We start from the raw sequence: 57671 nt of genomic DNA, 5'->3' as shown, positions 1-57671 counted from the left end.
GCACGCCCTATGGCGCCAGCCACCTTGCCGGCAGCCGCGGCGACAACGGCATCAGCGAGCACGAACGGGAACTGGCGCGCGCCCTGGGCAAGCGGCTGGCCGATGTCGCGCGGCGTCTGGGCACGCCCGCGTGAGCGGGGCGTTGACCACCACACAGAAGACAGGACTGGCGGCATGGGCCGCGCTGGTGGGCTTGCAGGTGCTCTGGTACAGCCTGTATCCGCCGGTATCGATCCCCACATGGGTGGCATTCGCGCTCACCGTGCCGCCCTTGCTGCTGCCCCTGCTCTCGCTGCCGAACGTGACGCGCGCGCTGCTCTGGGTCGGCATCCTCGCCCTGTTCTATTTCTGCCACGGCGTGTCGGAGGCATGGAGTTCGACGGCGGACCGCTGGCTGGCCTTCGTCGAGATCGTCCTGACGCTGCTCCTTATCGGCACGCTGGGGGTGGGCGTGCGACGGCGCGCCTGATCTCGCTATTTCCGCGCGGCGTCGCCCGGCGCGCATGTTGCGCAGCGTATCGACGACCGGCCGGCGCCGGTGCAGGCTAGGGCATCGATTCCGACGACGAGGGCGCCGCGATGGGCTTTGTGCAGGACGCGCCGCGACTGGCGCATCCCTTCCGGGAAGACCGCGTGCTCGATGCATGGCTGCGTCGCACCTTGCCCGCCGACCGGCTGGCGGCGGCGAGCGCCGACCTGGACGCGTTGGCCGACTACGCCGTGATGGCCTGGGATCGCCGCGGCCGCACGCCGCGCAGCGAACCCATCCTCACCCAGTGGGATGCCTGGGGCTCGCGTGTCGACCGCATCGCCCTGACCACCGCCTGGGAAGAAGGCCCCACGCTGACGACGAAGCATGCGGTGCTGGCGGCGGGGCATGAGCCTTCGCGCTGGGCGCGCGTGGAGGAGTTCGCACGCGTCTATCTCTACCACGTGGCCAGCGAGTTCTATTGCTGCCCATTGGCGATGACGGACGGCGCGGCGACGGCATTGCGCGCCTCGGGCAACACCCGCCTGATCGAACGTGCGCTGCCCCATTTCCTGAGCCGCGATCCGTCCTCGTTCTGGCTGTCGGGCCAGTGGATGACCGAAACGCCCGGCGGTTCCGATGTCGGCCGGACCGAAACCACGGCCCGTCAGGATGCGGACGGCCAGTGGCGGCTTTATGGGCGCAAGTGGTTCAGTTCGGCCGTGGTGGGCGAAGCGGCGCTCGCGCTGGCGCGCCCGGAAGGCGCGGGCACGGGCACCGCCGCCCTCGCGCTCTTTTACGTCGAGACGAAGGACGAACAGGGCGCGTGGCGTGGCATCACCATCGACCGGCTCAAGAAGAAGCTGGGTACGCACGAATTGCCCACCGCCGAGATCCACCTCGATGGCCTGCCCGCGACGCCGGTCGGACCGCTGGACCACGGCGTTCGCCAGATCGCGCCAATGCTCAACGTCACGCGCACGTGGAACGCGGTGTGCGCCGTGGCGAGCATGGCGCGCGCGATCGCCCTTGCGCGCGACTACGCCACGCGACGCATCGCCTTCGGCCACCGCCTCATCGACCATCCCCTGCATGCACGCACGCTGGCGGACATGCAGGCGGAATACGAAGGCGCCTTCTCGCTCACCTTCCACGTGGCGGAATTGCTGGGCCGCACGGAACAGGGCGAAGGCGATGCGCAGGATGCCGCCCTGCTGCGCCTGCTGACGCCGCTGGCGAAACTGTGGACGGCGAAGGTGTCGATCCGCGTGGTGTCCGAGGCGCTGGAGTGCTTCGGTGGGGCGGGCTACATCGAGGACACCGGGCTTCCCCAGCTGCTTCGGGATGCCCAGGTGTACGCGATCTGGGAAGGCACCACCAATGTGCTCTCGCTGGACATGCTGCGCACGCTGGCGAACGGCATCGGCCCGTTCCGGCAAGCGATCGACGGCCTGGTGCCCGACGGCACGCCGGACCGCCCCGCCCTGGTGGCCGCGCTCGACGCCACCGAAGCGCTGCTGGGCGAAATCGCGGCGGACCGCGCCTCGCTGGAAGCCTCGGCGCGTGGCATCGCCTTCACCCTGGCCCGGACGATGGCCGCGGCGCTCCTCGTCCGGTCGGCGTCCTGGGCGGCCGGCTCGGGCGATTCCCGGCCGGCTGCCGCGGCCCGGCGTTTCATCGCGCGCGGCCTCGACCGCCTGGCGCTGCCGGAGAACGACGAGGACATCGTGCTCGCCTCGGATTCGCCGGCGTCGGGTTTTCCCCGCTGACACGGCTCATCCGGGACATGCGATGTAGAATGATCGCCCCGCCCCACCCGGCTTCCAGGTCAATCATGCAGCAGCTCACCATCGTCACCACCGGCGGCACCATCGACAAGGTGTATTTCGACGACAAGTCGGATTACCAGATCGGTTCACCGCAGATCGGCGAGATCCTCCACCAGCTGGGCGTCGCGTTTCGCTTCGACGTGATCCCCATCCTGCGCAAGGACAGCCTGCACGTGACCGAGGAAGACCGCACGTTGATCCGTAGCACGATCGAGGCCCAGCCGCATCGCCATGTGCTGGTGACGCATGGCACCGACACCATGGTCGAGACGGCCCGCGTGCTCGCCGGAATTCCCGGCAAGGTGATCGTGCTCACCGGCGCGCTCAACCCGGCGCGCTTCCAGGGCTCGGATGCCGTGTTCAACATCGGTTGCGCCGTGGGCGCCGTGCAGACGCTGGCCGATGGCGTCTATATCGCCATGAACGGCCGCGTGTGGGATCCGGCCACGGTTCGCAAGAACCGCGACGCGAATCGTTTCGAAGCCGTCTGACCGGCGAAGGCGCGCTTAGCGGCGCGCGCGATCCTCGACCACCGCGTCGACCGTCGCGCCGGCATCCATGAGGCCCGCGCCGCAGCCCTTCGGACAAGCCCCTGGCAACGGCCGCGCGTTGTCGATCAGCTGCCGTGTCACGTCGTCGACGCCGATGGCGGGATCGGCCGAACGCATGAGCGCGACGAGCGCCGCCACCTGTGGTGCCGCCATCGAGGTACCGGCGTAATACGCGAAGATGGGGCGCTCGCGTCCACGCTTGCCCGCGTCGACCGTGGAAACGATGTCGTCCGCGCCGCGCTCGCGCAACGTGCCGCCAAGAGCGGACAAGGTGACGCGCTCCCCGTGGTTGGAATACCACGCCATCGAGCCGTCGCGCGCGAGCCCCGCGACCGTGACCACGCCGGGGCAATTCGCCGGCACGTTGGTCGAAGCCTTCGCCCCGTCGTTACCGGCGGCGGCGACCACCACCGTGCCGCGTCCACGCGCCTGCTCGATGGCGCGGGTGAAGGTGATGCCGCAGGCACCGGGACCACCGAGGCTGAGGTTGATCACGTCGGCACGCCGCTCCAGCCGGGGAACGCCGCGTACGGTGCCACCACTGGCCCAGACGATGGCGTCGGCCACGTCGGACAGCCTCCCTCCGCAATGACCGAGAACGCGTACGGGCAACAGCTTCGCCTCGGGCGCGAGGCCCACGATGCCCGGCCGGTTGCCGGAACGGGCCGCGACGATGCCGGCCACGTGCGAGCCGTGCCACGACGAAGTCGCGACGCGCGTGGAACGGCAGTCGCCGGCGTCCCTCCAGTCGCCTTCGTCGGTGGGATCGGCATCGCGACCGTCGCCGTCGCGCGCGGCGGCGGCATCGCTGACGAAGTCGTAGCCGGGCAGCAACTGTCCATCGAACTCGGGATGTGCCGTGATACCGGTGTCGAGCACCGCCACCACGGCTCCCGCGCCACGGGTATGGCGCCAGGCCACTTCCGCGTCCACGCCCACCTTGGGATCGTGCATGTACCACTGGCGCTTCCACAAGGGATCCACGACGGCGGTGGCGGTGAGCAGCAGGTCTTCTTCGACGGCGGCGACACCGGGCAAGCCAGCGAGGCGGGAGGGATCACCGCCGGGCACGTGGAACAACTCGCCGCCTGCCGCCAGGGAGCGCAGATGCCGTGGTGTGTCGGCCCGCGCGTCGTTCGCCGCGGGCATCATGCGCGCGGCGCGCGCGGCATCCGTATCAACGAAATGGACGATGTAGCGCACCGCGTCCTCGGCACTCGCACAGGGAGAGAAGACGAGCGGGATGAAAGCGATGAGGGGAGCCAATCGCACGGGGACGTTCCTTCGATGACGCGGCGCGGCCGCGGGGGTCGAACGAACGTAGGACTCCGTCGATGCGGCGCATACCCGATACCGCCCACCGGAGGACGTAGGAAAAAGCGCCCGACAAAAAAAGAGGTCCGGACGCTAGCGCCCGGACCTCGTCGAACACACGCCGTCGCCGTGGCTTATGGCGTCCAGGTCGCCTTTAGGGAGACGCCGGAGAACGTGCTGTAGCCACGAACCTTGACGTAGTAGGTGCCGGCCTGCGGTGCCGCGAAGGTGCAGGTCTCGTTGTTGCCGTTGAGGTACGGGCGGCAGTTGTAGCTGGAGGTCGTGGGCGCGGAACCGAACTTCACGTAGAGATCCGCGTCGCCCGTGCCACCGCTGGTGACGATGCTGAGGTTCGACGCACCGGCCGCGACGACCACCGTGTAGCTGAGTTCGGTACCCGAGCTTCCAGCCAGGCCGGTCTTGGCCACCCCGTTCTGCAACTGCGTGCCGCCACCGCCGCCGGTGGAGCAGGTCACGCCCACCGCCGTGAACGCCGCGGCGACATCGGTCGCCGAGTAGCCCAGGTCGGTCGCCGCGCTGGCCACGCCACATGCGCCGGTGTTGAAGTTGGAGCTCGCCGTCCAGTAAAGGGCGTTGGCACGGGCGAAGGCCTTGAACGCCTTGACGGTATCCCAGCCGGTTTTCTTGGCCAGTACGCAGAAGGCCTTGTTGTACACACCCGAGGAGTAATGCACGTCGAGGCCGTTGTAGTAGTCGGCCGCGTTGTCGATCGAGCCGCCGTCCTGGGTCGGGTTGCACATGTAGCGCAACGCGTCGCCGATGCCGGCGCTGGTCTTGACGATGTCCGAGCCGACCAGGAAGTCGTTGCTGCCGCGGTCGTAGTACTCGGCCGCTTCACCCGCGATGTCCGAATAGGCCTCGTTCATGCCGCCGGACTGGCCGCTGTAGGCGAGGTTCGAGTGCTGTTCCGTGTAGCCGTGGCTGATCTCGTGCGAGGTGACGTCGAGCGCGACCAGCGGATAGAACGTGCTGGCGCCATCGCCGAACGTCATCGAGCTGCCGTCCCAGAACGCGTTCTCGTAGTTGCTGCCGTAGTGCACCTTCATGATGAGCACCTGGTTCAATGGCGCCGCGCCGGTATAGGCGGTATACATGTCATGAACCACGCCGCCGAAGTGATGGGCGTCGTTGATTGGGCCATAGGCGCCATTCACCGCATCCCCACTGGAGTTGAAGCAGGTGAAGCTCCACAACGTGCCGCTGCCGGAGGTGGCCTTCTTCATGTTGTACGACTTCACGTACGCGTTCTGCGCCGTACAGGTGGTTCCGGATTGCGTCACGCGCAGCGCGGGCAGGCCGTTCGCTCCCCATGTGTACTGGCCGACCTTCTGGTTGCCGCCCGGGCCGGTCGCGTCCACCTCGGCATTGGTGAGGCCTTCCCACTGCTCGATCACCTGCCCGGTGTTGGCATCGATGATCGCGGTCGGACGGGTGGGACGATCGCCGCCGGAGAAGAACGAGGTCAGGTACACGAGGCGCGCGGGCGCGCCGTCCACCGGATACACGTAAAGGTCGGCTTTCGCATTCTCAGGCTTGACCGTCGCCGCGGTCAGCGTGCGCGCCTGCTTCATCAGCGAGGCGATCGCGCTGGCCTGGTCGATCTTCGGCGTCACGGAACTGAGGTCGACCTGAAGGTCCGAGGTGACGATACCGTTGGCGACCAGTGCGTTGCCCTGGGCGTCCTGTTCCACCGCGATGCTGCGGCCGTAGACCGGCACGCCCTTGAACGTCTGTTGCATGCGTACGGTCTGCGTGCCCTTCACGGTCGGCAGCGCCGTCCTGGCCACGAACGCGTTGTCCGCGGAAAGACCGAGCTTCGCCGCCAGCTGATTGGCGGGAACGGCCCCGAGGTTCTGCGCACGGAGCGCCTGCTCGGTGCCAGCCGTGGCGACCGACGTAGCCGCGATAGCCAGCGAAGCGACTAGGAGTTTCAAGCGAAAATGACTTGCCATTACGTTCCTCCTCCGGGAACGGGCCACACGAAGCCATTGCGGCCGTGGGGACCACATTCCGAACGATATGAATTCGCGCCGCAGCGCGATGCCCGTTTTGTTCCGACTTGACGGCCTCCCCGCCGCAAGTCACGGTCAACCTATCGCAAGAACTCGCGGTCGACTACCTAGGGATTTCCCTAGGCCGGAGGAAAATGCGAACCAGGCGGCGTCAGAGCATGCCGGTTTCGAGCTTCGCCGCGTCCGACATCATCGAGTGGTTCCAGGGCGGATCGAACACGAGGTCGACGTCCGCCTCGACGACGGTCGGGATGAGTTCGAGCTTGGTGCGCACGTCGTCCACGAGGATGTCGCCCATGCCGCAACCCGGCGCGGTCAGGGTCATCTTCACGTAGGCACGGCGTGCGCCCTCGTCCGTGGTTTCGAGGGTCACGTCGTACACGAGCCCGAGTTCGACCACGTTGATGGGAATCTCGGGATCGAAGCAGGTGCGGAGTTGTTGCCAGACCAGTTTCTCGACGTCCTCGTCGGAGGCGTCGTCGTCCAGCTCGATCGCCTTCGGCGGTTCCTTGCCCAGCGCATCGGCGTCGTTTCCCGCGATGCGGAACAGGTTGCCTTCCACGTACACGGTGAAACTGCCACCCAGTGCCTGGGTGATGTAGCCGATCTGCCCGGCGGGAAGCGTCACCGTCTCGCCCTGCGGCACCATGACCGCCTGGCAGTCACGTTCGAGGGTGAAAGGCTCGCTGCTGAGACTGAAACCGCTCATTGCTGTCCTGTAAAGGCCGCGCCGCGGCCGCAAAGTCGTCGATTATGCGCCCGCCGCGCGCCGGCGGTAAGCATCCACCGGCTCTAAGTCGGGGCTGTGGCCGGCACCCTCAAGAGCGCGCCGCCTCCCCGCCCGCTATCATGGCGGCTTTGCCCCGATCCAGGATCCCATGCGCGACCTGACCGATACCCATGCCGGCTGAGCGTACCCGCCTTCCCGGCTTCGTCTTCGGCGCCTTCTGCGCCGTGATGTTCGGCTTCGCCGTCGGCGCCGTCTGGATGGTGCCGTCGATGATGTTCGGTCGCGCCCTGCCCGCGCTGGTGCTGCCCGCCGGCTGGATCCTGGGCGTGGTGGTGCGCCGCTGGTTGCGCTTCCGCGGTGCCGCGGGCGCGCTGCTGGCCGCTTCGGCCACCCTGATCGCCGCCGCCTACACCGCTTGCCTGGTCGCCGCCGCGAACATCTCGGGAATGATGGGCGTGGGCCTTGCCCAGGCGATGGCCGATGCGGGCCCGGCCATGTTGATCGATCTCGCCGGCCTGGCCCAGGGCCCCGGGGACATCGTGCTGGCGCTGGCGGGCGCGGCGCTGGCGGCTCTGGTCGCCTGGCCCCTGCGTGCTCGCGGCCGTCATGCCCATTGACTTCATAAGCCGTAAATCCCTTGCCCCGGAAGATATTGCGCGAAACGGGCAGTCAACCGGCGGTCGCCGACCGCGTTAACCGGAGTGGATCAGGCCGTATGGAGCATGAGGATGCGAAGAACGACGACGCGGAGAAGGCCGTGAACGCCTCGATCGCGATCGACAGCGCATCGCTCGACGACCTGCGGGAAGCGCCCGCCAGCATGGACGCCTTCCTCGCGTCCATCGAGCGCCGCGCCTGGCGCATGGCGGAGATCCACCTGGGCAACCGCGAGGACGCGCTGGACGCGGTGCAGGATGCCATGTTGCGGCTGGTCCGCCATTACGGCGCGAAACCGGCCGGGGAATGGACCCCATTGTTCTGGGGCATCCTGCGCAGGCGCATCGTCGACCTGCAACGGCGGCGCAAGGTGCGCTCGATCGTGGTGGGCTGGCTCGGTGGCGGCAAGGACGACGACGGCGACGACCTGCCGAGTTGGGAACCGGCCGACGACAGTCCGGACCCCTCGGCCCGGCTGCAGGACTCGCAGGCCTATGCCGATATCGTGGCGGCCGTGCGCAACCTGCCCCGGCGCCAGCGCGAAGCCTTCACGCTTCGCATCCTGGAAGGCCTGGACGTGGCCGAAACGGCGGCAGCCATGGGCTGCTCCGACGGCAGTGTGAAGACTCACCTTTCGCGCGCGATGCATGCGCTGCGCGATCAACTGGAGGCATGGCGATGAGCCAGCATGATCACGAACTCGAACGCCGCGCCAGGGATCTGTACCTGCGCGCCAGCCGTGACGTGGATCCGGCGGTGGCCGGCCGCCTGCGCGCCGCGCGCCGCACCGCGCTGGCCCAGCCCACCGAATCGCCGGTGCGGCGCCTGATGTTGCCGGCGGGTGCGTTCGCGGTGCTCGCGCTGGCCACGCTGATGGTCTGGCAGCCCGGCGTGACGCCCTCGGCGCCGCCCGCCGCCCGGCAGGCGGCCGATGCCGACCCGAGCGACCTGCCGCCGGATGCCGATGTCGCCGATCCGGCCCTGTACAAGGACCTCCAGTTCTATAGCTGGCTGGCCTACAACGACACCCCGTCCTCGTCCCGCAAGTGATCCCCATGCGCCGCGCTCCGCTCGTCTTCGCCCTGCTTCTCGCACTGACGGCACCCCTGGCCGCTTCGGCCCAGGATCGTCCTCCGCCCCCGCCAACGCGGGACGAGGCGTCGCTGCCGCCACCACGGCCGTGGAGCGCGCTGTCCGCCGACGAGAAAGACGTTCTCGCGCCGCTTGCCAACGATTGGGACAGCTTCCCACCCCAGCGCCAGTCGAAAATGCTCGACAAGGCACAGCGCTGGCGCGGCCTGCCACCGGAGCGCCGCGCGGAAATCCGCGAGCGCATCGAACGCTGGCAGCACATGACACCCGCCGAGCGCGAGGAAGCGCGCAGGAACCGGCAGAAATTCCAGGACCTCACGCCGGAGCAGCGCGCGAAGCTGCACGATGCCTTCGAGCGATTCCGCAACCTTCCGCCGGAACAACGACGCCAGCTGATGGACAAATGGCGGCAACAGTCGCCCGAACAGCAACGCGAAGCGATCGATCACCTGGGCCCGAACGATGCGTTGCCGCCACCCCCGCCGCCGCCCGATGGGCGCAGGCCGCCTCCGGGCGACTGAAATACCGGCTCCCAGCGGGGCGGCTGGCGGGTAAACTAGGGGGATGACCCTGACCGCCCTGGCTTTTCTCGACGCCCGCCGCTCGGTGCCCTCGCGCCAGCTCGGCGAACCCGCCCCCGATGACACCACCCTGCGCCGCCTGCTCGAGGCCTCGATCCGCGTGCCCGACCACGGCAAGCTCGAGCCCTTCCGGATCCGCGTCCTGCGTGGCGAGGCGAAACTGGCCTTCGGGCGCAAGCTGGCGAAGCGGGCCGTCGAGGCGAATCCGGACATGTCCGAGGCGAAGCGCGAGAAGGAACAACGCCGCTACGAACACGCGCCGCTGGTCCTCGTGGTCTCGGCGCGTATCGATGAAGACAGCAAGGTTCCCGAGCTCGAACAGAACCTCGCCGCCGGCTGCGTCGCCTACAACATCCTCCTCGGCGCGCAGTCGCTGGGCTACGGCGCGCAGTGGCTCACCGGCTGGGCCGCTTACGACCGCGATGTCGCGAAGCTGCTCGGCATGAAGAAGAACGAACACGTCATCGGCTTCATCCACGTCGGCACGCCCGCCATGGAAGCGCCGGAGCGCGATCGGCCCGCCTTCGACGACATCGTGAGCACGTGGGAACCGTGAGCGGCGATTCACTCGTCCACCTGGTCGACGGCAGCCTCTACGTCTTCCGCGCCTGGCACTCGATGCCGGACGAATTTCATGATCAGGACGGCGAGCCGGTCAACGCGGTGCATGGCTTCACGCGGTTCCTTTGCGAACTGCTCGAGCGCAGCCGCGCCGAACACATCGCCGTGGCCTTCGACGCGTCGCTCACCACCTCCTTCCGCAACGCGATCTATCCCGCCTACAAGGCGAACCGCGACCTGCCACCGCCCCAGCTCGTGCGCCAGTTCGCGTTGTGCCGCGAGATCGCCGCGGCGCTCGGGCTCACGGTGCTCAACGACCACCAGTACGAAGCCGACGACCTCATCGGCAGCGCGCTATGGGGGTTGCGTTCGCACGGCTTCCGCGGCGTGATCGTCTCGGCGGACAAGGATTTCGGCCAGTTGCTCGGAGAATTCGACGAGCAATGGGATTTCGCGAAGAACGTCCGCTGGGGCGCCGCCGGTGTCTTCGAACGCATGGGCGTGCATCCGCACCAGGTCGCCGACTACCTCGCCCTGTGCGGCGACGCCGTGGACAACATTCCCGGCGTCCCGGGGATCGGCGCCAAGACCGCCGCCGCCCTGCTCGGCCATTTCGGCAGCCTGGATGCCATTCTCGAACGTATCGACGAAGTGCCGTACCTGCGCATCCGTGGGGCGGCGTCCTGCGCCGTCCGTCTCCGCGAACACGCCGACCAGGCACTGCTATGCCGCCGGCTGACGCGCATCGCGCTGGATATCGCCGTGGCCGAGACGGCCGATGCGCTCAGCCGCCGCTCGGGCGACGCTTCAGCCATCGACGAACTGTGCGAACGCATCCGCTTCGGGCCACTGACGCGCACGAGGCTACGGGCACTGATCTGATCACCCGGCGTCACGAGGGCACGATACTCTTGTGCGGATACTTCGCCGTCCCCTCCAAGGAGCCCACCCATGCCGACCGGTCCCCTGCCTCACGCCTCGCCCGTGCCCGAAGACGCCTCCGCGCCCGAGGAAACGCTGTACCAGGGCAAGTGGCTGACCATGAAGAAGCGCGGGCGCTGGGAATACGCGGTACGCAACAACGCCGGCGGCGCCGTGATCATTCTCGCCGTGACGCCCGACGACAAGGTCGTCTTCGTCGAGCAATACCGCGTCTCCATTCTCGCCAACACCATCGAGATGCCCGCCGGACTGGTGGGCGACATCGCGGGCGCGGAAGACGAGGACGTCCTGATCGCGGCGCGGCGTGAGCTGGAGGAAGAGACCGGCTACCGCTGCGGCCGCCTCGAGTTCGTGCATGAAGGTCCGTCCTCGGCCGGCATGAGCACCGAGATGATCGCCTTCGCGCGCGCGTGGGACCTGGAGCGCGTGGGCCCGGGCGGCGGCGACGAGACCGAAAACATCATCGTCCATGAGGTTCCGCGCGCCGAGGCCGGCAAATGGCTGTTCGACAGGGCCAAGGAGGGTTTCTCCATCGATGCCAAGCTGTTCGCGGGACTCTGGTTCATCGAACATCCAGAGGCCCACATGCGTTGATGTCAATTCTTGTCCTGCCGGGCTCCCACGGGTAGCCTTCCCTCTGCCTTGTCCGGCGTCGCCCATGTCTGTCCGTTTCGCCCATCTCCACCTGCACAGCGAGTATTCGCTGGTCGATTCGACCATCCGCATCAAGCAGTTGGTCGCGGCCTGCGTGCGTGCGGGGATGCCGGCGGTCGCACTGACCGACGAGAACAACCTGTTCGGCCTGGTGAAGTTCTACAAGCAGTGCACCGCGGCCGGCATCAAGCCGGTCGCGGGCTGCGACATCTGGGTGTCCAGCCCCGACGACCCGCGTCCCTGGCGCCTCACCCTGCTCTGCCAGGACCGCGACGGTTACCTCAACCTGTCCCGGCTGGTTTCCCGCGCCTGGCGCGAAGGCCAGGGTTCCGGCCGCGCGCTGGTCGAGGCTGCCTGGATGCACCCGGAGAGCGTGCGCGGCCTGATCGCCATCGCGGGGCGCGAAAGCGAAGTGGCCCGCGTCGCGCTCGGCGCGGGCCTGACCACTGCCGGGCCGCGGCTGGAATCGCTGCGCCGGCTCTTCCCCGACCGCCTCTACCTGGAACTCACCCGTACCGGCCGCGAGAACGAGGAACACTGGGTGCGCGCGGCCATGGCGCTCGCCGGTGAGTACGAACTGCCGGTCATCGCCAGCAACGACGTGCGCTTCCTCGAGCGCGAAGGCTTCGAGGCGCACGAAGCGCGAACCTGCATCAACCAGGGGCGCGTCCTCGCCGACCCAAAGCGTCCGCGCGATTACAGCGAAGAGCAGTACTTCAAGTCGTCCGAGGACATGGAGGCGCTTTTCGCCGACATTCCCGAAGCGCTCGAAAACACCATCGAGCTGGTGAAGCGCTGCAACCTGGAACTGAGCTTCGGCACGTACTACCTGCCGAACTTCCCGGTGCCCGACGGCCATACGCTCGACACGTACATCCGCGAGCAGGCCCAGCTCGGCCTCGAGGAGCGCCTGCGCCACCACCCGTTGGCGCCCGGCAAGACCCTGGAGGACTACCAGGCACGCCTGGACCGCGAGGTCGACGTCATCATCCGGATGGGCTTTCCCGGCTACTTCCTGATCGTGGCGGACTTCATCAACTGGGGTAAACAGAACGGTATCCCGGTGGGCCCCGGCCGCGGTTCCGGCGCCGGCTCGCTGGTCGCCTGGGTGCTGAAGATCACCGACCTGGATCCGCTCCAGTTCGAGTTGCTCTTCGAGCGCTTCCTCAACCCCGAACGCGTGTCGATGCCCGACTTCGACATCGACTTCTGCATGGATCGCCGCGACGAGGTGATCGACTACGTGTCGCGCAAGTACGGGCGCGACCACGTCAGCCAGATCATCACTTACGGCTCGATGGCCGCGAAGGCGGTGCTGCGCGACTCCGGCCGCGTGCTCGGCATGGGCTATGGCCAGGTCGACAGGCTCGCCAAGCTGATCCCCAACCGTCCGCTCGACCTCACCCTGGGCGATGCGCTCGGCCGCACGGAAAAATCGAAGAAAGAACCCGACCGCATCGTCAAGGAATTCTGCGACGTCTACGAGCAGGAAGAGGAACCGCGCCAGCTCATCGACCTCGCGCTGAGTCTCGAAGGCCTCACCCGCAACGCCGGCAAGCATGCGGGCGGAGTGGTCATCGCACCGACCCCGCTGACCGACTTCGCCCCGCTGTACTGCGAACCGGGTGGCGAAGGCGTCGTCACGCAATACGACAAGGACGACGTCGAAGCGGTCGGCCTGGTCAAGTTCGACTTCCTCGGACTGCGCACGCTCACGATCATCGACTGGGCGGTGAAGGCGATCAACAAGCGTCGGGAACGTGAAGGCGTCGAGCCGCTGGTGATCGAAGCGCTCCCGCTGGACGATCCGAAGGTCTACGACCTGCTGAAGAAGGCGCAGACCGTCGCCGTCTTCCAACTCGAATCGCGCGGCATGCAAGGCATGCTCAAGGACGCGCAAGCCGACCGCTTCGAAGACATCATCGCGCTGGTGGCGCTGTATCGTCCCGGCCCGATGGACCTCATCCCCAGCTTCTGCGCCCGTAAGCACGGACGCGAACCGGTGGAATACCCGGATCCGCGCGTCGAGCCCATCCTGAAAGAGACCTACGGCATCATGGTCTATCAGGAGCAGGTGATGCAGATGGCGCAGATCGTCGGCGGTTACACGCTCGGCGGCGCCGACCTGCTGCGCCGCGCGATGGGCAAGAAGAAGCCCGAGGAAATGGTCAAGCACCGCGCGACCTTCCGCGAAGGTGCCGCCAAGGACGGGATCGACGGCGAGAAGGCCGACGCGATCTTCGACCTCATGGAGAAGTTCGCGGGCTACGGCTTCAACAAATCGCACGCGGCCGCGTATGCGCTGGTCTCCTACCAGACCGCCTGGCTGAAGGCGCACTACCCCGCCGAGTTCATGGCCGCGACGATCTCGTCGGACATGGACAACACCGAAAAGGTCGTCACCTTCCTCGACGAAACCCGCGCGATCGGCATCACCGTACTGCCGCCCGACGTGAATGCATCCGACTGGATGTTCGAGGCGGTCGAGCCGCGCGTGGTCCGTTACGGGCTCGGTGCGATCAAGGGCGTCGGCCAGGGCATCTGCGAGGAGATCGTCGCCGAGCGCAAGTCGAAGGGCCCGTTCCGCGGGCTGGTCGATTTCTGCCAGCGCGTCGGTTCGAACAAGCTCAACAAGCGCACCATGGAAGCGCTCGTGCAGTCCGGCGCGCTCGACGCCCTTGGCGAAAACCGCGCCACGCTGCTGATGCACATTCCCGAAGCGATGCGCGCCGCCGACCAGGAGGCGAAAAACCGTGCCTCCGGACAGGTCGACATCTTCGGCAACGCGTTCGGCGCCGCCGAGGCGCCCAGCCTCATCGAACTGTCGGGCGCGGTGCCCGAATGGCCGCTGGAGCAATTGCTGCAAGGCGAGCACGACACGCTCGGCCATTACCTCTCCGGCCACCCCACCGATCCCTGGAAGGCGGAACTGGCTCAGCTTTCCAGTTGCCCGATCGGCGAGATTCCGCAGCGTTACCAGCCTCCCAAGCCACGACGCAACGACGATGACGACAACGCCAGCCGTTTCCGTCGCGGGCCGGAAACGCCCTGGACGGTCGCCGGCATGGTCGTGGGCATGCGCAAGCGCGGCGACAGCGACGCCTTCGTGCAGATCGAAGACGCGACCGGCATGCTCGAAACCAGCTTCTTCCGTGAAGTGTTCACCGAGGCGGCGCCCCTGCTCACGCGAGGCAACCTCATCGTGGTGGAAGGCGGTCTGCGCATCGACGATTTCGCCGGCGGTTACCAGTTACGCGCCCGCAAGGCCTATTCGCTCGCCGATGCGATGGAGCACTTCGGCCGCTTGCTCACGCTGAAACTCAACGGCGTCGGTCCGGACTTCCCCCAGCACCTGCGCCAGGCGCTCATGGGCTATCGCGGCGGACGCACCCCTTTGCTCCTTGCCGGTTATCGCAACCATGTCGGCCAGGCCAGCTTCGAACTGGGCGACGCGTGGCGCGTGCGCGCCCTGCCCGACCTCATGCGCACCCTGCGCACGTTGCCGGGCGTACTCGGCACGGAACTGCGCCTGGTACGCCCGGCGGACTGATATCCGAAACGGATGACGGGGCAGGGCCCGGCATCTCTCATAGCACCGGCCCTTCGGCAGGCTCTCCAGCGCCTCGGAGACTTTCCCGTTCAATCACTTAGATGGCAGCCCCAGGACCGTACCCCCGCGCACAGCGGTGCCTTGCGGCACCCGGTATACTGTCGGGTCTTTCCGAACCACCGTTGCCCATGAACCCCAATTTCCTCGATTTCGAACAACCCATCGCCGAATTGGAGGCGAAGATCGAAGAACTTCGCCACGCCAGTAGCGGGCAGGCGTTCAACATCGATGAGGAAGTCGGCCGGCTGCGTGAGAAGCTCAAGGTCAAGACGGCCGAGATCTTCCGCAACCTGACGCCCTGGCAGGTCAGCCAGGTGTCGCGTCACCCCGCGCGGCCGTACACGCTGGATTACATCCAGGCGATGTGCGAGGAATTCCACGAACTCAAGGGCGACCGCATGTTCGCCGACGACCAGGCCATCGTCGGCGGCCTGGCGCGGATCAACGGCCGCTCGATCATGATCGTCGGTCACCAGAAGGGCCGTGACACCAAGTCGAAGGTCAAGCGCAACTTCGGCATGCCGCGCCCCGAGGGTTACCGCAAGGCCCTGCGCCTGTTCAAGCTCGCCGAGCGTTTCCACATCCCCGTGTTCACCTTCATCGACACCGCCGGCGCCTGGCCGGGCATCAACGCCGAGGAACGCGGCCAGTCGGAAGCCATCGCGCGCAACCTGCTCGAAATGGCCGACCTCCGCGTGCCGGTCATCTGCACGGTCACGGGTGAAGGCGGTTCCGGCGGCGCGCTGGCCATCGGCGTGGGCGATCGCACGCTGATGCTGCAGTACTCCACCTACTCCGTCATCACGCCGGAAGGCTGCGCTTCCATCTTGTGGAAAAGCGCCGACAAGGCCAAGGACGCCGCCGAGGTCATGGGCCTCACGGCGCCGCGCCTGCTCGAGAATGGCCTCATCGACAAGATCGTCCGTGAGCCGCTCGGTGGCGCGCACCGCAATCCCCAGTCGATGGCGATCCGCCTGAAGGCCGTCCTGCTCAACGAACTCGATGCGCTGGAAACCCTGTCCACCGACGAACTGCTGGAAAGGCGCTACAAGCGCCTGCGTGCCTACGGGGCTTTCAGCGAGGGCTGAAGCGAGGACGGACGACACGGCTAGCGCGTACCATCGGCTGACCGCCGACACCGGAGCCCGCCATGGCCAATGACGTCACCCAGAAGCTCGCCGTGTTGATCGATGCCGACAACGCGAGGCCGGCCATCGTCGATGGGCTGCTTGCCGAGGTCGCGAAGTACGGCACGGCGCACGTCAAGCGCATCTACGGCGATTGGACCGGCCCCAATCTCAACGGCTGGAAAACCGCCCTGCTCGACCATTCCATCCAGCCGATCCAGCAGTTCGCGTATACCTCGGGCAAGAACGCCACCGATTCGGCGATGATCATCGACGCGATGGACCTGCTTTACGCGGAACGCTTCGACGGCTTCTGCATCGTGTCCAGCGACAGCGATTTCACGCGTCTCGCGTCGCGCATCCGCGAGGCAGGCCTCATCGTCTATGGCTTCGGCGAACAGAAGACGCCGAAGGCCTTCGTTTCCGCTTGCGACAAGTTCATCTACACCGAAGTGCTGGTGGGCACCGAGCAGAACGAGAACGAAGTCGTGTCCGCGCCGAGGAGCGCGCACGAGCTACGCGGCGATTCCAAGTTGATGAACCTGCTGCGCAACGCCGTGGAAGCCGCCTCGGACGAAAACGGCTGGGCCGCGCTCGGTGGCATCGGCAGCATCCTCAGCAAGCGCTCGCCCGATTTCGATTCACGCAACTACGGCTATTCGAAACTGAGCGGGCTCATCAACGGCATCGGCCTGTTCGACGTCGAGGAACGCCAGTTCGGCAACGCGAAGCACCTCTACGTGCGCATGCGCGGCAAGGCGAAATGAGCCCATCGCTGGCCGATCATCTCGATCGCTCGCTGCACGACGCGGGAAATGAACCACTCGTCGTCGCCTACAGCGGCGGCCCCGATTCCACGGCACTGCTGCATGCGCTCGCCGGCCGGATGCCCCGCCCGGTGCTGCGCGTCCTCCACATCGATCATGGGCTGCACGCGGAAAGCGGTGCGTGGGCGCTGCATTGCCGGCGGTTCTGCGAATCGCTGGAAGTGCCCTGCGACGTGGTTCGCGTGGCGGTCGACCTGACGCGAGGCGAAGGTATCGAAGCGGCCGCCCGGCGCGCACGTTACGCCGCGTTCGCTGCATCGCTCCGCCAGGGCGAGCGGTTGGTCCTGGCCCATCATCGCGACGACCAGGTGGAAACGGTCCTGCTGAAGCTGCTGCGCGGCGCCGGTCCGGAAGGCCTCGCCGGCATGCGCGAACGACGCCCGCTCGGCGCGGGCCTGTTGTGGCGCCCCTTGCTCGACCTTCCACGTACGGCCCTGCTCGACCATATCGCGGAATACCGGCTCGACGTCATCCACGATCCGTCCAATGACGATCCGCGTATCGCGCGCGCCTATCTGCGCGCCACGATCCTTCCCGCCTTGACCGCCCGGTGGCCTCAGGCGGCGACCAGCATCGCGCACGGCGCCCGCCTGTGCCGGGAGGCCTCGGACAACCTCCGCGAGGCCTGGATGGACGCGCTGCTCCGCCTGGGCGACGAGCACGGCACGCTGGACGCCCGCGGATGGCTCGACCTGCCGCCGGCCTGGCGCGCGCCCCTGCTGGAACACTGGCTCCACGCGGCGGGTCTTTCCGCACCGACCACCGCGCAACGCGAGGCACTCGAACGGCAGGTCCGCGAGGCCGCCGCCGAACGCCTGCCGCTGGTCGCCTGGGGCGAAACCGAAGTGCGCGTATGGAAGGGACGCCTCTGGGCCATGCCCCGCCGTGGCGCCTTCGACGCCGCGTGGTCGGCACCGTGGCACGGCGAGCCGCTCGCGCTTCCCGGCGGCGGCATCCTGTCCCTGTCGCACGGCAGGCTTTCGGTGGCGATGACAGTGCGTTACCGGCACGGAGGCGAGGCCCTGCGCCCCCACGGCGACAAGCACACCCGCGAACTGCGTGACCTGTTCCAGCAGGCGGCCGTGCCCCCCTGGGAACGCCCCCGCATGCCGCTGATCGAGTTCGATGGCCACCTCGTCGCCGTCGCCGACAAGTGGTTAAGCGACGAAGGAAAAAGCGTGTTCGACACCGCCGGTGGACGGCCGGTGTGGCACCGCGGCGATTGATCGAAACGGCCATGTGAGCTAGTTTTGCGGCCATGCCGAAGTCCCCCGCCATCCCCGTTCCCGCCTCCTCGATTGCCGAATTCGAGCACTCGCTGGACGAGCTCGAACAGCTGGTCACCCGCATGGAAGGCGGCGAACTCAGCCTGGACGAATCCCTGAAGTCGTTCGAGCGCGGTATCGGACTCTACCGGCACTGCCAGACGGCACTGGAGCAGGCGGAATTGCGCGTGCGCCTGTTGCTCGACCCCGAAGCTCCCGATACCGCCGAACCCTTTGACTCCCGCATCGACTGACCTGCCGGCGCCGCTGAAGGCGCTGGTCGTCCGGGCGGACGAAGCGCTCGCGCGCGTCCTTCCCGGCGAAGACCTCCCGCCCGTCGACCTGCACAAGGCCATGCGCTACGCCGTGCTCGGCGGCGGCAAGCGCCTGCGCCCCCTGTTCGTCTACGCCACCGGACACGCGCTCGGCTGCGACGGCCCGATCCTGGATGCGCCGGCTTGCGCGGTGGAAATCATCCACGCCTATTCGTTGGTGCACGACGACCTGCCCGCGATGGACGACGACGATCTTCGCCGTGGCCGGCCCACGTGCCATATCGTGTTCGGCGAGGCCATGGCGATACTCGCCGGCGACGCCCTGCAAGCCCTCGCCTTCGAGATCCTCGCCGCCTCGTCCGGTGACGACGACGATGCGCCGCGTCGCATCGCGATGCTGCGGGCACTCGGCGCGGCCTGTGGCGCGGAAGGCATGGCGGGCGGCCAGGCGTTCGACCTTTCTGGCGTGGGACACCGGCTATCACTCGAAGAACTCGAGCGCATGCACGCCTACAAGACGGGTGCGTTGATCCGGGCGTCGATCCGCCTGGGCGCGCTCGCCGCGGGCTGCGATGACGAGACGACCCTGGAACGGCTCGACCGCTACGGTCACGCCGTCGGGTTGGCTTTCCAGGTCCGCGACGACATCCTGGACATCGAAGGCGAATCGGCCGTGATCGGCAAGACCGCCGGCAAGGACGCGGCCGCCGACAAGCCCACCTTCCCATCGATCATCGGCCTCGACGCCTCACGCGTGCGCCTCGCCGGTCTTGTCGACGAGGCACTCGAAGCCATCGAGCCGCTGGGCGAACGTGGCGAATATCTGGCCGAACTGGCACGCTATTCCGCACACCGCGGCCACTGATCCCCGTTTCTCCTGTGGCAGCCGCTCAAGATGGAAAACCGACCCGTGGTGGGAGCCGACCCTTGGTGGGAGCCGACCCTGTCGGCGATCCCGCGGCAGCGGGCCAGATTGAGGCAAGCACCCATCGCCGACAAGGTCGGCTCCCACAAAAACCTCCCACAAAAGCCTCGAGGCACGGCGCTCAGGCGATCAAGCGCAACGCGAAGGGATACCGGTAGGTGCCGGTCTGGCTCACCCGGATCGCCGCGATGATGCAGAAGACCAGGTTGAACAACCACAGCAGCGGCGTCAGGAACGCACCGATGACGACGAAGGCGAGCACCCAGCAGATCACGTAACCGATCAGCACGGTGATCTGGAAGTTCAGCGCTTCCTTGGCCTCGGTCACGAGGTAGGTCTTTTCGACGCGGTCCTTATGGACCAGCCAGACGATGAGCGGCACGATGATGCTGAAGATGATCCCCGAGAGGTGGGTCAGCATCGCGATGTTCTTGTCGTCGGTGCTTGGTGCCACCGGATCGGTGGACGCATACGGGGGCGGAGACGGCGGAGGCGACGGCGGAACCTGATCGGACGGCGTACTCATGGCGGAACTCCGTGGGCGATGTCGCGCCCACTGTCCGATTCGCCCGGCCACCTGTCAAGCCGACTTGCGGCACATGGTCGGCCCCCACCGCCTGATCACTCGCCGGCGATGGTCATCTTCTCGACCAGCCAGGAGCCGGTGAGGATATGCGACCGGCGGTCGACGTCCGTACCCACCGCCACGAGGTTCGCGTACATGTCGCGCAGGTTGGCGGCGATGGTGATCTCTTCCACCGGGTACGCGATCTGGCCGTTCTCGACCCAGAAGCCCGAGGCGCCGCGCGAATAGTCGCCGGTGACGATGGACACGCCCTGCCCCATCACTTCGGTCACCAGCAGGCCGGTGCCCAGTTTGCGCAGCATGCCCGCGAAGTCGTCGGCGCCTGTTTGCACGAAGAGGTTGTGCACCCCGCCCGCATTGCCGGTGGACGTCAGGCCCAGCTTGCGCGCCGAGTAGCTACCGAGGATGTAACGTTGCAGCACGCCGTCGACCACGAGCGGCGCATCGCGCGTCGCGACGCCTTCGGCGTCGAACACCGACGAGCCCAGCCCCCGGGGAATCAGGGGCTTTTCATCGATGCGGAACCACGACGGCAGGATCTGCTTGCCCGCGTGATCCACCAGGAAACTCGAACGGCGGTACAGCGAACCACCGCTCACGGCGCCCAGCAGATGGCCGAGCAGCGAGCGCGCCACCTCCGGCGCGAATAGCACCGGCGCCTGCCGCGTACCGATGCGCCGCGAGCCGAGACGCGACAGCGTGCGCTCGGCAGCCTTGCGGCCGATCGTGCCCGCGTCCATGAAATCGCCCGCATGGCGCACGCTGTCGTACCAGTAATCGCGCTGCATGCCATCGTCGTCGCCCGCGATCAGCGCCACGGAGAGCGAATGCCGCGTGCCGCGCTCGCGACCGAGGAAGCCGTGGGAATTGGCATACACCGAAAGGCTTTGTCCCGCGTTAACGCTGGAACCGTCGGAATTCGTGATGCCGGCGACGGCGCGGCCGGCGTCTTCGATCTCCTGGCCCAGGGCGATGGCCCCGTCCACGTCGATGTCCCACGGGTGCCAGAGGTCGAGGTCGGGGAACGACGTGGCCATGCGATCGGCGTCCGCGAGGCCCGACGCAGGGTCTTCTTCAGTGAACCGCGCGATGGCGCAGGCCTGGTCGATGGTCGCCTGGATCGAGTCCGGGTTGAGGTCGGCGGTGCTCGCGGAGCCCTTGCGCTGGCCGAAATACACGGTAAGGGCGAAACCGCGGTCACGGGTATGCTCCACCGTCTCGACCTCGCCAAGGCGCACGTTCACGTTCAGGCCCACGTCGACACTGGCGGAGACCTCGGCCTGGCTCGCGCCGGCGGCGCGGGCACGGCGGATCACGTCCTCGGCCAGGCTGGCGAGGCGGTCGAGGTCCTGTTGGCTGGTGTCGAGGGTCGCAACTTGGCTCACGTGGGCATCCCGGGGGCTGGCGGTTAGAATGGCAGGCCGCACGCGGCCGACCCGATACAGATGGGGTCGCGTCACCCGATCAAAAGCAACGCACCGCGCATGGTGCCATGGAAATACCGTATGAGCGTCCGTGTCGGCTACTACCGCCACTTCAAGGGCATGCCCTACCGGGTGCTGGGTACCGCCCTGCACAGTGAGTCGATGGAGGAAATGGTCGTCTACCAGGATCTCTACGACCAGCACCGGCTGTGGGTACGCCCCGCCGCGATGTTCGCCGAGACGGTCGAGCGCGACGGCAAGACCTTCCCCCGCTTCACGTTCGAGCGCGAGGCGGATTTCCAGCCCCTGACGGATGCCCAGCCATGAAGCCTGTCGACGACCGCCCGCAAGACGGGGACGAAGAAGACTTCGGCCCGAGCCGTAGCGAAAAGCGCCGCAACGCGCTCGATATCCTGAAGCTGGCCGGCCAGCTCATGGAATTGCCGCCGAGCCGGATTCCCAAGCTGAACCTGCCCGACGACATCGTCGAGGAAATCGGGCGCACGCGGAAAATCACCGCGCATATCGCGCGCAAGCGCCAACTGGCCTTCCTCGCCAAGCAGATGCGCCGGCACGGCGACGAGGCGTTCACCGATGCACGCGCCGCGTTGGGCGAGGATCGCGATCGCCAGCGGCAAGAAGCCGCGCACATGCATCGCCTGGAAGCACGGCGCGAACGACTGATGGAAGGTGGCGATGTCGCCCTCGGCGAATTGTTCGACCAGTACCCTGACCTCGACCGCCAGCACCTGCGCTCGCTGGTTCGCCAGGCCAAGGCGGAGCGTGAGGCGAACAAGCCGCTGCACGCGTTTCGCGAGTTGTACCGGATATTGAAAGAGCTGGAAGCCGCTTCGCCCGGGGAATAAGGCCGCGATAGGTCCGGTGGAAGGAACCGGTGGAAGGATTTGGTGGAAGGGTTCGGTGGGAGCCGACCCTGTCGGCGATGGGTGCTTGCCGTAACCTGGCCCGCTGCCGCGGGATCGCCGACAAGGTCGGCTCCCACCAGGTCTCTTCCTAAGCTGGTCTATTCGGTGCTGTGGTGGGAAGCCGCTTCAGCGGCGATGGGTGCTTGCCTTAACCCGGCCCGCTGCCGCGGGATCGCCGACAAGTCGGCTCCCACCAGGTCTCTACCGGCTCCCACCGGGTTATTGGCTCTCGCCGGGTCATGAAAAAGGGCGGTGGATTTCTCCACCGCCCTTTCTTTTTCTCAGGTTTTTACCGCTTATCGCCTAGAAGCCGATCCCGAGTTCGAGATGCTCCGGCTGGGTCTCGATCAGCGTCGAGCTCTGGTCGGAAACGTCGTCGTACGCGAAACCGTAAGCCTTGCCATTCACGCCGTGCAGGTGCCAGAAGCGTGAATAGTAGTTGGCCGGCGACTGCTGGTAGAACGAACCGGCATCCTTCCACAGCGTCGTGTCTTCCATCACGTGACGGTTGAACGCGGCGCAGATCTGCGCTTCGAGCTGGCCTTCAACACCCCACGGGTCGCTCGACCGGGCCAGCGCGCCCTTGCCTTCGAGTACGTCCTGCGTGTTGGGCCTGGCCACCTTGAACAGCATGCCTTCCGGCTCGTCCTGCTCGTGCGTGTCGGCCCAGTTGGTGTGGGTGAAGGTCAGCACGCCATCGATCACCGTGCCTTCGAACTGCTTGTTGCCGATCGTCATCTGCAGCACGTGGTCCTGGTAATACGTCCACGACCGGTCGATGTAGTCGTCGAAGTAATGACCCTGCGGCTGCCCGGCGTCGAACGCCGCCTTGCCCGGTGCGAGGATGCGGATCGGGTCCGCTTCCGCCAACTGGAACTCGGCCGGCACCTCCTGGTTGTACTGGGCGAAGATCTGCGCGCGCGTCTGCGTGATGCCCGACGACTCGTGCCTCGTCTTGTCCCCGCCATACACATCGAGCGACAACGGGATCGAGAACTGGTCGACCTGCGTCGTATTGATGAAGATGGCGTTGTCGTTCCAGGTGAACTCATACCAGTCGTAGTACACGCCGATGTTCGGGTCGGTACCGTTGAGCGGGTTCGGACCCGCGAAGCCGATCGAACCGTCGGCCGCCTTCAGGATCTTGATGTACATCGGCTCGCCGATCGACACGAAGATCCGTCCCGAGTCCATCTTCGGCAGCTTGAGCAACTTGGCCTGCGCCAGGGTGAAGAAATAGTTCGGGTAATTCTGGCCGTTCTTGGTCAGATGTCCCGGACCATCGTTGTCTTCCACCGCGGCGGCGGTCAGCGTGCCGTCCGGCTTGACCCACGAGAACACCTGCGAGGCCGGATCACGGCCGATCACGGCGACGTAGATCTGGTCGTCGCGATACTTGCCATTGGTCGTGTTGCGCAGCTGCGTACCGATGAAGCCCGGGTACGTTTCGTAGTTGAAGCCCTGCGACGGATCGTTAGCCTGCGGGTTCTCCGGCGGCGTGCCGGTGTCGCCGCTGCCATCGGCGGCATAGACGCCCATTTCCCACAGCGAGTATCCATAGGGACTCGAACGCTTGAGGCCCGTCATGCGCACGTACTGTGCCGATCGGGCCGGGAAAGTGACGGTTTCCACGCCACCCTGGCTGCTCTCATTGTCGTAGGCCGGCGTCCAGGTCTTGCCGTCGATCGAGGTATCGATGCGGTAGGCGAGCGCATGCGCATTCTCCCACGACAACACCACCTTGCCGATCACCTGCACCGAACCGAGGTCGACCTGGATCCATTGGTTGTCGGTGAAGCCCGAAGACCAACGCGTGCCAGTGTCGCCGTCATTGACGTTCTCGGGCTTGAAGGCGACCGGGTTCTCGCTGTCGGACGCGAGTACCGTTTTCTTCAGGGCGAGATTGCCCGTGGCAGGAACACCCACCTCGGGCTGCTGCGGCTGGGTCTGCTGCGGCTGGTCGTTGACCGGTTGTTGCGGCTGCGACGCAGTGGCGGCCTGGTAGACCTCGAACTCGAACAGCGAGTTGCCGTAACCGGTGGCGCGCGCCTTGCTGTTGATGCGCACGTACTGGGCGGTCACCGCCGTGAACGTCTGCGTGTCCACGCCACCCTTGCCGACGATCGGATCCTTGAACACCGGAGTCCAGGTGGTGCCATCGTTGGACGTGTCGAGCGTGTACGAACTCGAATACGCATTCTCCCAGCGCAGGATCACGTGGTCGAAGGTTTTCGGAGTGCCGAAGTTCAGCACCAGGTCGGTCGGGTCGATACCCGGCGCGGAGCTCCAGCGGGTCGTGAAGTCGCCATCGACCGCCTTGGATGCATCCAGGTCGCCGCGCTCAGGATCGACGTGCGACGACGCGATGGCACCGAGCGCGATGTTCACGCCACCCTTGCCGTCACCCGGCGTGCCCGGGCTGGGCGGATTGCTGCCGCCACCGTCACCCGGCTGTTGCGGCGGCTGCGGTTGTTGCGGCGCCGGGCCAGCCCATGTGGGCGGATCGAAGCCGTCGGTGGAATTGTCGACGGTCAGGGTCACATCGTCACTCGCCGTCGTGATTCCCTGGGCGCTGACCACGTTCACACGCACGACGCTGCCGTTCTGCGCCGCCGTGAGGCCCCGCGTCGCATACGTGCCGTCGGCTGTGCTCGACAGCAGGGACAGGACGTCCTGGTCGTTGGCGTCCTTGGTCACGGTGTACCAGTCGTACGTCAACGGACCCACGCCCGTCGCGGTCACCGCGAAGTGCGCCGAACGGCCGACGCCCGCCTTCTGGGGGGCGGGCTGGCCGGTGATCACCGGAGCCACCGCCTTGGTGCCCTTCACGCACAGCACATGACCGGGGTTGTTCTCCGCCACTTCGCGATGCACGTCACCGGTCGAGTTCACCTGGAAGGCGAACGTGGAATCGTTCGGATCCTTGCCTTCGGTCCAGGTGGTCCAGGCTCCCGGGAACGCCGCCGTGGAATAGTTCTGGCCGGCGATGGCCAGCGCCTCGGCGACGGTCGGCAAGCGCATGCTCGCCGTGGCACATGTCGAGATCGCCACGGATTGCGTGAACTGCGCGCCCTGGTCGGAGAAGCCGCGCTGGATGCGGTCCCACTGCAAGCCACTCAGGGTGTCCGTCACGAGATTGGAACCCGTCGTCGTCGTGTAACGGTCGGTCAGGTTGCAGCAGGTCGGCGAGTTGTACACCTCGAATTCGTACAGCGAGTAGCCGTAGTCCGTCGCACGGGCGAGGCCCTGCATGCGGACATAGCGTCCCGTGACGGCCTTGTCGAAGGTGACGTCCTCGGTACCGCCGATGCTCGTATCGGTGTGATAGGCGACGTGCGTATCGAAACCGGTGTTCGGATCATCCGAATATTGGATCTCGTACGAACTGGCATGCGCGTTCTCCCACTTCAGCACGACGCGGTTGAAGGTGCGCGAGGCACCGAGATCCACCGTGATGAACGCTTTGTCGTCGCCGATCTTCGAACCCCAGCGCGTGGTCTCGTCACCGTCGACGGCTTGCCACGCCGCCGTGCCCTGCGGATTTTCGACTTCGGAGGCGAGCGTCGCCTTTTCACGCGCCAGGTTCGCGCCCGGCGGGGCCAGGGTGAGCTTGGCGGAGGTAGTCGCCGCCGTGCCGGTGATGTTGCTCACCGATACGGTGTACGTGCCGACGTCGCCTGGCTGCACCGACGGGATCGTCAGCGTCGGCAGGTCGTCGCCGACCGGCGTACCGTCGTGCGACCACTTGTAGTGGAACGGCGAGGTACCGGCCACCAGCGTGGATGCATCGAAGATGGCCGGCTGGCCGGGGTTGGCGCGAACGTCGGCCATCGTTCCGGTGATCACCGGCGGACGCGCCGCGTTCACGGTGAGCGGAGCGGTGATCGACGGCACGGAACTGCCGAAATTGCTGACGACCACGGAGTAACCGACGTTGTTATCGGCCACGCTCAGCGTCGGCGTGTCATAGGTCGGGTTCGTCGCACCCGGAATAGGTGCGTTGTTCTTCATCCACTGATAGGCCAGCGTCGGCGATCCCGATGCCGCGACCTGGAAGTGGGCGCTCTGGCCCTCGTCCACATTTTGCGGCAGCGGCTGGGCCGAGATCACGACCTGGCTGAAGGGGAATACCTTGAGCGTGGCCGGCGCCGATGCCTGGTCCGGTCCCTGGCCATGAACGACGACGGAGTACGTGGAACCGTCATCCGCCAGCGTCGTCGCCGGGGTGGTGTAGCTCGCACCCGTCGCACCCGGGATCTCAACGCCGTTCTTCTTCCACGTAAAGGTCAGCGGCGGAGCGCCGGAGGCCGTCACCGAGAACCGTCCGGAGTCGCCGGCGGTGATCTGTTGGCCGATCGGTTGCGCGATGATGGCCGGCGGGCCGGAGACGGTCGGCGCGGCCGGCACGTCGACGATGTCGAACGTGGCGGACCCCGCCAGGAGACCCGGTGCCGAAGCCGTGATCGTGACCTTGCCGGCCGCGAACTTCGAGCGCAACGCGATCTTCTGCAAGCCGCCTTCGAACTGCAGTTCATGCGAACCCGGCGAGTGGTAGCTGTGCAGCGGCTCCGGAATGTAGACGCCCGGGTTGGCCGGCTGCTCGCCCGGCTGGAGGCCGGCGCTGTAGTCGACATACTGCTGGGTGCCACCCTGGTAGGTGACGATGTCCGCACCGGACACCACGTCGAACGTCACCTTCTGCGACGCGTCCGGCACGACGACGCCGTCGGCATCGACCACCTTGGCGACGATGAAGGCGGCATCCGAGCCGTTCGCGGTCACCTGGAAGCGCGTGCCATCCGGCTTCACCACCGCCGGCACCACGTCCAGTTCGATATGGTCGGCCGCGCCCGCGGTCGTCACCGTATCGGCCACGGCGTTGCCGCTGTCGTCGGTACGCACGTTGCCCACCGCGTCCAGGCACTGGGCCGTCGCGCTGCCCTTCTGCCACGTTACGTTCCAGTGGACCTGGCCCGGCAGCTTCGTCGTCATCTGCGCCTTGTCGGAGCCGACGATCTTGCCGGTCGATTCGTCCGTCGCGCCGTTCTCGGCGTTATAGGACGCCTCGTCGATCGTGTCCCAGGTGTTGGGCGTCTGGTCGAGTCCCTGCGGCACCCCGTTGATCAGCAAGCGAACCTTCGGGCAATTGCTGAACGCGTTGACCTGGATGTCGCCAGCGCGATTCCAGTGATGCGCCAGCTTGACGACCGGACGGAGTTCGTAAGGCACCCACACCGATTCGTAGATGTAGTACAGCATGCGTGGGAAACGGTTCGCGTCGGTCATCGACGCGTTGTTGCCACGCACGTTGTGACGGAACGCCTTGATCGGATTTCCGTCGGGGTGGTTCGCGATGTTGCCGTTCGCGTCGCGCTGGTAGACCCAATGGGTACCGTCTTCGAGGCCTTCGACCATCTCGATGACTTCGCCCGGGGTATCGGACATGTACCACTGCGCCATGCCGAACGTGCCCACCTTGCGCGCCTGCGAATACGGCACGAGGTAGTTCAGGGCGAAAGCCAGCTCATGGTCGTACGAATGGCGTAGCGTGCCCGGCCCCCAGTATTCCGCGCCCCATGCGGGCTTGTTCGGGAATTCCGTGGAATGCAGGTAGGTCTCGCAACCCGCCTTCGAGCAGCTGAGAATGTCGCCGTTGGCGGCATCGGGTGTGCGGTCGGCCGCGGCGCGAGGGGCGATGTTGTCCCACGAACGCGCCAGCGCACGAAGTTCCACCGCGAAGGGCGTGAACATCGCACCGTTATCGTGTTCCCAGGCCAGGATCGACGGATGGCTGCGGTCGCGGATCACGATGTCGCGGTGGACCTCGCGCTTGATCGTCCACATGTCGTTGCAGGCCTTGTCACCCGCGGCGCAGGGATTGGCGAAGCCGTTCTCGCCATCGCCGCTGGGCTGCACGATGAACACGCCCAACGCATCGGCCGCCTCGACGAACTCGGGACTCGACGGGGAGTGACCCGGACGCCAGAGATTGCCACCACCGGCGGCAAGCTGCTGCAGGTCGCGCCACTGCTGTTCCTCGGGCACCGAGGAACCCAGCGCCGGATAATCGTAACGGCCGGAACCGCCCCACATGTACTGTTTCTTCCCGTTGACGTACGGGAAGTCCTTGTCCCACGTGATGGTGCGGATACCGAGCGTGCTCTGCTTCGCATCCACCACGACGCCGTCGATGCTGACCGTATGCAGCACCTTGTAGAGATACGGCTTGCCGTCCAGGCTGTTGTTCGGGTACCAGAGCGTGGGATGCGGGACCGTCAGCGTTTCGTCGAAAACCGGCGTCTGGTCGCCGGGAACGAAGTTCGGCGCGAGCGTCTTCTGCTGCTGGTCCGACGCGACGACGTTACCCTGCGCGTCGACGATCTGAGTGGTCAGGATGACCGACTTCGGATCTTTCGTCTCGTTCACGACATTGGTCTGTACGCGAACGGTGGCGGTGCTGTGGTCGGCGGCGATGCTCTGGGTGCCGACGTACGTGCCCCATGTGTTCTGGCCGGCGTAGACGTTCTCCGGAATATGCACGAAGTTCGTCACGTGCAGTTTTACCGGGCGGAACAGGCCGGCTTCCGCCTGGCCGAAACGGAACGAGCCGGAGAATCCGGGATCCTCGAAGAAGCCGCCGCCGCTGCGGCTGACCTTGACCGCCAGCACGTCGGTGCCATCGAACTTCATGAGCGGCGTCAGGTCGACGATATGTGGCAGGAAGCCGATGACGTGGGTGGCGTTCTCGTCCGGCTGGCCCGCCTGGTTGAGCACGCCCGTGCCGTGGATGAACTGGCCGTTGAGGTACACACGGTCACCCGTGTGCGCACCCTCGAACTCGACCATCACCTTCTTGCCAGCGAACTTCGCCGAGTCGGTCAGCTTGACGCGATACCAGCTGGTCTCGCCGTCCAGGCTGCCCTGTCCGCCGCCGGACTCCTGGTTGATGAAGGTGGTGAAGTCGTTGGCCGCGTGCGGGATGCCGACGGTCAGCCAGCTACTGTCGTTGAATGTCGGGTTGGCCCCGTCGTCGCCATTGGGCACCGGCGCGTACACCACCGGGTCGTTTGGATTGACGATGGCCTGTTTGGTGTACTTCCAGGGCCGTGCGCCGAGGTTGATGTCCTGCCGGTCCGACGGCGCGAGCGTGACGGCTTGTGCCGTCGCGGTTACGCCGACGAACGCCAGGGCGAGCAAGGCACGGAGCCTCGCCCGCCTTTGCGTACTGCCGGGTGATGTGGGTTGTCGTGTCATTGAAGCGGGGTCCCCTGTTTGTGCCGCGTGGGAACAGCGCGATGCTCGACGCGCACGACGCCATGAGCCGGCGAACATGCCGCCGGCTGCCTGGTCGTTCTGCGGTGAGTGGACTGTCAACCCTGATGCCGGTCTGTGCGAGCCCCTGCTGCTCTACCGGGTTTAGCCATCCATACGCTGTCTGCGCGGATCATCCGCCTGCGTAATGACAGTCACAATACCAAATAGGGTTACCTATCCCTAAACATCGACCATACGCTCGCGTTCCGTGACATGCGTCCGATTTAACGAAAGTGGATAGGTTTGGACAAGACGGCTTTTCAGCGTCGAGGCAGGGGAGCCGCCGGGCGTCACCCTGGTCGCTAAGTCCTCGTCCGGCCTACGCCTCCCTGCGGAATCGCTCCCAGGGCGACGCCCGACGACTCCCCTCCGAAGCGTGAGGTAGCTCAGTGGAAAGCGGAGCGGATGTGGATGACGGGGTAAGCGCATACGAACGTACTATCTGGTTTCGCCGGCGCATTCTCGAGAAAAAAGACAACGGCTTTTCAAGATGCGTGGAAGGAGCAACGCAAGCGCGCCATGACTTCATCAGATGCGAGTCGATGAACGAAAGCCAGCCGACCTAAGCAATGGTGGAAATCACTAGCAACGTCACGCCGCTCGCCTTGCGATCCACCGCGCCGTCCGGAGGGGAGTCGTCGGGTGCCGCTCTCTGAGCGATTCCGCAGGGAGGCGAAGGCCGGACGAGGACTTAGCGAACGAGAACGGCACCCGGCGGCTCCCCTGCCTCGACACGCAAAAAAACGCGATGGCGAAGCCGAGCCGAGCCGAGGCAAGATCAGGCCGCGGTGCCTCCGACCGTCATGCCGTCGACCCGCAGGGTCGGCTGACCCACGCCGACCGGCACGCTCTGGCCGTCCTTGCCGCACACGCCCACGCCTTCGTCGAGCGCGAGGTCGTTGCCGATCATCGACACGCGCGTGAGCACGTCGGGGCCCGAGCCGACCAGCGTGGCGCCCTTCACCGGACGCGTGACCTTGCCGTCTTCGATGAGGTACGCCTCGCTCGCGGAGAAGACGAACTTGCCGTTGGTGATGTCCACCTGCCCGCCACCGAAGTTCACCGCGTAGATGCCGCGCTTCACCGAGCGGATGATCTCTTCTGGCTCATGGTTGCCTGCGAGCATGTACGTGTTCGTCATGCGCGGCATCGGCAATTGCGCGAACGATTCGCGGCGGCCGTTACCCGTGGACTTCACGCCCATGAGGCGCGCATTGAGCTTGTCCTGCATGTAGCCCTTGAGGATGCCGTTCTCGATCAGCGTGGTGCACTCGGTGGGCGTGCCTTCGTCGTCGATGCTCAACGAGCCGCGCCGGCCCGGCAACGTGCCGTCGTCAACCACGGTGACGCCCTCGGCCGCCACGCGCTGGCCGATGCGCCCTGCGAACGCGGAGCTGCCCTTGCGGTTGAAGTCGCCTTCGAGTCCATGACCGATGGCCTCGTGCAGCAGGATGCCCGGCCAGCCCGGGCCGAGCACGACCGTCATGCTGCCCGCCGGGGCGTCCACGGCTTCCAGGTTGACCAGCGCCTGGCGCACGGCTTCGGCGGCGAACGCATGGGCGCGGCCGTTCTCGATCAGTTCCCGATAACCGTAGCGGCCACCGCCACCGGCGTGTCCCTGCTCGCGACGGCCGCTCTGCTCGGCGATCACCTGCACGTTCAGGCGTACGAGGGGGCGCACGTCGGCGGCCAGCGTGCCGTCGGAACCGGCGACAAGGATCGTGTCCATCGTCGCCGCCAGGCTTACCACCACCTGCTTCACCCGCGGATCGCGCGACCGCGCGTACGCATCCACCTCGCGCAGGAGCGCGATTTTCTCTTCGTTGGGCAGGCTCTCCACCGGATCGATCGCCGGGTACAACCCACGGCCGGTGGCGATCGCCAGCGGCTTGCCAGCGCCTGCGCCGCCCTGGGCGATGGCACGCGCGGCGCGCGAAGCCTCCAGCAGCTGCGGCAGGACGATTTCATCCGAATACGAGAAGCCGGTCTTCTCGCCGGAGATGGCCCGTACACCGACGCCTTGCTCGATCGAATGGCTACCGTCCTTCACGATGCCTTCCTCCAGCACCCAGGACTCGCTGCGCGAGTGCTGGAAATACAGGTCCGCGGCATCGATCGAGGGGCCCATGAGCTGGGAAAACACCCGGTCCAGGTCGTTGGAGGCAAGGCCGCCCGGCGTGAGCAGGCGACGTTCGGCGAGGGAAATCAGGGAATCCATCTGGGCAGCCGGTAGGGAAAGCGGGAGGCCCTTTATCTGGGGCCGAGGGTGCCCAGCTTAAACCCCGCCGCCTTTGTCGTGAATGGTAGGATGTGGCGGGCTTGACGGATAAGGATGCTCCATGAGCGAGGGAAGAAAGCGGGCATTCGCCCGGCGGTTGGCCAAGGCGCCGATAGACCGCGCCGAGTCCGTGGTCGACGAGACGCGCGACTTGCTGAAGCGGAGCGGCGAACTAGATCCTCGCAAGGCGATGGTCAGTACGGCTATCGCGCTCTCACTCGGCGTGCTGTCCCTGCTGGCCGTCCTGGCCTTTCACTTTCCGCAGTACCTCACGACACCGGACCTCAGGCACAAGTACTCCGTGGACGTGCTGCGCCAGATACTTCTGGGTGGCCTCCTGGTGGCGGGAGGCCTGTCGCTGGCCAACGTCGTGCTGGGACGCAAACGCAATCTGAACATCGCCGCGTTCCTGCTGGTGCTCGTCGCCGTCGTGCTGGGTGGGTCCCGCGTGCCCGTGGGCAATTTCCCTGCGCACACACCTTACATCGGGCTCGACTGGTTCATCCTCGACCTGCTCGGGTCGACGGTATTGTTCGTGATCATCGAGAAACTGTTCCCGTTGTATCGCGGGCAGACGCTGTTCCGATTCGAATGGCAAACCGACATGAAGCACTTCGCCGTGAACCATTTCATCGTCGGCCTCGCGCTGCTGATCGTGAACTTCCTTATTCACCACGCCTTCGGCTGGCTGGTGAACAGCGAGTTCCAACGCATGATCGCGAGCATCTGGTTCGTGCCACAGCTGCTGCTATGCGTATTGGTGGCGGACCTGGCCCAGTACTGGACACACCGCGCTTATCACGAAGTCCCTTTCCTCTGGCGGTTTCATGCCGTGCACCACAGCGTGAAGACGATGGACTGGCTGGCGGGGTCGCGCCAACACATGCTGGAATTGATCGTCACGCGCGTGCTAGTTCTTGCGCCCCTCTATGTTCTCGGCTTCAGCGAGGCGGTGATGAATGCATACATCATCGTCGTAGGCTTCCAGGCCGTGTTCAATCATGCCAACGTTCACCTGCCATGGGGACCTTTGAAATTCGTCCTCGTCACCCCGGACTTCCACCATTGGCATCACGCGTCGGATGACGAGGCGATCGACAAGAACTACGCGGCGCACTATGCCTTCCTCGATCACATCTTCGGCACCGCTGTGAGATCGACGAAGCGGTTTCCGGAGAAATATGGCGTCGTCGGCGATTACATGCCCGACGGCTTCGTTTCCCAACAGTTATTTCCGTTCCGGCGGCAGAAGCGCTGAGGACGATCAGGTCCTTTCGGAAGAAGGACGACGTTTCGATGAAGGGGCCTCCACGGAAAGCTCCGCCCACGGCACGATCGCCGCGAGTGCTTCCGCCATTCGTGGCCTGGTCATCTCACGATCGTAGTCAGCCTGCAGTCCTGTCCAGAATTCGTCGGACATGCCGAAGAAGCGCGAAAGGCGAAGTCCCGTGTCCGCGGTGACGGCACGTTTGCCCGCGATGATTTCACCGATCCTCAACGAGCTACGATACTATTCGCAATGATTTTACCGGTCTGCCAGCGCGCGGCGCTGGCAGGGGTCAGCGCGCTTCGGGCGAAGTCGACGGGTCGCCCTTGTCGATCGGCGTGAAGACAGGCTTATCCCAGCTGCCGGTGACGTGGTAACGCTTGCGCGCCGCCTGGTTGAGTCCCCTGCCGAGGATGCCCTGCACGGCGAGGCCCGCCGCCGCACCCACCGGACCGCCCGCGAGGGCGCCCACGACCGGAAGGCTGCTACCGAGGTGCGGAACGACCAGCACCTCCTGGTCGTAGTCGCGCGCCTTGAGTCCCGCGCGGCCAGTGATCGTGATCTCCGCGGCGGGTGCGCGGATCTTCAGGTTCTGCGTGGTGGCGTTGCCATCGGCGAAACGGAAATCGCCCGCGATCGAATCGAAGGCGAAGCCCTTGCCCAGGACGTCTCCGAAATCCAGCGACAGGCGCCGCGGAAGTTCGGTCACCGAGACGAGGCCGAACAGCCGGCCCACGCCGGGCTGCACTTCGAGGATGCGTCCATTGGCGACATCGACCCTGAGGGTGCCGTCCATGTTCGCCAGCGCCAGTGCCGAAGGACCACCGGGCCACGCCGCGTCCAGCCGTGCCTCGGCGCGGCCACCCTGCAAGATGCCGGCGAAGCCGAGCGCATCGAACATGCGTGCGACGTCTTCGGAAGCGAAGTCCATCGACAGGTGGGTACGGCTGCGCTTCTCGTCGCCGTTCCAGTCACCGGTGGCGGTGATCTGAATGTTCTTCGACTGCGCCCTCAACTGGTCGATGTGCATGCCTTCGTCGGTCGGCCAGGTTTCCAGCCGTGCCTCGCCGAGGCGCGCCTTGCCCAGGCGCATGTCGGTCACTTGCAGGTGCAACGGCGGCAGGCTCGAAGGAGCGACGCCGGCTTCGTTCGCGTCGGGCGGTTTCTGCGCCTGCGCCGGATTGCCTTTCGCCTCTTCCGCCTTCGTCACGGTGGCGGCCGTGGCCGTGGCGGCACCCGCGGCGGCCTTGCCTTTCTTCGCCGCGTCGGCCGCGTCGTCGGCGGCGGGCCACCAGAGGCGATCCATCCGCGCGGTGATGCCCCGGCGGCGCAGTTCATCGTTCGGCACGGTCATCTGGCCGACCATGGCGTCGCTCTCCACGCGCAATGACAATGCCTGCGGACCGGGACGGGCAACGAGATGCATGTTGGCGAAATGCTGACCGAAGACCTCGCCGTCGTCCGCGCTCACGTCCAGCGCCGACAAGCCAGGCCCGCTGCCGCCCGTGGAAAGACCGACCACGTACTGGACCCAGCCGGATACGTCGAGCTTCGGAGCGTGACCGCCGATAAGATAACCCTGCGCGGGCATCGCCGCCGGCGCCGTGGTGCCGAGATTGAATGCCGCGGCGATGGGCACCGTGTCCGTCGGCAGCCGCAGCCGCCCGCGTACCACGTCACCCAACGCGACATCCAGACGCGCACCGTCCACGGGAAGTCCGACGCGTACCGAGAGCGGCGTGGCGGTGTTCGCCGGTTTCTTCACTGGGACGGGCATCGTCAGTTCCACGCCTCGCAGGTCGGAATCGACGCGCAGCGTCTGCGCGGTGGCGTCGCCCTGCCCCGTCTTGCTCAGGTCGAAGCCGATGCGGAACGTGCCGCGTCCCTTCGCGACGTCGCCCAGCCATTTCAGGTTCTCGAAATCACCGACCATTTCACCGACCGTGAAGGCGCCCGTGAGTGATGCATCGACGATCTTCGCCGGATCGCCGGTGGCACCCGCGATAGCGACGTCGAGGTCGGCGGGTTGTCCGCGATACGCGGTCTTCAGGCCTTTCGCCGAGAAGCCCGTGCCATCGAACGTCATCGGGCCGGTGATCTTGTCGAGGCGCAACTTCCATGCGTCGGCGACGAGATCCGCGTCCTTGATGGTGGCCTTGCCTTCCAGCGTGAAGTCCTTCGCGCTCTTCAAGGGCATCAGCAGGTTGAAGCCGAACTCGCCGGTGCCACCAAGCTTCATCGCGTCGAGCGCCTCGCGACTGCGGCTGGCTACCGGGCTGTTCTTGATGAAGTCGAGATAGCTGCCGCCGGTGCCCGCGCCACTCACCTTCAGGTCGAGGATGCCGTCGGCGAAATCGGGAATGGCCGCCGACGCGGAACTCACCGCGTTGCCGAGCGAATGCCCTTCGGTCGCTTCGACGTACATGCCATTGCCGATGAAATTGGCGACGGCGGCGACGCCCTCGGCGCGTGGCCAGCCCGTGCCGTAGTCGAGCACGAGATCGGCGATCGCGGCACGTGCCTCGAAGCGCCCTTCCTGGTTCTTGAATGGGAACTCGCGCAGGTTGCCGCGAAGCAGCGCCGAGCCGCCCTCGATGCGGCCGGACACGAGGCCGCGGTTGAGCCAGTTCTGTGCACCTTCGGACATCGAATGGATCGGCCAGAACAGCTTGGCGGCAGGCACCTCGCCTTCCCCGAGCGCGACGTACATGTCCACGAAGGGCCCCGTATCGGCGGCAGGCAGAACCAACTCGCCGCGCACCTGCCCACCGTACCCCTCGCCGCGGAAATCCAGCGGATCGACGCCCACGTGCCAATCGACGTCGTCCTTGTACACCGCGATATCGCCGCCGAGGGAGGCCATGACGAACGGTTTGCGGAACACCCCCGTGGCGTCGATCGTGGTGGCCTGCTTCGGCAGGCTGAGGGCCAGCGCCTCGCCATCGCCGAACACCTCGCCCTTCAAGGAAGACACGCCAGGCAGGCCGCCACTGGCGTCGATGCCCAGGCCGGAGAAGGTGGCATGCGCGAAGCTCATGCCATCGACGGAGTTCCAGTCGGCACGGAGCTGGTCGAAGCGTCCACGCGGATGCCCTTCGCCCAACCATCGCGCGAGCGACGGCGACACCTGGGGCAAGACACCCGCCCACGGAAGCAGGGGTGCCAAGTCGAGCGTGCGTCCCACCAGGGTACCGTCGCTGCGTTCGCCGGATGTGCGCAGCACGAGGGCGACGTCGCTGCCGTCGTTCCCCGCCCAATCGATGCGCTGTCCGCCAGCGGTGCGGTGCAAATCGACGATGCCATGCAGGCCCGCGGTGCGCACCGTGCGTGCGGGGCCGCGGATGGCGAGGTTGTCGAGGTCTAGCCGGGACGTCGCGCGCACCACGTGCGCATCCCGCCAGTCGAGCCAGGTTTCGAAACGTCCCTTGCCGCCAGCCAGGGCGTAGCCGTTGGCGTCGAAATCGCCGGTGAGCGCCGCGAAGTCGACATCGGCGCCCTTGACGTAAATGCGTCCGCTCGACCCGTCGTCGGCGAAGCGGCCGGCGGCGCTCAACAGTCCACTGACACGCTCGCGACGCAAGGTCCCGCCGAAACGTATCGTCCGGCCTTGCAGGCTGATCCGCAGCTGGTCGGCCACCAGGCCGTAGTGCCGCTGCGACGTGTCGTCGGCGATGTCCAGGTGCAGGTTGCCCAGCCAGAGGTCGGCCGAAAGGTTCCCCAGCGACACCTTCTGGGTGCCACCGCCGGCGCCGAAACCGTCGATGCTCCAGCGTCCGTCGACCGCGCGGCGCAAACCGAGGCGCAGGTCGCTCAGGCGCAGGTTGATGAGGTGCCGCGACGGCAGCACGAATGCGCCGAAGTCGAGCTTCACCGCCGCCTGCGGAAGGTGCAGGGGCTCACCGCCTTCCGTGGGCGCGATGGTGACGTCGCGCATCACGAACAACGGGCCGGAAGGTCGCCAGAAACCTTCCAGCGACGCGAACCGCACCGGACGGTGCAGGCGGTCGCTAAGTAGCGTCGCCACCCGCTCCGGATAACGCGCCGCCAGCGGCAGCAACAGCTGGCCAAGCGCCATCACGATCGCGAGGGCGACCAGCAGGCTCGCGACCAGACCCAGGATGAAGAACCGCAGGCGTCGTGCGCGATGGCGCCAGTGTGGGTTCACCGGCCCGGGGTCCGGCGGTGCGCGCCGGGTTCAGAGGAGGACGACATCGAACTGTTCCTGCGAATAATGCTCTTCCGCCTGAAAGCGGATGCTCTTGGCGATGAATTCTTCCAGTTCCGCGACCGCCGCGGATTCTTCTTCCAGGATGCGGCCCACCACTTTGGGGCTGGCCATCACGAGGAGTTTCTGTGCGTTGAACTGGCGCACCGCGCGGGTGATCTCGCGGAATATCTCGTAGATCACCGTCTCGGCGGTTTTCAGCGTGCCCCGCCCGCTGCACGCCGGGCACGGCTCGCACAACTGCCGCTCCAGGCTTTCGGTGGTGCGCTTGCGGGTCATCTCGACCAGGCCCAGGGCTGACATCGGATAGACCGTGGTCTTCGCATGGTCCTTCGCCAGGCCCTTCTCGAGCATGCGCAACACCTGCCGCTTGTGCTCGTCGTCGATCATGTCGATGAAGTCGATGATGATGATGCCGCCGAGGTTGCGCAGCCGCAGCTGGCGCGCCGCCGCCTGCGCCGCCTCGAGGTTCGTGCGGTACACGGTTTCCTCGAGGTTGCGGCTACCGAGGTAACCGCCCGTGTTGACATCGATGGTGGTCATCGCTTCGGTCTGGTCGACGATCAGGTAGCCGCCGGATTTCAGCGGTACTTCCTTGCGCAGTGCGCGCTGGATCTCGTCCTCCACGCCGTAGAGATCGAAGATCGGACGCTCGCCCGCGTAATGCTCGATGCGGTCCGACAGCACCGGCATGAACTTATGCACGAACTTGACCGTCTTCTCGTAGGTTTCGCGTGAATCCACGCGCACCTTCTCGATGCCGTCGTTGAGCGAATCGCGCAGTGAGCGAAGCGGCAGCGAGAGTTCCTCGTAGACGCGTTCGCCGACCTTGGCCTTCTGGATGTTTTCCTGAACGACTCGCCAGACCTTGCCGAGGTAAGTCACGTCGAACGCGAGCGATTCCTCCGACTGGCCTTCCGCGTTGGTGCGCACGATGTAGCCCAGGTGGTTTTCGCCGATCAGCGGATTGAGGATGTCCTTAAGGCGCTGGCGCTCGGTTTCCTCCTCGATGCGCACGGACACGCCCAGCGTGCGCGAATGCGGCAACAGGACCAGGTAGCGCGACGGAATCGACAGGTGCGTGGAAAGCCGGGCGCCCTTGCTGCCGATCGGATCCTTGACCACCTGCACGACGATTTCCTGGCCTTCGTGGACCAGCTCGGAAATCGACGGTACTGGGCCATGGCCGTTACCCTTGCCCTCGACGGGCGCGTCGGTCGGCGGAAGAGGCGCCCGCACGATATCGGAGGCGTGCAGGAACGCCGCGCGCTCCAGTCCGATCTCAACGAACACGGCCTGCATGCCCGGCATCACGCGCTGGACGCGGCCTTTGTAAACATTGCCCACGTAGCCGCGCTTCTGCGCACGCTCCACGTGGACTTCCTGGAGCATGCCGTTCTCGACGATAGCCACCCGCGTCTCACGCGGCGTGACATTGATCAGTATTTCCTCGCTCACCGGCGCCCCTTTTCCTTGAGTCATCGTGCTTTATAGCCCGCGCGTCGACAGCCTGTCACTGACCGTGGAGGAGCTGGAAGGTTTCGAACAAGGGCAACCCCATGACACCGGAGTAACTGCCCGAAAGATGTTCCACGAAAGCCGCCGCGGCGCCTTGAATCGCATAGGCGCCGGCCTTGCCGAAACACTCGCCGGTGGCCACGTAGGCCGCGATGGCACGCCCGGAGAGGGGCGCGAAGCGTACCGTCGATACCGACACCGCCTGCCGTTCCCCGCCGGCCGCCACCAGCCATACGGTCGAGAGCACCCGATGCTCGCGTCCGGCTAGGCGGCCGAGCATGGCCACGGCGTCCGCGGCGTCACGCGGCTTGCCGAAGACTTCGTCGCCGAGTACCACCTCGGTGTCGGCGCCCAGCACCCGTGCGCCCGGTTCGTCCCTCACGCGCGCGAATCCCGTCCGCGCCTTGTCCCGCGCCACGCGTGACACATAGGCATCCGCCGGCTCGCCAGGTTCGCGGATCTCCTCCACGTCCACCTCGAGGATCCGGTGGTCTTCGCCGATCTGGGCCAGGAGTTCGCGGCGGCGGGGCGATTGCGAGGCCAGGTACAGCACGGCGATTCCTTCAGGCGCGGTGATAGGGATGGCCGGCCACGAGTGTCATGGCGCGGTAGAGCTGCTCGGCCAGCACGAGGCGAACGAGCATGTGTGGCAATGTCAGCGGCCCGAGCGACCAGGTCTGGTCCGCACGCGCCAGTACCTCGGGGGCGTGGCCGTCAGGGCCGCCGATGAGGAAGGCGACATCGCGCCCGCCCATGCGCCATTGTTCGAGTTGGCGTCCGAGATCTTCACTGGTCCATGCCTTGCCGCGTCCGTCGAGTGCGACGACGTGGATGTCACGGGGCAAGGTCGCGAGGATGGCCGCGCCTTCCTCGAGCGTCGCCCGCGCGTCGTCGCGGCCCTTGCCGCGCGCACCGGGCTTGATTTCGACCAGTTCGAGGGGAAAGTCGTGGGACAGCCGCTTCCGGTATTCGGCGAAGCCTTCGGCCACCCAGGCCGGCATGCGCTCGCCGACGGCGATGAGGCGAGCCCGCACGGCGGGCTCAGGCGTTCGCGGCTTCGGCGCCGTCGTCGCCGACGGTCCAGAGGCGCTCCAGGCCGTAGAATTCGCGGATGCGCGGCATCATCACGTGGACGATGATGTCGCCGAGGTCGACCAGGACCCATTCGGCTTCGGTCTGGCCTTCGACGCCCAGTGGCATCACGCCTGCTTCCTTGGCGAATTTGATGACTTCGTCGGCGATCGACTTGACGTGGCGGGCCGAGGTGCCCGACGCGATGAACAGGATGTCTGCGATGGAGGTCTTGCCACGGACATCGATTTCACGGACGTCCTTGGCCTTGAGGTCTTCGAGGGCGGCAACCACACGCTGGCGCAGGTGTTCGTTGCTGACGGCGGACTTGGCCTTGCGGGATGCGGTCGAACTCAAGATGCGGGAACCTCGTACGGCGGAATGCCGGGTTTGTGGCGAGTATAACCCCCGGGGGTACGGGCTGCGTCAAATGCCTGGGCAGGTAAAAAGCATCGCCGACAGGGTCGGCTCCCACCAGAGCAGGCAGCGGTGCCCCGGTGGGAGCCGATCCTATCGGCGATGCTCTTGTGGGAAGCCGACTTGTCGGCGATCAGCGCCCGAGAGAGCGGTACGGCGCCAGCAAGGCCTCATCATCGAAGCACGCCGAAGGCATCAGGAAACGCGGTTCGCCACCCGCCGCGAACGACTCGCGGATCGCCGTCGCCGCGATGTCCAGCGGCGTGATCGCGATATCGACCACCTGCCCGGCTGGCCCCTGCAAACGCTCCACCCGGCGCCCGGCAATGAAAGCCGCCAGTTCGCCCGATGGCTGATGAAGGGTTCCGGGTCGCGTCAGCACGCCCACGTGGGCGAACGCGAACAGGTCCCGCCAGAGATGCCAGGAAGCCAGGCCGGCAAACGCGTCGGCCCCCACCAGTAGCACCAATGGCCGCTCCGCGCCGATATCGGCACGCAGGGAAGCCAGCGTGTCGACCGTGTAGGAGGGTCCGTCGCGATCCAGTTCGCGTGTGTCGAGCGTGAGCCGGTCCTGCCCATCCAGCGCCGCGCGCAGCAAGGCGACACGGCCGCTGGCGTCGGCGACCGGAGGTGGCCGGTGAGGCGGCGTACGCGCGGGCACCAGACGCACTTCGGCATCGAGCGCTTCGGCGGCCTCCCACGCGGCCCGCAAATGGCCGTGATGAACCGGGTCGAAGGTGCCTCCGAGGACGGCGAGCGGGCGTGGCGCGCTCATGCGAACACGGTGGCCGCGCGGGGCTCGGCGATGGCGGCGATGAGCCGCTCGGCTTCCAGCCAGGGATCGCCTAGTTCGCGCCCCTTGGCCATGCGATCGATACGCGCGGCCCGGGCGAGGCAGGCCATCCAATGCTCGCGCGGCGCGCGGCGCAGCGCCTTGCGGAACAACTGCTCACGCGCGGGCCAGAGACGCTCTGCCTTGGCCTGCGCGCCGAAGTCACGGGCATTGGCCAGGCGCATGGCAAGCTGCAACTGGTTGACCAGCCAGCCCATGAGCGCGATGAGTTCGTCGCCTTCCGCACGCAATCCGGCAAGGATGCGCAAGGCCCGTCCGCCGTCACCCGCGAAAGCCGCATCAGTGAGCTTGAACGCGTCGTAGCGGGCGCTGTCCGCGACCAGGCTTTCCAGTGTCGCGGCGTCGAGCCGCTGGTCACCCGCCAGGACGACGAGCTTGTCGACCTCCTGCGCGGCGGCAAGCAAGTTGCCCTCGACGCGTTCGGCCAGCATCGCCACGGCGTCGGGAGTGGCCTTCACGCCGCGCGAAGCGAGCCGCGCACCGATCCACTGTGTCCATTCGTTCGGTCGCGGAGCATTGAACACGACCTGGATGCCGCCCTGGTCGACCGTCCTGGTCCATACCGCCTCGTGCTTGCTGCTCCACTCGGTGGCGGTGATCAGCAAGGTCGTGTCCGGCGGCGGATTGGCCACGAATTCCGAGATCGCCGCGCCACCGTCCTTGCCCGCGCGGCCGCCAGCGAGGCGCAGGTCGAGCAGGCGCTGGGTCGCGAACAGCGACAGCCCCGCCGAAGCGCGGGCCAGGTCGTCCCAGTCGAAGCGGCTATCCGCCTCCAGCACCTCGCGCTCGGCGTAGCCGAGCCGGCGCGCCATGGCGCGCACGGCATCGGCCGCTTCCAGCACGAGCAGTTCCTCGCCGGCCAGCAGATAGACCGGCGCCATGCGGTCGCCCGCGAGGTGCTTCTGCCACTGACCGGGATTGAAGGGCACGCCGCGGGCTCAGTTCGAGGTGGCGGGCGCCTGCGCGGGCGCCGCCATGGCCGGATGCGCGCCAGCCGCCTGCAAGCGGAACAGGATCGCCTGGACCATGTCGCCGATGAGGCTGCGCTGCAGCTCTTCGGTCTGGCTCGCGGTGCCGATGGTGTTGGTCGCGTCGTAGCTGAATTCTCGCGACATATCGACCGCCTGCGAGGGGATGATCACCGTGCCGTCGCCAGCTTTCGCGTTGAAATCCACGTGGTAGCGCACGGCGTACTCGGTGACGCGCGCGGTGCCGCTCACGGTCAGCGAATCGGTGCGGAAGGTGTTCGAGGTGACGGCCAGCTCCGCCGCATCGATCGAGGGCTTGTCCACGATGGTCACGTCGGAATTTTCCAGCGCCCGGGTGAGCTCGCGTTCCAGCTTGCCGCCACCGGACACCGTGAGGTGGATCTTCTTCATCCCCGGGGGCAACGCCGCGCTCTGGCGCAGATGGAAGCCGCAGGCACTGACCAGGACCGCGATGGAGACCAGCGCGGCGATGCGAAGCGAACGAAGGAGGTTCGGGCTCATGGTTATCCTGCGACGATGTTGACGATCTTGCCGGGCACGACGATCACCTTGCGCACGGTCTGGCCTTCGAGCATGCGGGCCACGTTGGGTTCGGCCCGCGCCATGGCTTCCGCCTCGTCCTTCGAGGCCGATGCCGGCACCTCGATGGTAGCGCGAAGTTTGCCGTTCACCTGCACCGCGTAGGTCAGCGAGTCACGGACCAGCGCGGCCGGGTCCACTTGCGGCCAGCCGGCATCCTCGACCAGGGACTCGCCGTGGCCGAGCAGCTGCCACAGCGCATGGGCGATGTGTGGGGTGAACGGGTTGATCAGCTGGACGATGGCCGTGAAGGCTTCCTGGCGCAAGGCCTTGCCCTGGATGCTGGCGTCGTCGAACTTGCCCAGTGCGTTCAGCAGTTCCATCAGGGCGGCGATCGCCGTATTGAAGGACTGGCGGCGGCCGATGTCGTCGCTAACCTTCTGGATCGTCTCGTGCAGCTGGCGGCGCAACGTCTTGCGCGCGGCGTCGCCCGATGCGTCATCGCCCGATGCGACGGACACGGCATGCGTGCTGACATCGCGCCAGAGGCGGCGCAGGAACCGCGCCATGCCTTCGACGCCCGCTTCGTTCCACTCCAGCGACTGGTCCGGCGGCGCGGCGAACATCGAGAACAGGCGCACGGTGTCCGCGCCGTACTTCTCCACCATCGACTGCGGGTCCACGCCGTTGTTCTTCGACTTGGACATCTTCTCCACGCCGCCGATCTCCACCGGCTTGCCGTCCGCGCGCAGCACCGCGCCGACGATGCGTGCGCGATCGTCGCGCTGCACGTCGACATCGGCCGGATTGAACCAGGTGCTGGACCCGTCGGTTTCCTTACGGAAGTACGTCTCGGCGATCACCATGCCCTGGCAGAGCAGGTTCGTCGCGGGCTCGTCGCTGTCCACCAGCCCTTCGTCGCGCATGAGCTTGTGATAGAAGCGGAAATACAGCAGGTGCAGGATCGCGTGCTCGATGCCGCCGATGTACTGGTCGACGGGCGTCCAGTACTTGGCGCGTTCGTCTACCTGACCGTTCGCACCGGGACTCGTGTAGCGCGCGTAGTACCAGCTCGATTCCATGAAGGTATCGAAGGTGTCGGTCTCACGCTCGGCGTCGCCACCGCACGTCGGGCAGGTGGTCTTGCGCCATGCCGGATCGGCCTTGATCGGCGACTGCACGCCGGAGAAGGCCACATCTTCCGGCAGCACCACCGGCAGCTGGTCTTCGGGCACCGGCACGGCGCCACACGACGGGCAATGGATCACCGGGATCGGGCAGCCCCAGTAACGCTGGCGGCTGACGCCCCAGTCGCGGATACGCCAGTTGACCCGGCGCTCGCCGCGCCCGGCGGCCTCGAGTTTCGCGGCGATGGCATCGAACGCCGCCTTGAATTCCAGTCCGTCGAATTCGCCCGAGTTGATCAGGGTGCCGTAGTCGGTATACGCGCCGGCGGTCTGGATGTCGTTCTCGAAGGTCTTGATCGTCTCGACCGCGGCCGACGACTGGTAGGCATCCGAGGAACCACCATCCAGCGCGTTCTGCACTGTGTCGGTGCCTTCGGCGGCGAGATCGCGCTTCAGTTCCGCCACCGCGTCGACGACGCCACGGTCGACCACCACCATCTTGATCGGCAGGGAATATTTCTGGGCGAACTCCCAGTCGCGCTGGTCATGTCCGGGCACGGCCATCACGGCGCCGGTGCCGTAGCCCATCAGCACGAAGTTGGCGACCCATACGGGCACCTTTTCACCGGTGAGCGGATGCGTGGCGTCGATGCCGGTGTAGTAACCGCGCTTCTCCAGTGTTTCCAGTTCGGCCTCGGACACGCCGCCGGCCTTGCAGCTTTCGATGAAGGCGGACAGGCCGGAGTTACCCTCGGCCGCGCGCGTCGCGATCGGATGCTCGGCCGCCACCGCCACGTAGGACACTCCCATCAAGGTGTCCGGACGCGTGGTGAACACCGTGAGCGGTTCGTCCTGGCCGTCCACGTCGAAGGTGATCTCGAGGCCTTCTGAACGGCCCAGCCAGTTGCGCTGCATGGTCTTGACCGCATCGGGCCAGCCCGGCAACGCGTCGAGGCCGTCGAGCAACTCCTGCGCATAGGCGGTGATCTTCAGGAACCACTGCGGGATCTCGCGCTTCTCGACCACCGCGCCGGAGCGCCAGCCCCGGCCGTCGATGACCTGCTCGTTCGCCAGCACGGTCTGGTCGACCGGATCCCAATTCACGACGCTGTTCTTGCGGTACACCAGGCCTTTCTTCATCAGCCGGGTGAACATCTGCTGCTCCCAGCGGTAGTACTCGGGCTTGCAGGTGGTGACCTCTCGGGTCCAGTCGTACGCGAAACCCATGCGCTTCAACTGCTCGCGCATGTGCTCGATGTTCTTGTAGGTCCACTTCGCCGGCGCCGTGTTGTTCTTGATCGCGGCGTTCTCGGCCGGGAGGCCGAAAGCATCCCAGCCCATCGGCTGGAGCACGTTCTTGCCCTGCTGGCGCTGGAAGCGGCTGATCACGTCGCCGATGGTGTAGTTGCGCACGTGGCCCATGTGCAGGGCACCGGAAGGGTACGGCAGCATCGAAAGGCAGTAGTACTTCGGCCTGGACGTGTCTTCCGTGACCTCGAAGGCGCGGGTTTCGTTCCAGAAGCGCTGGGCGGCCGTCTCGATGACGTCCGGGGCGTAACCGCCCTGCTCGCGCGTGCCCTGATCGTGGGTGTCCTGCATGGTGTTCGGTACCAATGGAATGCTCGGTTGGCCGCAGGGGAAAGCGCGGCGGTCAATCGCGGGAGACTATCCCACGGGGCCCTTCGGGCCAAGTGTTGAGGCCACCCCACAGATGGAAGCCTGGTGGGAGCCGACCCTGTCGGCGATCCAGCGGCAGCGGGCCAGGTCATCGCAAGCACCCATCGCCGACAGGGTCGGCTCCCACCGGGGCGGCTCCCACCTTGATCGGCTTATTGGCAGGGAGGGGTTTGCCCGGCGGCCACGGCGCGCACGGCCGCGGCGACCTGGTCGGCCACCTTGCCCAGGGCGCGCTGGTGGGCTTCCACGAGGCTGTCGTACGTCGAGCCGGCCGGCTCGGCGACACGCGACGCGCAGTTCGCCCCGGCGCGATCGGCGCCACGCACGGACCAGGAGGCTTCCAGCGTGGCGTAGCCGCCCACTTCCGAATCGAACCGGCGAACGTCGAGCCGCACGCCGACGACCCGGGCGTCCTTCGCCCGAGGCAACCCATGCACGTCGTGCGTCCCCAGCCGCGCCGCCAGGTCGGCAGACAATGCGCCGCGGATCTCGTCGCCCAGCGGCGAAGCCCAACGTTCGCCATCGAGTACGGCGATGCCACTGGCGCCCTGGCGCAGCACCAGCGCCGGCTGGTCGACCTGCGGCGGCACGGCCACCGGCTGCACGTCGATGACGAAGGCGGCGGACGCGGCCGGCATGGGCGCCGACGGTGGAACCAGCGTGTGGAAATGGGTCGGCGCGGAGGCGCAGGCGGCCAGCGAGCCGACAAATATGGCGGCACCGGCGAGACGGAGGGTATGCGTCATGGCTGTTCTTCCTTGCCCTGCTTCGTGGACGGCGGGGTGCTGATCTTCGGCGGCGCGTCGGCGCCACGGCCGCGCAACAGCGCTTCCGGATGCCGTCCCAGGTAATCGGTGAAGGCGCGGACCGAACGCACGGTGCGTTGCAATTCCTCGAGCGTGTTGGCGATGTTCTGCTGCAAGGGCGAATTCTCGGACAGGGCGTCGTTGGCCGTACCGACGGTCCGGTTCACGCCCTGCAAGGTCTTCTTCGCTTCGGGCAGGAGATCGCCGTTGACCTGCTTCAGGGTGCCGTGAAGCTCCTTCAGGCTACCGTCGAGGTTCTTGCCGATCGAGTCGAACGGGATCTTCTCGACCTTGTCGACGATGCTGGAAAGCTGTTCTTGCAGGTGGTCGAAATCGCCCGGCGTCGTCGGCACCTCCACCGGTTTGGCCTTCTCGTCGAACGCGACCTTCGGCGCCTTCGGATCGAAGTCGAGCGCGATGTAGAGCTGGCCGGTGAGCAGGTTGCCGGTGCGCGCCTGCGCACGCAGTCCGTGCGCGACCAGGCCGCCCATGATCCGCGGGAACAGGCTGTCCTCATCGCCACCGACCGCCTTGGCCAGCTTCTCGTTGGCCTGGCCCAGGCGCTGCGGATAGACCAGCGCGCCCACGATGACCGGGAAGGTCTTCGTCTTCGGGTCGTAGTCGAGGTTCACGGAGACCACGCGGCCGACCTTCACGCCCAGCAGTTCGACCGGCGCGTCGACCGTGAGGCCGCGCAGCGAGTGCTCGAAATGCATGCGGATGTAACGCGGCTTGCCGTCCGGCGGCGCCAGCGCCGTGGCCTGGTCGTTGAACAGGGTGTACTCCGCCATTTCCGGGGCGGGCGCCTCGTCGTGCGGTCCCGGAGGATCCTGGAACGCGACGCCGCCGGCGATCACCGTGGCCAGCGATTGCGTGTTCATCTTGAGACCATCGGCGCCCAGCGAGACGTCGACGCCGCTGGCGTTCCAGAAGCGCGTGTCCTTGCCCACGAAGCGGTCGTTGGGCCCGTCGATGAAGAGTTGCAACGACACGCCCTTGCCATCCTTGTCCAGTTCGTACGACACGATCCGGCCGACCTGGATGCGCCGGTAGTACACGGGCGAGCCGATATCCAGCGAGCCGAGGTCGGAGGAATGCAGGACGAAACGCCGCCCGGGCGCCCCGTGGGTCACCGCCGGCGGCGTTTCCAGGCCGGTGAAGTCGCTCTGCTCCTCGTCGGAGTCGCCGGCGTCCGCACCGATGAAAGCGCCCGAGAGCAAGGTATCGATGCCGGATACGCCGCTGGCGCCGATGCGCGGGCGCACCACCCAGTAACGGGTGCCCTTGGTGGCGAAGGCGCTGGCGTCCTTCTCCAGGTCGATCATGACCGTGATGTGCGTGCGGTCACGCGACAGGCGCATCGTCGTGACCTTGCCGATCACGACGTTCTTGTACTTGACCTGGGTCTTGCCCGCCTCGATGCCCTCGGCGGTGAGGAAGGTCACGGTGATCCGCGGGCCGGCCGACGTGTAGTGGTTGACCAGCAGCGAGATGCCCACCAGCGCGGCCACGATGGGCACCAGCCAGATCAGCGAGAAGCCCAGCTTCGACCGGCGCACCACCGGCTGCGGCAGGTCTTCCGGGGGAGGCGTGTTTCCTACGTTGGTGTCGCTCATTGCGATTTCCTGTTGTCCCAGATCAGGCGGGGATCGAAGCTCATGGCCGATAGCATCGTCAGTACGACGACCACGCCGAAATAGACCACGCCGGGCAAGGGCTCGACGCGGCTGAGGATCTTGAAGTGGACCAGGGCTGACAGGATCGCGACGACGAACACGTCGAGCATCGACCAGTATCCGACCAGCTCCACGAAGCGGTACAACCGCGCCCGCTGCTTCGCCACGAACCCGCTGGAGCGCTGCACGGAGACCAGCAGGTAACCCATGATGATGAACTTCAGCATGGGCACGACGATGCTCGCCGTGAAGACGATGACCGCAAGCCCGGGCGAACCCGCGCGCCACAGCTCCACGATGCCACTGAGGATCGTGTTGTCATCCCTGGATGAAAGGCTCTGCGTGCGCATGATCGGGAACACGTTCGCGGGGATGTAGAAGATCGCCGCGGCGACCAGCAGGGCCCAGGCACGACCGATGCTGCCGCGCTTGCGCACATGCAGGGAGTTACCGCAGCGCGGGCAGTGCGCGTGGGGATCGTCCGTGTACGCCGTGACCAGCCGGCACACGTGGCAGGACATCATGCCCAGGTCGGCGGCACGCGGTGGCGCATTCATGCCTTCGCCTCCCGCGTGATGTCCCAGAGCTGGCGCGGGTCGTGACTGGAGAACAACGTGACCAGCAAGGTGAGGAAACCGAACGCCCAGATGCCCGGCCCCGGCACCACGTCGAAATAGGTATGCGCCTTGACCACCGCGACGAGGGTACCGAGCATGAACACCTCGATCATGCTCCAGGGCTTGACCCTCACGAGCGCGGACATGGCCTGCGCGAATCCCGGCGCACGGCGCCCGTCGCGGGCGAACCACAGTACCCAGCCGAAGATCAGGATCTGGCTGAGCGGAAAGAAGAACAGGGTCATGGCGCTGAGGAAGGCGACCACTTGCGCGCCGTCGTTCCACATGGCGATCACCGCGCCCCATAACGTCGTGGCCGCGGTCATCCCGGACAGGCCGAGGGTCACGATAGGCGAGACGTTGGCGATGACGAAGACGATGAAGGCGGCGACGATGAGGGCGAACTGCGCCTCGACGCCGATCCACTGGTGCCGTTCCAGCACGGCGCCGCAAACGGAGCAGTCGGCCACCTCGCCACGCGCGAGCGAGCGCCTCCGGTAGACGGAGTCGCAGTGTTCGCAGACGATCAGGTCGTGGGCGTTATGCATGCCTTCCCGGCGGTTCGAGGCCGCACCGGCCCGCGCCATATGATCGCAAATCCGCGTAAACGGCGCATGACGGGGTGCGTAGGACTACTCCTAAAACCGCCAGAGGGCTTGATATGCTCCCGTCCTTCCCCGACTTACGGGGCATCGACATCTCGTTCCAGGAGCCTTCCGTGAGCAGCGCCCAGACCCGCAGTGAACATGTCTTCGACGCGACCACGGCCGGTTTCGAGAACGACGTCATCAAGGCGTCGCTCGAAACCCCGGTCCTGGTCGACCTGTGGGCTGAATGGTGCGGCCCCTGCAAATCGCTCGGCCCGATCCTGGAAAAGCTGGCCGCCGACTACAACGGCGCCTTCCGACTGGCCAAGATCGACGTGGACGCCGAGCAGCAGCTGGCGGCCATGTTCGGCGTCCGCAGCATCCCCACGGTCGTCCTCATCAGCGGCGGCCAGGTGGTCGACGGCTTCGCGGGTGCGCTGCCGGAAGGCCAGATCCGCGAATTCCTCAGCCGTCACGGCGTGCAACCTGCCGAGGCGGGCGAGGAAGACGCCCCCGCGGCACCGGCCGAAACCGCTGAAGAGGCGATCAACCGCCTGCAACAGGCCATCGCAGCCGAGCCCGACCGTGCCGAACTGAAGCTGGACCTCGCGCTGGCGCTGATGCGCGCGGGCCGCGTGGAACCCGCCCAGGCGGAACTCGACGCCCTGCCCGCCAATCTGGCGACCGACGCACGCGCGGTACGCCTGCGCAGCCAGCTCGAGCTGGCCCGCGCGCTGGCCGGCGCGCCGTCGCTCGCGGAGCTGCAGGCGCGCGTGCAGGCGAACGATACGGACTGGGAAGCGCGCGACCTGCTCGGCGTGCGCCTGTTGATCGAAGGCGATGTGCCGGGCGGGCTCGACCAGTTCCTCGACGTCCTCAAGCGCCAGCGCGACTGGAACGACGGGCAGGCGAAGAAGCGCCTGCTCGCGGCCTTCGCGACGATCGACGACGCGGCGCTGGTGAGCGCCTACCGGCGCAAGATGGCGTCGCTGCTGTTCTGATCAGCGGCGCTTGCGCCGCACGTAGAGTTGCTTGCGTACCGTGGCGACGAGCTCGCCGGATGCCGTGCGGATATCGGTGTCGAACCAGCGCAGGCACTTTTCGCCGCTCGCGGTAGCGGCGCGGAGCTCGTCGAGCAACGATTCCTCGACGCGGAATTCCGCGTAGACATCTTCCCTGCCGGGCGCGACGAAGCGGATCTCGCCCGCCTGGTCCCATACGATGTATTCGTTGCCGAGGCTCTTGAGCACCATGATCATCCAGAACGGATCGGTCATGGAAAACAGGTTGCCACCGAATTGCGTGCGCACGTAGTTGCGGTTGTACCAGGCGAGTTTCAGGCGCACTTTCGCATAGCGGTAATCGTCCATCCGCACCACGCGGATTCCCGTGAACAGGAAGGGTGGCCAGGCGTTGAGGATGCGCCGCAGGGTGGATGCTTTCATGGGATTCGCAGGAATGTCGGGCGAATCCATGCTACTGGCGCGCCTCCGGCGCGCGAAGTCCCCCGTTTCAAACGCCGCGCCCGATGCATGACCTATGGCACAGGTCACCCACCGGCTCGCCGCCGACCATCGAAGGCTGACACTCGCCAGGGGATCCGAGCCATGCGCCAATCGCTCCGCCGCGCCACCCTCGCCGCCGCCGTCGCTTCGGCGATGGCCTTTTCCGCATCCCAGGCTGTCGCCGCCGACCTTCCCGTGGCCGCCGACCAGCCCTACCCCGGCAACCTGACGCTGCACGTCGATCTCTCCGACGCCTCGCGCCATCTCTATCACGTGCGCGAGACGATCCCGGTCAACGCGGGCCACGCCATCCTCTACTACCCGAAGTGGATTCCCGGCGTGCATGGGCCCTCCGGGCCGCTCACCAACGTGGCCGGCTTCATCATCACCGCGAACGGCAAGCGCCTTCCGTGGCGCCGCGACCTGAAGGAGATGTACGCGTTCCATGTGGACGTGCCCGCCGGCGTGGATAAGCTCGAGCTTTCCTTCGAGTACCTGGCGCCGGCCACACCGAACTACATACCGCTGTCGTTCAACGAAGTGGCCTTCTATCCGGCAGGCCACTACACCAGCCGTATCACGGTCGAGCCGAGCGTGAAGCTGCCCGCCGGGTGGAAGTTCGCCTCGGCCCTCGAAACGGCGTCGCAATCGGGCGACGAGGTGACGTTCAAGCCGGTGAGTTTCGAGAACCTGGTGGATTCGCCGCTGATGACGGGCAAGTACTTCACCCGCATCGACCTCGCGCCAGGGCAGGACACGAAGGTGCACCTCAACATCACCGGCGATACGGCCGCCGGCGTCAAGGCGACCGAAGAGCAGATCGCCAAACAGCGGGCGCTCGTGGTGCAGGCGAACAAGCTCTTTGGCGCGCACCATTACGCGCATTACGATTTCCTGTTGGTGACTTCGGATCACACGAACCATTTCGGGCTGGAGCACCACCAGTCCAGCGACGACCGCCTCTTCGCGAACTTCCTCACCGATCCCGACGTGAACGTCGCGGCGGGTACCTTGTTGCCGCACGAATACATCCATTCGTGGAACGGCAAGTTCCGCCGCCCCGCCGACCTCTGGACGCCCACCTTCACCGAACCGATGCAGGACGACCTGCTCTGGGTTTACGAAGGCCTCACCGATTACTGGGCGGGCGTGCTCACCGCGCGCTCGGGCATCTGGACCACCGACCAATGGCGCGATTCGCTCGCCGCGATCGCCGCCGACATGTCGGCGCGCACCGGCCGTTCGTGGCGCTCGTTGCAGGACACCGCGGACGGTATTCCGCTGTCGTCGCGCGGCGGAAGCCCGGGTTGGGGAAACCTGCGCCGCGGCTCCGACTATTATCCGGAAGGCCAGATGCTGTGGCTCGACGTCGACACGAAGATCCGCGACCTCTCCGGTGGCAAGCACAGCCTGGATGAATTCGCCCGCGCGTTCTATGGCATGGACAACGGAAGCTACGTTCCCAAGACGTATACCTTCGACGACGTGATCGCCACCCTCAACGGTATCCAGCCCTACGACTGGGCGAGCTTCCTGCGCCAGCGCCTCGACTACACGGGCGACACCCTGCCCGAACACGGCATCGAAGGTGGCGGCTGGAAACTGGTGTACGACGAGAAGCCCACGGCGTTCGCCAAGACGGCGGAGAAACTCCGCAAGACCGTCAACCTCGCCTACTCACTCGGCATCCAGGTGTCGGACAAGGGCGTGGTGACGGATTCGCAGTGGGACGGCGTCGCCGCGAAGGCGGGTCTCGTTCCCGGTGTCACCCTGGTCGCCGTGAACGGCAAGGATTATTCGGCCCAGGTATTGAAGGACGCCGTGACCGCGGCCAAGTCCGGCACCGCGCCCATCCAGTTCCTGATCAAGGATATCGACGACTACCGCACTGTCGGCGTCGATTACCACGGCGGCTTGAAATATCCGCACCTGGTGCGCGGCGAAGGCAAGGACCTCATCGGGGCGATCGCCACGCCGAAGAAGTAAGGGCCTTCCTGATATGTCAGGGCCTTGCGGGGCCGATTTTGTGGGAGCCGACCTTGTCGGCGATCCCGCGGCAGCGGGCCAGGTTACGACAAGCACCCATCGCCGACAAAGTCGGCTCCCACAGGTCTGTTCCTAATCCGACGGGTGTGTTCCAAGTCCCACAGGTGTATTCCTGACTTGTCTACCCGATGCTGTGGTGGGAAGCCGCTTCAGCGGCGATGGGTGCTTGTCGTAACCTGGCCCGCTGCCGCGGGATCGCCGACAAGGTCGGCTCCCACGAAGTGAGCTCCCACCACGGCCCCTGCTTCCTCAGTCTGCTTCGCGTGCCGTCTCGAACAGGAACCACACGCGACGCTCGGTCTCGTCGATCCAGTTCTCGATGAGGCTCGCCGTGGCGACGTCGGAATACTCGTCGCACACGCCGTGAGTCTCGCGCAGCGAGGCGGCCAGGGCGAGGTTGTCCTCACGCAGTTCCGCAAGCATGTCCTGCGGCGTGACGAAATCGGCATCGTTGTCGGAAAGGCGCTGCAGGCGCGCGATGTGCCCGATCGAGCGGATCGTGGTGCCGCCGATCTTGCGCACACGCTCGGCGATATCGTCGGTGGTGGCGAAGATCTGCGAGGCCTGCTCGTCGAGCAGCAGGTGCAGGTCGCGGAAGCGCGGGCCGGACATATGCCAGTGGAAATTCTTCGTCTTCAGGTACAGGGCGAAGGTGTCGGCGAGCAACGCGTTCAGCGCGCCCGTGATATCGCGCGTCGCGTCGGCGCCGAGGCCGGTACGCGTGTTCAAGGCGGCCTTGCGCAGCTTCTTGGTCGCTTCGGGGTTTTTCATCGTGGCTGACTCCGCGTGATTGGACCCTTCAAGGATGCGCCGATCGGCTTCGTCGCGCTTGAATGAAACGCGCTCGCGATTCAGGCCACCGGAAGGGCCACGACGACGCGCAATCCGGGGCCGCCTTCACGGTCCAGCAATTCGATCGTGGCTCCGTGCAACTCGACCGCCCGCTTCACGATGGACAATCCCAGCCCGTAACCCTCACCTTGCGTATCCACGCCGCGCTGGAAACGCGTGAACATGGCGGTCCTGCGCTCCACGGGGATACCCGGGCCGTCGTCGACCACCTCGATGACCGCCTGCCCTTGCACGTGCCGAATCGACAATTCGACATGCCCCCCGTGTGGTACGTGGCGGAAAGCGTTCTCCAGCAGGTTACGGATCAACGCCCCGAGGGCGACGCCGTAGCCGTCGACGAAGAGATGGTCGGGCAACCCGATGCTCAGTTCCACGCCGCCGGCACCGATCACGGCCGACATCTCCTCGACCACGTCCAGCGCGATGTCCTTCAGGTCCACGCGGCTGCGCGGCCCCGAGGCGGCACCGGCCTCGAGCCGGGCCAGGGCAAGCAGCTGCTCGGTGCGCCGCGCCAGCGAGACCAGGCACTCGCGCGCGGCTTCCAGCGCGGCCTGGGCCTCGTCCGGCTGCGCCGAGGCCATCGCGTCCTCCAGGTTGATCATGGTCGAGGCCAGTGGCGTGCGCAGTTCATGGGCGACATCGGCACTGAATTGCCGTTCGCGTTCCAGCGCTCCTTCCAGCCGCTCGATCTGCTCGTTGAGCGCCGCCAGCACGGGCCTCAGTTCGAGGGGCGCATCCGGCAGGTGGATCGGCTCGCGACTGCCTGGTTCGCGACGGGCCAGTGCGCCCGCCAGCGCCTCGAGTGGCCCCAGTCCCCTGCGGATCGCCCAGCCGACCAGCAGCGCCAGCAATGGCAGGCCGAGGAAGGTCGGCAGGCCGTGTTCGAGCCATAGCGCGCGCGTGATCTCATGCCGGCTGTCGTAGCGCTCACCGGCACGGATGGTCACGCCCTCCCCTTCCATGATCAGGGTGAACATGCGCCATTTGTACTTGCCCTTGTGGATATCCTCGAACGCGCCGTCCGGCGACGAGGTCTCGGGCACGGCCGCCAGGTTTTCCGTGGCGAGCAGCAACGTGCCGTCCCGGTCGAACACCTGGAACCCCACTTCCGACTCGAAGGTGCGGCCCTGTACCGTCAGCTCCTGCGGATGGTTGGACACGCTCGGCACGAGCAGGCGAGCCGAGCGTTGTTCGCGCAGCTGATCCACGCCGATACGGCCGACCAGGACTTCCAGCGTGCGCGCGGCCTGGGCAAGCCTGCCATCGGAAAGCTCGTCCACTTCTTCGAGCGTGTGCTTCGCGCTGAGAATGCCCAGCGGCAACAGGACCGCCGCCAGCACCAGGACGATCAACATCAGCAGGCGCGTACGGAGGCTCGGCGCGCTCACTGCGGTTCCCGCGGCACCATGTAGCCGAATCCGCGCACGGTCTGGATCGCGCTGTGGCTCAGTTTGCGGCGCAGCGAGTGCACCAGCACCTCCAGCGCGCTCGAACTCATCACGTTGTCGGGGCCGTAGAGGGAATTCTCCAGCGACTCGCGACGGACGATCCGCCCCGCCCGCTCCATCAGGGCTTGCAGCAGGGCGAATTCGCGCCGGGTGAGGTCCACACGCTCCCCGTGCCAGGTCACGTCGAAGGTTCCCAGGTCGAGGCTCAACTCGCCTGCTTCGAGGCGATTCACCGCCTCGCCACGCGCTCGCCGCGCCAACGATCGGATACGCGCGGCCAGTTCGTCCAGGTGGAAGGGCTTGATCAGGTAATCGTCGGCCCCGGCGTCGAGCACGCGGATGCGCGAATCCAGCGCGTCGCGGGCGGACATCACGATGACCGGCGTCTTCACCCGGAGGCGCCGCGCCTCGGTCAGCACGTCCATGCCGTCCTTGCCGGGCAACCCCAGGTCCAGCAGGACCAGGTCGGCATCGTGGTCGCGCAAGGCGCGCAACGCCTCGTTGCCGTCCCGGAACCAGCTGACAGAGTAAGCCAGCCGCTCCAAAGCCCGGCGGATCGCCTCGCCGAGTTGGACGTCGTCTTCGACAAGGATGATGTGCAAGGCGAAGCCCCGGTGTCCGATAGGTGCCGATTATCCTTGCGGCGAGCTTAGCGCGTCCTTAGACATCACCGGTGGGAGCCGGCCCTGGTGGGAGCCGACCCTGTCGGCGATCCCGCGATAGTGGGCCAGATTATGGCAAGCACCCATCGCCGACAGGGTCGGCTCCCACCGGGGGCGGCTCCCACCAGGGCAGACCTTCCGCGATGAAGTGAAAAAATCACACAATGGGGAACTCCCCCGCCGGACGGTTCCATGCTCGCGATGCCCGCACGCCTCCTCCTCGCCCTGATCGCGGTGACCCCGATGACGATCCATGCGAAAGACACCTGGACCACACCCGCCGAAGCGTCCGCGTTCCGCACCACGCCGTCCTACGCGGAGACCCAGGCCTTCCTGCGCCGGCTCGCCCGGGCCGCCCCGGACACGATCCGGCTGGAGACCTTCGGCACGACGCCGGAAGGCCGGCCGATGACGGTGGTGATCGCGGCGAAGGATGGCGACCTCACCCCGGAGCGGGCACGCGCGGCGGGCAAGCCCATCGTGCTGCTCCAGGCGGGCATCCATCCCGGCGAGATCGAGGGCAAGGACGCCGGCCTGATGCTGCTGCGCGACTTCGCCACCATGAACCGCCTGCCCCACCTGCTCGACCACGCGGTACTCGTCTACATTCCCGTCTACAGCGTCGACGGCCACGAGAATTCCGGACCGTACTTCCGCATCAATCAGAACGGGCCCGCCGAGATGGGCTTTCGCGGCCAGTCGCAGTACCTCAATCTCAACCGCGACTACGTCAAGGCCGACGCGCCGGAAACGCGTGCCTGGCTCGGCCTCTGGAACACCTGGCGGCCCGACCTTCTCATCGATATCCACACCACCGACGGCGCCGACTACCAGTACGACCTCACCTGGTACGCGGAGGACCCGCATAAGCTCCCGCCGTCGATCGCCGCGTGGCAGAAGACCGCGTACGAAGAGAGCGCGATCCCGGCCTACGAACGGCTCGGCCACCTCGCGGCGCCCTACCTCGAGTTCCGCGACGGCCGCGACATCACCAAGGGGATCGAGAATTTCGGCTCCGGACCGCGTTTTTCCACGGGCTACGCCGCGATCCGCAATCGTGCAGGGCTGCTGATCGAGACGCACATGCTGAAGTCGTACGAAGTGCGTGTCCGCGCGACTTACGACGTCGTGCGCAGCGTGCTCGATCACGTGAACAAGGACCCCGCCGCCCTGTTGAAGGCATCGAGGGATGCCGACGCGTGGGCGGCCTCGCTCTCGGCGAAACCCGGCGCGACCTTGCCGGTGACCTTCAAGGAAGATCCGGCCCCCAAACCGTTCACCCTCAAGGGTTATGCCTTCACGCAGACCAGGAGCGATATCTCCGGCGATCTCTGGGTACGCTACGACCCGGCTACGAAAAAGAACTACGACATCCAGAGCTGGAACGGTCTCCTGCCGGACGTGGCGGCGCCGCTGCCCGCCGCGTGGGCGATTCCCGCGCAGTGGACCGCCCTGATCGAGCGGCTGGACATCCATGGCATTCCTTACACGCGCACCGCGACCGCCGTCCGCGTGGACGCCGACGCCGACCAGCTCTCGCAGCCGAAGTGGGCGGACAAACCCTTCGAAGGCCATCACATGCTCCGCGATGCCGCCATCGCGACCATGAAGGAAAACGTCGAACTTCCCGCCGGCACCGTCATCGTCCGCTCCGACAACGCCGACGCCATCCTCGCGCTCAACCTGCTCGACGCCCGTGCGCCGGATTCCATGTTGCGCTGGGGCTACCTCAACGCGATCTTCGAACCCAAGGAATACGGCGAACCGCGTGTCGTGGAAGCCCTGGCGCGCAAGATGATCGCGGAGGATCCGGCGCTGAAGACGGACTTCGAAGCAAGG

The 57671-nt window shown here is 66.4% G+C and carries 48 protein-coding genes (2 of these 48 running past the window's edge); 23 read left to right on the top strand and 25 right to left on the bottom strand.

Going from position 1 to position 57671, the window contains the following annotated elements; translation table 11 throughout:
• The 4 genes from wrbA to QFZ41_RS14910 form a co-directional block, all read left to right on the top strand.
• Positions 1-134 carry the end of an NAD(P)H:quinone oxidoreductase gene (gene wrbA, locus QFZ41_RS14925; protein ID WP_429199467.1) on the top strand. 469 nt of this gene lie to the left of the window's left edge, so only the last 134 of its 603 coding nucleotides appear in the window; the start codon falls outside the window, past its left edge; the stop codon is at positions 132-134.
• A gap of 8 nt (positions 135-142) precedes the next feature.
• Positions 143-469, top strand: a complete 327-nt coding sequence (locus QFZ41_RS14920) for a DUF2069 domain-containing protein (RefSeq protein WP_429199466.1) — start codon at positions 143-145, stop codon at positions 467-469.
• A gap of 110 nt (positions 470-579) precedes the next feature.
• Positions 580-2238 (top strand): acyl-CoA dehydrogenase family protein, encoded by a 1659-nt coding sequence (locus QFZ41_RS14915; RefSeq protein ID WP_429199465.1) that lies wholly within the window; start codon positions 580-582, stop codon positions 2236-2238.
• A 65-nt stretch (positions 2239-2303) separates the two neighbouring features.
• The gene (locus QFZ41_RS14910; protein ID WP_429199464.1) at positions 2304-2789 is read left to right on the top strand and encodes an asparaginase domain-containing protein; all 486 of its coding nucleotides are present in this window, start codon (positions 2304-2306) and stop codon (positions 2787-2789) included.
• Positions 2790-2804: 15 nt separating this feature from the next.
• On the opposite strand, the gene QFZ41_RS14905 is transcribed toward QFZ41_RS14910, so the two are convergent.
• The 3 genes from QFZ41_RS14905 to sufT form a co-directional block, all read right to left on the bottom strand.
• Entirely contained in the window at positions 2805-4121 is a 1317-nt protein-coding gene (locus QFZ41_RS14905) for a S8 family peptidase (RefSeq protein ID WP_429199463.1), read from the bottom strand.
• 176 nt (positions 4122-4297) lie between these two features.
• Positions 4298-6136: a M4 family metallopeptidase gene (locus tag QFZ41_RS14900; RefSeq protein WP_429199462.1), complete on the bottom strand. Its 1839-nt coding sequence runs from the start codon at positions 6134-6136 to the stop codon at positions 4298-4300.
• A gap of 211 nt (positions 6137-6347) precedes the next feature.
• Complete coding sequence (gene sufT / locus QFZ41_RS14895; RefSeq protein ID WP_371024835.1) at positions 6348-6905, bottom strand: putative Fe-S cluster assembly protein SufT; 558 nt, start codon at positions 6903-6905, stop codon at positions 6348-6350.
• Positions 6906-7096: 191 nt separating this feature from the next.
• Here sufT and QFZ41_RS14890 point away from each other — a divergent pair, with 191 nt between their 5' ends.
• The 13 genes from QFZ41_RS14890 (at position 7097) to ispA (ending at position 19382) form a co-directional block, all read left to right on the top strand.
• The gene (locus QFZ41_RS14890; protein ID WP_429199461.1) at positions 7097-7543 is read left to right on the top strand and encodes a hypothetical protein; all 447 of its coding nucleotides are present in this window, start codon (positions 7097-7099) and stop codon (positions 7541-7543) included.
• A 98-nt stretch (positions 7544-7641) separates the two neighbouring features.
• Complete coding sequence (locus QFZ41_RS14885; protein WP_429199460.1) at positions 7642-8265, top strand: RNA polymerase sigma factor; 624 nt, start codon at positions 7642-7644, stop codon at positions 8263-8265.
• Positions 8262-8633: a hypothetical protein gene (locus QFZ41_RS14880; protein ID WP_429199459.1), complete on the top strand. Its 372-nt coding sequence runs from the start codon at positions 8262-8264 to the stop codon at positions 8631-8633. Before QFZ41_RS14885 ends, QFZ41_RS14880 begins: the two co-directional genes overlap by 4 nt.
• 5 nt (positions 8634-8638) lie before the next feature.
• Positions 8639-9196: a DUF3106 domain-containing protein gene (locus QFZ41_RS14875; protein ID WP_429199458.1), complete on the top strand. Its 558-nt coding sequence runs from the start codon at positions 8639-8641 to the stop codon at positions 9194-9196.
• A 43-nt stretch (positions 9197-9239) separates the two neighbouring features.
• A complete protein-coding gene (locus QFZ41_RS14870; protein ID WP_429199457.1) occupies positions 9240-9812 on the top strand; it encodes a nitroreductase family protein in 573 nt (190 codons plus the stop codon).
• A gap of 62 nt (positions 9813-9874) precedes the next feature.
• A complete protein-coding gene (locus tag QFZ41_RS14865; protein WP_429200254.1) occupies positions 9875-10699 on the top strand; it encodes a 5'-3' exonuclease in 825 nt (274 codons plus the stop codon).
• 69 nt (positions 10700-10768) lie between these two features.
• The gene (locus QFZ41_RS14860; RefSeq protein WP_429199456.1) at positions 10769-11353 is read left to right on the top strand and encodes an NUDIX hydrolase; all 585 of its coding nucleotides are present in this window, start codon (positions 10769-10771) and stop codon (positions 11351-11353) included.
• A 64-nt stretch (positions 11354-11417) separates the two neighbouring features.
• Positions 11418-14963, top strand: coding sequence for a DNA polymerase III subunit alpha (gene dnaE / locus QFZ41_RS14855; RefSeq protein WP_429199455.1), 3546 nt, complete (start codon positions 11418-11420; stop codon positions 14961-14963).
• A 188-nt stretch (positions 14964-15151) separates the two neighbouring features.
• Positions 15152-16111, top strand: coding sequence for an acetyl-CoA carboxylase carboxyltransferase subunit alpha (locus QFZ41_RS14850; RefSeq protein WP_306850107.1), 960 nt, complete (start codon positions 15152-15154; stop codon positions 16109-16111).
• 62 nt (positions 16112-16173) lie between these two features.
• The gene (locus QFZ41_RS14845; RefSeq protein ID WP_429199454.1) at positions 16174-16917 is read left to right on the top strand and encodes an NYN domain-containing protein; all 744 of its coding nucleotides are present in this window, start codon (positions 16174-16176) and stop codon (positions 16915-16917) included.
• On the top strand, positions 16914-18203 hold the full coding sequence (gene tilS, locus QFZ41_RS14840) for a tRNA lysidine(34) synthetase TilS (RefSeq protein WP_429199453.1): 1290 nt from the start codon (positions 16914-16916) through the stop codon (positions 18201-18203). Before QFZ41_RS14845 ends, tilS begins: the two co-directional genes overlap by 4 nt.
• A 32-nt stretch (positions 18204-18235) precedes the next feature.
• Entirely contained in the window at positions 18236-18496 is a 261-nt protein-coding gene (locus QFZ41_RS14835) for an exodeoxyribonuclease VII small subunit (protein WP_429199452.1), read from the top strand.
• Positions 18477-19382, top strand: coding sequence for a (2E,6E)-farnesyl diphosphate synthase (ispA, locus tag QFZ41_RS14830; protein WP_429199451.1), 906 nt, complete (start codon positions 18477-18479; stop codon positions 19380-19382). Before QFZ41_RS14835 ends, ispA begins: the two co-directional genes overlap by 20 nt.
• A 181-nt stretch (positions 19383-19563) precedes the next feature.
• On the opposite strand, the gene QFZ41_RS14825 is transcribed toward ispA, so the two are convergent.
• Both QFZ41_RS14825 and pmbA read right to left on the bottom strand, forming a co-directional pair.
• A complete protein-coding gene (locus tag QFZ41_RS14825) occupies positions 19564-19968 on the bottom strand; it encodes a DUF4870 domain-containing protein (protein ID WP_429199450.1) in 405 nt (134 codons plus the stop codon).
• A gap of 95 nt (positions 19969-20063) precedes the next feature.
• The gene (pmbA, locus tag QFZ41_RS14820) at positions 20064-21413 is read right to left on the bottom strand and encodes a metalloprotease PmbA (RefSeq protein ID WP_429199449.1); all 1350 of its coding nucleotides are present in this window, start codon (positions 21411-21413) and stop codon (positions 20064-20066) included.
• 120 nt (positions 21414-21533) lie between these two features.
• Here pmbA and QFZ41_RS14815 point away from each other — a divergent pair, with 120 nt between their 5' ends.
• Entirely contained in the window at positions 21534-21779 is a 246-nt protein-coding gene (locus QFZ41_RS14815) for a DUF1653 domain-containing protein (RefSeq protein WP_429199448.1), read from the top strand.
• Positions 21776-22318 carry a ribosome biogenesis factor YjgA gene (yjgA, locus tag QFZ41_RS14810; protein ID WP_429199447.1) on the top strand — a complete coding sequence of 181 codons (543 nt, stop codon included), beginning with the start codon at positions 21776-21778 and terminating at the stop codon, positions 22316-22318. Before QFZ41_RS14815 ends, yjgA begins: the two co-directional genes overlap by 4 nt.
• A gap of 363 nt (positions 22319-22681) precedes the next feature.
• Here yjgA and QFZ41_RS14805 read toward each other — a convergent pair whose 3' ends face one another.
• Positions 22682-29632 carry a beta-1,3-glucanase family protein gene (locus QFZ41_RS14805; RefSeq protein ID WP_429199446.1) on the bottom strand — a complete coding sequence of 2317 codons (6951 nt, stop codon included), beginning with the start codon at positions 29630-29632 and terminating at the stop codon, positions 22682-22684.
• Between the two features lie 838 nt (positions 29633-30470).
• A complete protein-coding gene (gene tldD / locus QFZ41_RS14800) occupies positions 30471-31910 on the bottom strand; it encodes a metalloprotease TldD (RefSeq protein WP_429199445.1) in 1440 nt (479 codons plus the stop codon).
• A gap of 121 nt (positions 31911-32031) precedes the next feature.
• Between tldD and QFZ41_RS14795 the strand changes: the two genes are divergently transcribed.
• Positions 32032-33228: a sterol desaturase family protein gene (locus QFZ41_RS14795; protein ID WP_371024814.1), complete on the top strand. Its 1197-nt coding sequence runs from the start codon at positions 32032-32034 to the stop codon at positions 33226-33228.
• 6 nt (positions 33229-33234) lie between these two features.
• Here QFZ41_RS14795 and QFZ41_RS14790 read toward each other — a convergent pair whose 3' ends face one another.
• From QFZ41_RS14790 to QFZ41_RS14725, 14 genes are all read right to left on the bottom strand, one after another.
• Positions 33235-33468: a helix-turn-helix transcriptional regulator gene (locus QFZ41_RS14790; RefSeq protein ID WP_429199444.1), complete on the bottom strand. Its 234-nt coding sequence runs from the start codon at positions 33466-33468 to the stop codon at positions 33235-33237.
• A 61-nt stretch (positions 33469-33529) separates the two neighbouring features.
• On the bottom strand, positions 33530-37402 hold the full coding sequence (locus QFZ41_RS14785) for a YhdP family protein (RefSeq protein ID WP_429199443.1): 3873 nt from the start codon (positions 37400-37402) through the stop codon (positions 33530-33532).
• A 30-nt stretch (positions 37403-37432) separates the two neighbouring features.
• Entirely contained in the window at positions 37433-38920 is a 1488-nt protein-coding gene (gene rng, locus QFZ41_RS14780) for a ribonuclease G (RefSeq protein ID WP_429199442.1), read from the bottom strand.
• Positions 38921-38975: 55 nt separating this feature from the next.
• The gene (locus tag QFZ41_RS14775) at positions 38976-39533 is read right to left on the bottom strand and encodes a Maf family protein (protein ID WP_429199441.1); all 558 of its coding nucleotides are present in this window, start codon (positions 39531-39533) and stop codon (positions 38976-38978) included.
• Positions 39534-39543: 10 nt separating this feature from the next.
• On the bottom strand, positions 39544-40014 hold the full coding sequence (gene rlmH / locus QFZ41_RS14770) for a 23S rRNA (pseudouridine(1915)-N(3))-methyltransferase RlmH (protein WP_429199440.1): 471 nt from the start codon (positions 40012-40014) through the stop codon (positions 39544-39546).
• Positions 40015-40021: 7 nt separating this feature from the next.
• Entirely contained in the window at positions 40022-40408 is a 387-nt protein-coding gene (gene rsfS, locus QFZ41_RS14765) for a ribosome silencing factor (RefSeq protein WP_429199439.1), read from the bottom strand.
• Between the two features lie 193 nt (positions 40409-40601).
• Positions 40602-41243, bottom strand: coding sequence for a nicotinate-nucleotide adenylyltransferase (nadD, locus tag QFZ41_RS14760; RefSeq protein ID WP_429199438.1), 642 nt, complete (start codon positions 41241-41243; stop codon positions 40602-40604).
• Positions 41240-42202 carry a DNA polymerase III subunit delta gene (gene holA / locus QFZ41_RS14755; RefSeq protein ID WP_429200253.1) on the bottom strand — a complete coding sequence of 321 codons (963 nt, stop codon included), beginning with the start codon at positions 42200-42202 and terminating at the stop codon, positions 41240-41242. The genes nadD and holA overlap by 4 nt, the downstream gene beginning before the upstream one ends.
• 57 nt (positions 42203-42259) lie before the next feature.
• Positions 42260-42811 (bottom strand): LPS assembly lipoprotein LptE, encoded by a 552-nt coding sequence (gene lptE / locus QFZ41_RS14750; protein ID WP_429199437.1) that lies wholly within the window; start codon positions 42809-42811, stop codon positions 42260-42262.
• A 2-nt stretch (positions 42812-42813) separates the two neighbouring features.
• Entirely contained in the window at positions 42814-45555 is a 2742-nt protein-coding gene (gene leuS / locus QFZ41_RS14745; RefSeq protein WP_429199436.1) for a leucine--tRNA ligase, read from the bottom strand.
• Positions 45556-45785: 230 nt separating this feature from the next.
• On the bottom strand, positions 45786-46379 hold the full coding sequence (locus QFZ41_RS14740; RefSeq protein ID WP_429199435.1) for a PqiC family protein: 594 nt from the start codon (positions 46377-46379) through the stop codon (positions 45786-45788).
• Positions 46376-48055 (bottom strand): intermembrane transport protein PqiB, encoded by a 1680-nt coding sequence (locus tag QFZ41_RS14735; RefSeq protein ID WP_429199434.1) that lies wholly within the window; start codon positions 48053-48055, stop codon positions 46376-46378. Before QFZ41_RS14735 ends, QFZ41_RS14740 begins: the two co-directional genes overlap by 4 nt.
• Entirely contained in the window at positions 48052-48672 is a 621-nt protein-coding gene (locus QFZ41_RS14730) for a paraquat-inducible protein A (protein ID WP_429199433.1), read from the bottom strand. The genes QFZ41_RS14735 and QFZ41_RS14730 overlap by 4 nt, the downstream gene beginning before the upstream one ends.
• Positions 48669-49280 (bottom strand): paraquat-inducible protein A, encoded by a 612-nt coding sequence (locus QFZ41_RS14725; protein ID WP_429199432.1) that lies wholly within the window; start codon positions 49278-49280, stop codon positions 48669-48671. Before QFZ41_RS14725 ends, QFZ41_RS14730 begins: the two co-directional genes overlap by 4 nt.
• Positions 49281-49450: 170 nt before the next feature.
• On the opposite strand from QFZ41_RS14725, the gene trxA reads away from it, so the two are divergent.
• Positions 49451-50320: a thioredoxin gene (trxA, locus tag QFZ41_RS14720; protein ID WP_429199431.1), complete on the top strand. Its 870-nt coding sequence runs from the start codon at positions 49451-49453 to the stop codon at positions 50318-50320.
• On the opposite strand, the gene QFZ41_RS14715 is transcribed toward trxA, so the two are convergent.
• On the bottom strand, positions 50321-50764 hold the full coding sequence (locus QFZ41_RS14715) for a DUF4442 domain-containing protein (protein ID WP_429199430.1): 444 nt from the start codon (positions 50762-50764) through the stop codon (positions 50321-50323).
• 162 nt (positions 50765-50926) lie between these two features.
• On the opposite strand from QFZ41_RS14715, the gene QFZ41_RS14710 reads away from it, so the two are divergent.
• Positions 50927-52810, top strand: a complete 1884-nt coding sequence (locus QFZ41_RS14710) for a M61 family metallopeptidase (RefSeq protein ID WP_429199429.1) — start codon at positions 50927-50929, stop codon at positions 52808-52810.
• 309 nt (positions 52811-53119) lie between these two features.
• On the opposite strand, the gene QFZ41_RS14705 is transcribed toward QFZ41_RS14710, so the two are convergent.
• The 3 genes from QFZ41_RS14705 to QFZ41_RS14695 all read right to left on the bottom strand — a co-directional run bounded on the left by QFZ41_RS14705 (position 53120) and on the right by QFZ41_RS14695 (position 55772).
• Positions 53120-53641, bottom strand: coding sequence for a Dps family protein (locus QFZ41_RS14705; RefSeq protein WP_429199428.1), 522 nt, complete (start codon positions 53639-53641; stop codon positions 53120-53122).
• An 80-nt stretch (positions 53642-53721) separates the two neighbouring features.
• Positions 53722-55110, bottom strand: a complete 1389-nt coding sequence (locus QFZ41_RS14700; protein WP_429199427.1) for a sensor histidine kinase — start codon at positions 55108-55110, stop codon at positions 53722-53724.
• Positions 55107-55772: a response regulator gene (locus QFZ41_RS14695; protein ID WP_429199426.1), complete on the bottom strand. Its 666-nt coding sequence runs from the start codon at positions 55770-55772 to the stop codon at positions 55107-55109. The genes QFZ41_RS14700 and QFZ41_RS14695 overlap by 4 nt, the downstream gene beginning before the upstream one ends.
• A gap of 261 nt (positions 55773-56033) precedes the next feature.
• On the opposite strand from QFZ41_RS14695, the gene QFZ41_RS14690 reads away from it, so the two are divergent.
• On the top strand, positions 56034-57671 hold the 5' portion of the coding sequence (locus QFZ41_RS14690; RefSeq protein WP_429200251.1) for a M14 family metallopeptidase. It continues 171 nt past the right edge of the window; only the first 1638 of its 1809 coding nucleotides appear in the window; the start codon lies at positions 56034-56036; the stop codon falls past the right edge of the window.

Source organism: Luteibacter sp. W1I16 (assembly GCF_050434905.1).
In the GTDB taxonomy this organism is placed as follows: domain Bacteria; phylum Pseudomonadota; class Gammaproteobacteria; order Xanthomonadales; family Rhodanobacteraceae; genus Luteibacter.
The sequence above is the reverse complement of the archived record's forward strand: the minus strand, read 5'-3'. Positions and strand labels throughout refer to the sequence as shown.

Coding starts and splice junctions, on each gene's coding strand:
- QFZ41_RS14710 (WP_429199429.1), top strand. CDS start 50,927: ATGCGCCAATCGCTCCGCCGCGCCACCCTCGCCGCCGCCGTCGCTTCG.
- QFZ41_RS14735 (WP_429199434.1), bottom strand. CDS start 48,055: ATGAGCGACACCAACGTAGGAAACACGCCTCCCCCGGAAGACCTGCCG.
- tldD (WP_429199445.1), bottom strand. CDS start 31,910: ATGGATTCCCTGATTTCCCTCGCCGAACGTCGCCTGCTCACGCCGGGC.
- QFZ41_RS14875 (WP_429199458.1), top strand. CDS start 8,639: ATGCGCCGCGCTCCGCTCGTCTTCGCCCTGCTTCTCGCACTGACGGCA.
- QFZ41_RS14880 (WP_429199459.1), top strand. CDS start 8,262: ATGAGCCAGCATGATCACGAACTCGAACGCCGCGCCAGGGATCTGTAC.
- QFZ41_RS14825 (WP_429199450.1), bottom strand. CDS start 19,968: ATGAGTACGCCGTCCGATCAGGTTCCGCCGTCGCCTCCGCCGTCTCCG.
- QFZ41_RS14850 (WP_306850107.1), top strand. CDS start 15,152: ATGAACCCCAATTTCCTCGATTTCGAACAACCCATCGCCGAATTGGAG.
- QFZ41_RS14910 (WP_429199464.1), top strand. CDS start 2,304: ATGCAGCAGCTCACCATCGTCACCACCGGCGGCACCATCGACAAGGTG.
- QFZ41_RS14730 (WP_429199433.1), bottom strand. CDS start 48,672: ATGAATGCGCCACCGCGTGCCGCCGACCTGGGCATGATGTCCTGCCAC.
- leuS (WP_429199436.1), bottom strand. CDS start 45,555: ATGCAGGACACCCACGATCAGGGCACGCGCGAGCAGGGCGGTTACGCC.
- QFZ41_RS14870 (WP_429199457.1), top strand. CDS start 9,240: ATGACCCTGACCGCCCTGGCTTTTCTCGACGCCCGCCGCTCGGTGCCC.
- QFZ41_RS14705 (WP_429199428.1), bottom strand. CDS start 53,641: ATGAAAAACCCCGAAGCGACCAAGAAGCTGCGCAAGGCCGCCTTGAAC.
- QFZ41_RS14860 (WP_429199456.1), top strand. CDS start 10,769: ATGCCGACCGGTCCCCTGCCTCACGCCTCGCCCGTGCCCGAAGACGCC.
- sufT (WP_371024835.1), bottom strand. CDS start 6,905: ATGAGCGGTTTCAGTCTCAGCAGCGAGCCTTTCACCCTCGAACGTGAC.
- dnaE (WP_429199455.1), top strand. CDS start 11,418: ATGTCTGTCCGTTTCGCCCATCTCCACCTGCACAGCGAGTATTCGCTG.
- QFZ41_RS14795 (WP_371024814.1), top strand. CDS start 32,032: ATGAGCGAGGGAAGAAAGCGGGCATTCGCCCGGCGGTTGGCCAAGGCG.
- QFZ41_RS14835 (WP_429199452.1), top strand. CDS start 18,236: ATGCCGAAGTCCCCCGCCATCCCCGTTCCCGCCTCCTCGATTGCCGAA.
- tilS (WP_429199453.1), top strand. CDS start 16,914: ATGAGCCCATCGCTGGCCGATCATCTCGATCGCTCGCTGCACGACGCG.
- QFZ41_RS14715 (WP_429199430.1), bottom strand. CDS start 50,764: ATGAAAGCATCCACCCTGCGGCGCATCCTCAACGCCTGGCCACCCTTC.
- lptE (WP_429199437.1), bottom strand. CDS start 42,811: ATGAGCCCGAACCTCCTTCGTTCGCTTCGCATCGCCGCGCTGGTCTCC.
- QFZ41_RS14865 (WP_429200254.1), top strand. CDS start 9,875: ATGCCGGACGAATTTCATGATCAGGACGGCGAGCCGGTCAACGCGGTG.
- QFZ41_RS14815 (WP_429199448.1), top strand. CDS start 21,534: ATGAGCGTCCGTGTCGGCTACTACCGCCACTTCAAGGGCATGCCCTAC.
- QFZ41_RS14740 (WP_429199435.1), bottom strand. CDS start 46,379: ATGACGCATACCCTCCGTCTCGCCGGTGCCGCCATATTTGTCGGCTCG.
- nadD (WP_429199438.1), bottom strand. CDS start 41,243: ATGAGCGCGCCACGCCCGCTCGCCGTCCTCGGAGGCACCTTCGACCCG.
- QFZ41_RS14890 (WP_429199461.1), top strand. CDS start 7,097: ATGCCGGCTGAGCGTACCCGCCTTCCCGGCTTCGTCTTCGGCGCCTTC.
- QFZ41_RS14725 (WP_429199432.1), bottom strand. CDS start 49,280: ATGCATAACGCCCACGACCTGATCGTCTGCGAACACTGCGACTCCGTC.
- QFZ41_RS14915 (WP_429199465.1), top strand. CDS start 580: ATGGGCTTTGTGCAGGACGCGCCGCGACTGGCGCATCCCTTCCGGGAA.
- yjgA (WP_429199447.1), top strand. CDS start 21,776: ATGAAGCCTGTCGACGACCGCCCGCAAGACGGGGACGAAGAAGACTTC.
- QFZ41_RS14885 (WP_429199460.1), top strand. CDS start 7,642: ATGGAGCATGAGGATGCGAAGAACGACGACGCGGAGAAGGCCGTGAAC.
- QFZ41_RS14845 (WP_429199454.1), top strand. CDS start 16,174: ATGGCCAATGACGTCACCCAGAAGCTCGCCGTGTTGATCGATGCCGAC.
- holA (WP_429200253.1), bottom strand. CDS start 42,202: ATGGCGCCGGTCTATCTGCTGGCCGGCGAGGAACTGCTCGTGCTGGAA.
- QFZ41_RS14900 (WP_429199462.1), bottom strand. CDS start 6,136: ATGGCAAGTCATTTTCGCTTGAAACTCCTAGTCGCTTCGCTGGCTATC.
- QFZ41_RS14805 (WP_429199446.1), bottom strand. CDS start 29,632: ATGACACGACAACCCACATCACCCGGCAGTACGCAAAGGCGGGCGAGG.